Source organism: Steroidobacter sp. (assembly GCF_036406195.1).
In the GTDB taxonomy this organism is placed as follows: Bacteria; Pseudomonadota; Gammaproteobacteria; order Steroidobacterales; family Steroidobacteraceae; genus Steroidobacter.
This window is the reverse complement of the sequence record NZ_DASWVW010000018.1, coordinates 1-57671: the sequence shown is the minus strand read 5'-3', so window position 1 is coordinate 57671 and position 57671 is coordinate 1. Positions and strand designations below refer to the sequence as shown.

Sequence of the window (57671 nt, the reverse complement as noted above, 5' to 3'; positions counted from 1 at the left end):
AACCACCGTCGTTGAGCATCCAACGCTCTGACGAACAGCCCCGAGCGCTCCAACTCCTTCAATACGTGCTGCGAATCCGTGCGCCCTGTCACGGCATCGCAAAGCGGCGCGGTCAACCGAGTCAGCAACGACGTTCGCAGCAAGAAGTCCTGCAAGTCCGGTGGCTGCAGCGACAGGACGCTATCGGCGAGGTAATCGGTCAGCTCTCGCGGCGGACAGGCGGAGACATCCTCCAGGGAACTGCGAACCGATGGACTCGCGAGGCTCAATTTGAAGAGTTGCAGTGCCGCCGGCCATCCCTCGGTACGGCAGTAAATGGACTCGATCTCCGCGTTCGTCACGTTCGTATCCTTGTGAACCTCGAAGAACCGCTCGACCTCCTGGAACGAGAAGCGCAGATCCTCGGCACGCAGGATGAGTGCCCGATTGCCGACCAACAGCCGCGACAATCCGATCTCCGGCAGCGACCGGGACGCGATGAAGAATCTCACGTTGTCCGGCAACCGCTCGAAGAGCTTGCGACAGAAGCCGAGAATCGATTTGTTGGTCAGGAACTGAAAATCATCGAGGAATACGGCCACCGGGCGACCGACGCGAAACAGCCGGTCGAGTACCCAGTCGTAGCGCCCCACCGCTACCGTCTCGGTCGCGAACTCCTCGCCGGCAAAACCGTCCGCGGCGGAATCGCCCGTGAGAGAGGCCATGAGCGCCTGAAAGTGCACGGAAAAACGACGGGCGTCATTGTCGGCCTCATCGAGGACATACCAGGCGGTCTGGTATCCGCGCTCGTCGCACAATGCCTTGAGCTGCTGCAGGGTCGTCGATTTTCCGTGGCCTGCCGGCGCGTGCAGCAGGACCAGGCGCGGCACCGTGGTCGCAAAGACCTTGCTCAGTATTCCCTGCCGAGGAATGGCGCCGGCATAGCTGGAGGGCGCACTCAGCTTGTGAGCCTGCACTTCGGCGCGCTGGCGATCCAACTTCAACGGAATCCGGGCCACCTGTCCACCTCGACACTGCCGATCCGAACCTCGGCATTCTGCCTGCGCCAATCGCGTGCAGACAACTGTGCGGGAAAAACCCATGGAGGAGGATCGGCATGGCTGCCGCTGCGAAAATCCCTGATGGATGCGAGCAACCTGCGGGGAAGAACAGCATTCCTACCGAGCCGAGCCCAACCCGTCGACAATCGGCATTTCGCTCAATACCGCCAAAGCCCATCAATGAAATTGCATTCTTCGTATTTAGACTCAGTGTGCATCAGGGTTGCACAGTGCATCTCCCGCTCGCGCATCTCGCGGGGGAACCCCTGGAACAACAAGTCTCATAGCAGCGCTACCGCTCTATTCGACTCGGGCATGATGCGCAATACATCGTAGTTGGTCGCGAGCGCAACTCTCGACGAATGAACGAGCATGCTAGAGACAATGGCACTTAGTTAGCGCCCTGCAGTGGTTGGCGGTTAGCGGTTAGGGCAGACCGGAGGCCAGGATTTAGCTCATTTCTGGCTAACCGCTAACCGCTATCCGCGAACCGCTGCGACAAAGACGGTTAACCAAGCACCATTGATGCTAGAGATCAAAAATGCAAGTAGTTCGACATCGAGCAGTGAGGAAATGATGGCGGATGACTTTGAAGTGGCCCGGGCAGCCGGAGTGACGTATTCACTGAGCGATCGTCCTCCGCTTGCCGCCTCACCAATCCAGATTCCGCGTGGACAGCGTGAGGCCTATCCGATTGCTTCGGGGCAATCAGCCACTGAGATCGAGAGCAAACAATGGCTCAATTTTCTATGGCTCGATGATGCCTCGCAGGAATGGATCGACGCCGTGGGGAAGCTCCCTGATTTGGAGCGATTGCTCATCCAGGAACATCGGCTACCGACCTGCGGCCGCTGGGGCATCTCAGTAAGCTGAGGCAACTGCTGATTTGGACTGCCCCAGAAAGCCAGTTCCGAGAGATTCGACAGCCCAATTCGAACCTTCAGTGCTCCTGGTTCGGGGTCCTGGACATGCTGGGCGCTCTGAAGCGGTTCCAGCGAAGCTCGCGGCATTGATCGTCGACCTGCGCGGTCGAAATTCAATCGGCGTTCACGTCGGGATCGTCGCATTGTGGCGGACAGCGCCAAGCTCACCAAGAGATCAGGTCGCAGCGCGAATATTCCTGGTCGAGAAAATGCCTGCCTGGCCCCTGCAGGCAGAACAAACGCGGGCAATCGATCTCAGTTCGGCGCAACGCTCTGCATCGGAATCGAGATCGTGCAGCGAAGCCCGGTCGGTTCCCAGGCGAAGCAGATGGTCCCGCGAAGCTGCTGCTCCACGATCGATCGAATCAATCGGGTGCCGAAGCCGTGTCGAACAGGTGATCCTATGGGTGACTCTACCGGCGAGCGTCTGATTTCCCGCCATTCGATTTCCAGCAACGTGCCGCCGCGCGGCAGGTCCCAGGTCACGTCGAGCGTACCCGAATCCTCTGCGAACGCGCCATACTTGGCGGCATTCGTGGCCAGCTCATGGAACGCCATCGCGAGCGGCTGCCCGGCCTCCGCACGTACGTACACTGGAGGACCTGCCAGCCGAACGCGATTCGAAGTATTGATGTCGTAGGCTGCCAGTTCTTCGAGCAGCAGGCCGCTGAGACTCACCGGTTTGAGGGATTCGCGCATCAGTACGCTTTCGGCTCGACTGATCGCCTCGAGTCGGCCGGTCACGGCCTGGCGAAAGGCTTCTACCGTGGGCGCTCTCGTCAGCCGGACGACACTTTGCACGACACAAAGCAGGTTCTTGTTGCGGTGCTCAATTTCCCGCGCGAGCAGCTTCTCCCGCTCCTCGAGGCGCTTGCGCTCGGTGATGTCGATCGAGACGCCGACGAGCCCGACCACTTTCCCGTCCTCATCGGTAAAGGGGGCCTTCGTCGACAGCCAGTAGCTCGTGGTGCCGTCCGATGCTCGCAGTTGCTCCTCGACCTGGCATCGGGTGCGCCCGGCCATGATCCGTTGATCATTCTCCATCACCGCGCGGGCCAGCTCCTTGTCGGACAGAAGCTCGAGATCGTCCTTGCCGAGGAAGCCGCCCGATGGCCACCCGACGGCCTCGCCGAATCCTGCGTTCCCGAGCAGGATTCGACCCTCGCGATCTTTCGCGTACACCGCTCCGGGAACGGCCTCGATGAACTCGCGCAGGAAGGAGCGGGTCGCTCGTATTTGCTCTATCGACATGTCTGCCCTTCGATAGCAGGGGCACATGGCCTGACGGCCCCGCGCGATCTCAGAAAGTTTCCCACTGATTGAGGCTCATACTTAAGTCGCGTGCTCCGCTCAGTCAAGATCGCAACGCCAGCACGCGCCAGAATTCAGGCCTCGTCAATGACACGACCGCCTGGTTCTTTGTCGGGGAGTAGAGGGTCCTCGACTTCAGGTTGTCAAATGCGGGTCACTGATTGACCGATCGGCGTTACCGGAAATTTGGGAGGGTGAGCTGGTAGACTCAACGGTCTACGCAGATAGCGCGTGTAAGCGACTGATTTTAATGGAATACGATGGCTCTGGACGGCGCCAGGGTGGTTGGCGATTGCGCGAGACCTATGCCGCATAATCGAACGGGTCAGTTCTCCCCTTAGGCCGCCATCGCTGAAGTAAACCGGGCAAGAGCGATTCAAGCGGCACCCGGGTAACGTGGATCCACCATCCCAACCAGACCACAAAGACGCCCAAGGCGATCACGACAAATGGGAATACCAGGCTGTCACTGAAGTGTTCAGTGTAAAGATAGTTCAGGTAGTAGAACACACCAGCCGCTCCCCCTAGCAGCCCTGCTGGGCGTCGCAGATACAGCGCGACCAGCATGACACCAACATTGGCCAGCGCGAACAAGAACATCTCCAGGGGATACTCGTCAAAGAATATCGTCAATCCAATGGGAAGGATCCACATGCCCATCTTGGTCAACCAATATCCGTAGTTGGCGCTTTCCTTTCGATTGTCTGCGAACCACGCAACTGCAACTGTCGCACTACCTATCAGAATGATGGTAAAGCCCAGTGCCTCCCGTTGATCCGGCCGCAGGAAATCGAGAACGATGTACCAACACCCCAAGGTCGTCAGCACGCATAGCGGCAGGAATTTGAAGCGCCAGATGCCGATCAGACTCGCGACGATCACCACGCAGACCGCGAGCAGCGGGCTGTACAAGAACCGATCGGTGAGCGTCAGCAAGGAGTATTCAAACCGATCAGAGAGCAACGGCACGAACTGACCGTAGTCCCACCAGCCACCCACTTTCTGAAACATCAGCACTGCATAGCCGAGCGTAACACTGCCCGAGGCAACCAGGACTCCCGCGAGCACCGTGCGTCTCTTGAGCTTCACATTCACCGTGATCGCACAAACCATCGCGGCTATCGAGTATGCGCTCAAGCACACGGCAAACCCCAGCTCCGAGCGGTCGCGTATCTCCGATGCGAACAGTCCAAACGCGATGAGCACCAGCGCCGTTCCGGCGTACCAGCACAGGTGGACGAGATTGAATTCCGTCCGAGCCTCACTGGAATTCTCGACCAGTGCAGTATCGATGATCGTAGCCATGGTTCCCCTTTCTTATAGTTGTTCGTTACTTATAGTTGTTCGTTACTTCGATCTCTTCGGCACCCGTTTCTTCTTCGGCCGTTTCGTTGCTTTCCGCTGTGCGGCCTTGACAGATTTCCTTGTTCGCACCGGGCGCGACACGCGTTTGCGCCGCGCCGTCACGATCACGGTTTCTGTAGCCGGCGCGGTCATGCCGAGCGCTTCGAGCGTCGCCGCCACGTCGACGATGCCGAAGCCCAGTTCCTGATTCCATCCGGAACCCAAAGGGTTGCGCGCAGTGCGCTGTAGCAGTGCTCGCAAGTCAGCCGGTGATTTTCCACGCGCAGCTCCCCGCGTTCGAATTGCCGCCACGATGCCGGCGAGCACGGGCGCTGCCGCCGAGGTCCCACTGTGCTTTGGCCAGGCACTGCTCGTCGCGAAGTGCGTACAAGCGGCAACATCCGGCTTGCGCGAACTGATGCTTCCTGGGCCCTGGCTCGAATAGGCCAAACGACGACCATCCGTCGTCACGCCGGCTACGGTGATCACATCAGGATGCGCGGCGCCGCCGTGAATGCTGTTGCCCGGTCCAAAATCGCTCAAGCCACATCGAGTGTCCGGCCGGGGCTTGCCGCAATTGCCCGCGGCAAAGATCACATCGGCCCCAAGCGAGACGACGGTACCGATATATTGATTGACGGGATGATTGAGATTCGCGCTGTAGTTGCCTGGCGCGCCGACCGGCAAATCTTCCGACCGTTTGTAGACGACCCAACTATTGTTCACGACCACGGGATGCCCGGCCCAGGGACCGTCGGCATCGATCTGGTCGATCAAGTGCGCATAGGCATTCGCGACGTCTGACAGATAGTCGGGCAGTTTGGCGCCCTTGCGACGCAGGACCGCATAGTCATGAAAGGTCGCCAAGGGAGCAATCAGGCGCGCGTCGTGCGCGCACATGGTCCCGTGGCCGAACCACGGATCATGCGCATCAGCCGTACCTGGTTGATAAGCGATGTCCGCCGGAGCCCACCCCTGCTCCGATACCGGTACGAAATTCTGATCGATGCCGCTATCCATCACTACGATGTGCACACCGCGCCCGGTGAGTCCGTGACTGGAGAGTAGCGGCACGTTCGCGAGCCCCTGGACGTCTGTCTCGCCACCGACCGCCGCCGAACCCTGGTACGTCCCGAGCGCTGCCGGCTCGATCTCGAGGTCGACATACACCCCGATCACTTCGTGCCGACGATCCATAGCCAGACGCGAGATGGCATCTTCGTCCTCGAAGTACGCAACGATGTTATAGGTGGACGCGGCCGGACGATTGCGAGGACGCTTTCGGGTCATGCTGGTGAGTCCCGCCGCCCACAGATCCGCCTTGTTGACATTTGGAATGGGCGCGAGTGATTCCACGAAATCCATGCCGTGGACCTTGACGCTCGCTTCGAGTTGCAGCCCCGCGGCCCCAAACGACTTCTGCTGCCATGCGTCTTGCATGTACTCATGCGCCCGAACTTGTACGATTCGTCGGAGCATCATCCCTCCCATCATTGCGGCTGAAGATCAGTCCATGTAACGAGAAGGGCGTTGACGCAAGAAACAAGCAGCCGCGCGGCAGTGCCCCGAGCCTACAAAACCACGGCTCGAGCACGCCCGTGTCGCGGTTGGTCGCGCTTGCCCAAAATGCAAACGCGGAGGACGCATGGATTCGACACGCAGCACGCCCGTCTCCCAGGGGGGGCCAAGCGATTGAAGAGCCGAACCCGTGGACACCCGCCCCAGTGTTCGCCGGTTTGGGTTACCAGAACTCGTCGGTTCGACGCTCACCCAGATCGCTCACGGCGCCTTCGCAACATCCTTCGGGTGTGCCGCCGGCTGAGACTGAGAGTCCGCCTTCAGCTTTGTTTGCGCTAAGTCGAGCGGAACTGTCCCCGCCGCCAACTTGACGATGTCAACGGGCGCGGCGTCAACATAGCGTGCGCTGGTCGCGCATAGCTCACCGCTCGCCTTGCGCACGGTCATTCGGACGTGCGCGCTGCCCGTTGCGAAGGCTTTGGCAGACGTCCATGCATTCTTCTTGACCACGCGACGCGCTTCGCCTCTAACCTGTACGTGCAGCAGTAACGTCGTCGGCTGCTCCAGGATTGATTTTGCGTGCAAGGCAAACGCCATGTTATTGATAGCCTCGGGATTCAGCGACTTCTGGACGGTCAGCGCCTGCTCAATGACGGCGGCTGCCTCTCGCTCCTGCCGCTCGATCAACGCCACCTGGTCCTTTTTCTTCGGATCTTTGCGCAGCTCGGTCAGCGACGCCTGCCGTGACTGCTGATCTTCTTGAGCCTGGCGGAGCGCCGTTTGGAGGTCCTGAATGGTCGTCCGAATCTTGTCCGTTTCCCCTTTGAGTTGGTCGCCGATCGTCAAGTGCTTGGCCCTGAGAACTTCAGATCCTTTGCAGTACTTCTCGGTCAGGGGCTGAATCGTGTACGAGACGTCGAAGGTCGCATCCTCCGCGGCGGCTTGCGTGTCGGTTCGAAACAATCGGGTCGCACTGCTCAGCAGTCCGAGTCCCTGAATGGCTGCGAGCGCTCCACCGACGGCCGCGTCCATCGACACACCGGTGAGTCGTTCCAACGCATCCTTGGAAAATTTCAGTTGTTCAAACGCAAGCACACCGGCGGCAATGTCAGCCAACATCACACCGCCATCGTCGATGATGATCCTCGGAGCCGTCCCTGGAGTCTTCGTTTCAATGACTTGACGGATGGAATCGCTCGTGCACAGATCCTGGATGGCTTGCTCGAGCGCGAGCTCCGCCTGCACCTTGGCCCGTAACGACGGCGGGATACCGGTAGCTGCCGTAAAGTCTCCCGCCACCCCGAGGTTCGAGAAGTCCACGTTTTTGAGTTTGTCGAACAGCAGAAACTCACGATCGATTTCCGCGGAGGCTTTGCCCTTCGAGGCGTCCGCAATTGCCTTCTCCACTTCGGCTCGCGCTTTGACCTCGGCCAGCTCGCTCTCGGCTCGAGACGTGGTGAGCTCGTTTTGTTTGGCAAGAATGTACGCTTGAAGTTCGAGCCGCTCCTTCTCGACCTTCAATCGTTCGATCTCGGCTTTGAGCTGCGCGATTTCCTCATCCGTGGACTGTGCAAGTACAGGTGCGTTTGCGCTGCACACTGCGATGAGAACCAATAAGAGAACCTGGGCGATTCCAGACTGCGCAGCTCGCGTCAGTCGAGCGCTGCTTCTTCCAACTGGTGACATCGTTCGACACCTTCCGTCCCTGTTGGTCCCGGGCATATCGTTATTGGTTACTATCGGCCGGTCGTGTTGGGATCTCAGAATACCAACGATATTTGCTTTTGGAAATATACAATGACACATTGAAGCCTGCACGGGCCGCATCAAGACTGCAGAGATCTACAGTAGCCGCTCGCCCCGACCGCACGTAGTGCGCAGTGGCCGCGCGGCTGGCGCAGACTCCGCGAGTTTGTCTGCCGCGTGACTCGGTGACCTCGCGAAGGGCACGCTGCGCTTCGGGCGCCACACAGACTAGCCAGCGCTACGGCGGGAGTCAAAGCGGCCATGCCTGTTGGCCGTGCGACCAAATCGTCGGCACGCTCGCCTTCAGGCACGGTCACTGCTCGCGACCGCTCCCCCGATTGCCCGGGCACATCAGCAGAATGGCCCTCAGCACCTCCATCGCTTGCTCCTGGAGTTGCTCAGTCGCCGTCCTTGGAAGCTCCAAAGCCGATGTCGTGCAGCTGACCCCAAGTCCTGGCGCGCTGGAACTGACGTGCTTCAACATTCGTGTCATCGCGCTCGAAGGAATCCCGCCGGAATGCCGGGCCACAACACTTCGAACGCCTGCTCAAACGTTAGCCGTTCAACCATCCCCTGCCCCAGGCTGAACCAACGCATCCGGCTACGCAGCGCTCAGGCCTCATCCGCGAGCTTCATCAGCTGATCCACGAGCGCTTGGTGCTGCTCACCGCTGAATCCGGGAACGTCCAGCGCCTCGCGCAGCATCACGCCGTCCAAGGCAAGTGCAACGACTGCGGCACGGGCGCAATGGGCATCGGAGGCAATCAAGTGGCGCGCATCCGAAACAATGTGCCCGCGAATGGACTCCATCAACGGCGGATTCGCAAGCGCGACCAGCAAGGCCGCTCCGGGCCATCTCGCCAAGCCGTTGTCGCCCAGCAATCCAACGATGCGGGCCTTGAGCGCTCTCGCATCGTCACTATCGTCAATCGCCTCGCTCGCTGCAGCAATGCGCAGTTCCATGCATTGCACGTAGTCTGCCACCAGGGTACTGAGCAGCGACTGCTTGCTGGGGAAGTGATACAGGAGACCGCCTTTACTCACCCCGGCTCGATGAGCTACCTCGTCCAGCCTCAGGCGGGTACCACCCGTCTCGCGCACGATCTTCACCGCCGCTTCGAGTAGTCGCGCACGCGTGCTACTCGCTGTATCGCAGTCAGTCGCGCCCCGTGCCTTCATTGGCCGTGCCATCGATCGTCCAACTGTCGCCGTCAGGCTTGAGATAGATGCCCGTCGGCCCGGAGACGTGCGAACCAAGCAGCAATGCTTTGCGGTTCGACACCTGCTCCAGCAAGCGCCGGCGTGCCGAAGTCGCCAGCTGCTGATCCCAGCAGAAGTTGTCTCCGACGTGCGGGATGGCGACTTGCACCGGGTGATGCAGGACATCGCCGGTGATAACCGCTTCCTGTCCCTGGGACGAGACGACGACCGAGCAGTGTCCGGGCGTGTGCCCCGGCGTCGGCTGCAGTCGCACTTCGTCGACGATCACATGATCCGGGTCGACGAATCTGGCAAGACCCGCATCGACGATGGGCTTGACCGAATCTTCCAGCACCGCCCGCGCATCGCCGTGATCGTCGACCTGCAGATGCTGATACTCGTCCTTGGCGAACAGATACTGCGCATTGGGAAAAGTGGGCAGCCATTTGCCGTCGACCAGCATCGTGTTCCATCCGCAATGATCGACATGCAAATGCGTGCACAGGACATAGTCGATGCTCTCGCGCGGATAGCCGGCCGCGGCGAGGCGCTCGAGAAAGGGATTGTTCAGCATGCTCAGCGCGGGGTGGCTGCGCGGCTTGTCGTTGCCGATACACGGATCCACCAGGATTCGAAGCCCCCGGGCCTCGATGATGAAAGCCTGGAAGTGCAGCTTGATGCTGCCGTCTTCCTCGGCGAAGTCCGGGCACAACCACGCTCGTCGCTCGATGATGGCCTGTTTGTCGGTCTGGATGAAGATCGCCGGATCCGCGCTCACCGGCGGCAATTCGAGCACGCGCGTGATCTTTACCGCGCCGATCGACCAGCGCATGAAAACGTTGGGATCCGTCGATGACATGGTCTAGAACTCGACTGAAACCGTGAAGCCATAGGTGCGCGGCGCTGCAGGGCTGGTGACATAGCCGCCGGTGCCGACCGGACCCGCCGTTTCCTGTCCGATCAGATAATACTGAACGTCGCCCAGGTTCTTGCCCCACACACTGAAGCTCATCCAGTCCATAGAAGATGGAGTAAACCGCAGCGAGGCGTTCACGAGCGTGACCTCTTCTGCGCGCAAACGATTGTCAGCGGTCCAGGGATACGCGCCCGTGTACGACACGCCGATGTCGCCGACCCATTCACCGACACCGGTGATCCAGTTGTAGTTTGCGCCGGCGTCGAACCGCCACTCAGGCACGTTGGCCATGCGAAACCCGCTGGCGTCGCCGAGCACCGGACCGCTGATCGTCGATCCCGGAACCAGGCCGCCGGAAAAGAACGGTGCGTTGTCGAACTCCGTGTATTCGGCATCCAAATAGGTGGCCGCGCTGCGCAACGTGAGCCCGACGACAGGAACAGCTTCGACTGCGATTTCAGCGCCCCTGCTGCGTGCACGTTGCGCATTGGTGAGACTCACGGCCGAGAGGACGCCGGTCGTGACAGTCGTCAAAACCTGCGGGTTCTCGATATCGCTCCAGAACGCCGCGCCGTTGATGCGAACGCGACGATCGAAAGGTTCGGATTTGAAGCCGATCTCGTATGCCTGCACAGTCTCGGGCCGCGCAGCCGGCGTGGCGAGCGGAAGCGTGTTGAACGCGCCGGACTTGTAACCTCGGCTGACGGACGCATAGGCCATGACATCGTCGGTGAAGTGATGGTCGATAGCGGCGCGATAGGTGAAAGCGCTGGGTTTCGCCGAATCGGTGTAAGGATCGGGCAGCCCCGGGGGAGCGGCGGAAACGACCCCCACGCCGGGGATGGTGTAGGTCTGCCGGCCACGAGCCTCCATTTCATCCTCGGTGTAACGCGCACCCAACGTCACATTCGTCTGATCCCCGATGGGGACGGTGGCCTGCGCATAACCCGAATAGCTGTCGACAGTCTGAATGCCGAAGACGCTGTAGATGGTGCCGGGTGCGACCAGAATGTTGAAGAGGTCCCCCTCGGCGGTCGCCGGATCGTAGCCCGCCTTCCAGTGCAGATAATAGGTGCCCACCATCCAGCTGATCGCTCCGGGCTTGGAGCGGAGCTGGAATTCCTGCGTCACCTGGTCGTCCATGTTGCCCAGGTCGGCGTGATAGAAGTTTCGCTCGCTGTAATCGAGGTCGACGTGATAATTGCCCTCGGACCTGCGGAACGCCGAGATCGACACCAGCTCGGCGAACCCCACGTCCTGATCGATGCGAATCGATCCGCCATAACCTTCCTCGGTGGCGTCGTTACGAGCGTTGAGCCGGTTGTCGTAGAAAGTGTCGGAGTCCTCCTTGAACGAAGTCAGCAGCGCCGGTGGCGCCGGATATCCCGGGAAACCGCCCGCGGGAGTGGCGCCGTAGGTGCCTTCATAGAAGTCCTGCACGGAGCCGATGTCGCTGGTCGAATCGGCATAGAAGCCAACGATCTTCACCATCGTTCGATCGCTCGGCTCCCACAGCAGCTTGGTGCGAACGGTGAAGGTCTCGGCGAGATTCGCGTCCTGCCCGGTCGTGCGGCTCTTGCCCCAGCCCACCCTCTGATCCGATCCGCCGAAGGCAATGTTCCAAGACAGAGTGTCCGTGAGGGGTATCGACGCGTACAGCTGAGCGCTCACCGTGTCGTAGTTGGCGTAGCCCATGGAAGCATTGAACTCGGCCTGCTGACTCGGGTCCCTAGTAAACATTTGAATCGCCCCGCCCGAGGAGTTGCGGCCGAAGAGCGTGCCTTGCGGGCCGTTCAGCACTTCAATTCGCTGGATGTTGCCTAGGGCAAGATATGCGGTGGAAAGGCGTGTGTAGTAAACATCGTCGATATAGGTCGCGACGCTGGACTCGTTGCCGACGGTTCCGTTGTTGTTGCCGACGCCTCGCAGGAACGGCAGGTACACGCCCGCGGTGCTGGACACCTGCAACGACGGAGCGACGTGCGACAGCTCCTGAAGATTGGTCACGCCGCTGGCCTTCAGCGACTCCGCGTCGAACGCGCTGACTGCCACGGGGGTGTCCTGCATGTTCTGTTCGCGACGCTGGGCCGTCACCACAATCTCCGTGAGTTGCCCCTGAACCGGAGTGTCCTCACCGTCGGCAGCCTCCGTCTGCGCGAACGACGATACCGAGCTCAGCGTGGTAGATAGGATCAGGCCGCCAACCAGCTTCGATGTATGAGCACTCACGTTCTTCCCCCTGACTTATTGCGGTCGGTTGCGAAGCCAGACCGTGGATTTGTAGGGGGAAAGTCTAAGTGTCGGTATGACTGTAAACTAGGTCATGCGCATTATGCGAGCCATAGAGATATGTATGGGTCGCTCGGCAAGCCCCTGGATTTTTCAAAGGCTGCCGCGAATCGTCGAACCGCCATCGACGATGACGATCTGGCCCGTCATATAGGTGCTGGCTTTCGAAGCCAGGAACACCGCCGCCCCCGCGATCTCGTAGGGCTCGCCGATTCGACCGAGCGGCGTCGCGCGCTCGAGCGCGGCCTGCGCCGCCGGATCCTCCCACAATGCGCGCGCAAAATCAGTGCGAATGACGCCTGGCGCAATTGCGTTGATCCTCACACTGTGCGGACCCAATTCGATTGCGAGATTGCGCACGAGTTGTAGATCGGCGGCCTTGGAGATGTTGTAAGCCCCAATCACCTCGGAGCCGATCAGTCCGCCGATCGATGAGACCACGACGATCGCGCCGTCCCGGCGCTCGATCATCTCGGGTGAGATCATGGAGACCAACCAGTGGTTCGCCAGGACGTTGTTGTCGAAGACCTTGCGGAACTGCTCGTCGCTGATCCCCGCCATCGGTCCGTAGTACGGGTTGGACGCGGCATTGCAGACGAGCACATCGATCTTGCCAAAACGCGCGCGCGTTTCGGCAACCATCATCTGCAGCGCCGTCTTATCGGAGATGCTAGCCGCGATCGCGATCGCGCGCTCTTCACCATGCTTTGCATTGATCGCTGCCGCGACTTCCTCGCAAGCCGGTTGTTTACGGCTCGAGATGACAACACGCGCGCCGGCGGCTGCAAACGCCTCGGCGATTGCACGGCCGATGCCACGCGACGAGCCAGTGACGACGGCGACCTTACCGGTGAGATCAAACAGATCCATGCCTCATCCTCTTCATGATTACATTGGGCACGCCTGGCTCGTCTTTGGCGTGCGAGGCGAGAGACGGAATGCGCGTAGCCATTGGAAGCGGCTACGCTCGATTCAACTATACGAGGCCCTGCTCCGTGCCCGAATGCACGCTTCAGCCAGCCGTCATTCCACCATCGATGGCGATTTCGGCACCGGTGATGTGCCGCGCCGCGTCCGATGCGAGAAAGCAAATGGTGTCAGCCACCTCCGCCGCGGAACAGGCGACGCCGATCGGCACCGCCGTCTTTGCGATCTCATCGGGATCGACGTCGTGCGCCCCGCTGCCATGGCCGGCCTGAATGGCGTCCTGGATATGTTTACGCAGGGCGGGCGTATCGACCAATCCAGGGTGCACCGAGCTCACACGCACTTTGTTCCGGAGCCCGGCGCATTCCAGCGCCACCGCCTTGGTCATCAGGCGGATCGCACCCTTCGAGCCGCAATAGGCGGCCATGCCGGCAATGCCTTTCAGGCCCGCGAGCGACGAGATGTTGACGACAGCGCCGCCACCTGAATTCGCGATCCGCGGAATAGCGTGCTTCATGCCGAGAAATGTTCCCTCGACATTGACCGCCATGATCCGTCTGAAATCCTCGAGCGGCATCGAGAAGGTGTCGGTAACGCGAGACGTTCCTGCACAGTTGACCAGTACGGATAGCCCCTCGCTGCGAGCGTCGCACCGGGCCAGGGCCGCCTGCCACTGCGCTTCGTTGCTGACATCCAGCCGGATCGCTTCCGCCCGGCCCTCGGCCTGCCTGATCACTGCAACCGTATGCTCGGCGCTCGCCTGATCGAAATCGGTCACCCATACGAAAGCACCCCGCGCCGCGAATGCACTGGCAATCGCCCGCCCGATGCCGCTGCCAGCACCCGTCACAAACGCCGCTCTTGCTGTGAATTCAGACATGCGGCGTCCTCAACCAGCTGTCATGCCGCCGTCGATGGCGATCTCGGCACCGGTGATGTGCCGGGCCGCATCCGATGCGAGAAAGCAAACGGTCTCGGCGACCTCGGCCGCGGTGCAGGCGACACCGATCGGTACCATCGTTTTCGCGACTTCATGAGGGTCGAGACTGTGGGACTCTGGCGCGCCGCGTTGCGAGCGAGCGAGCTCATCCGGATCGTGCTTGTGCCAGGCGGGCGTATCGACGACGCCGGGGTGAACCGAGTTGACGCGGACGTTGTTACGCAGCCCGGCGCACTCGAGCGCCACCGCCTTGGTCATCATACGGATCGCACCTTTCGAGCCGCAGTAGGCAGTCATCCCGGGGATGCCTTTCAGCCCCGCGAGCGAGGAGATGTTGATGACGGCGCCTCCGCCCGATTGCGCGATCCTGGGAATGGCGTGCTTCATGCCGAGGAACGTGCCCTCGACGTTGATGGCCATGATGGTCCGGAAATCCTCCAGTGGCATCGAGAACGTGTCGGCGAACATGGACTTGCCGGCGCAATTGACCAGGACGGCGAGAGCGTCGTCACGACCGTCGCTCAGAGCCAATGCCCTCTGCCACTGCGCTTCATCTCTGACATCCAGAAGGATCGCTTCGGACCTGCCGCCGGCTTGCGCAACCAGCTCGACGGTGCGGTTGGAGCCCGCCCGGTCGAAATCTGCTACCCACACTAAAGCGCCCCGCGCCGCCAAAGCTAGACTGGTCACCCGCCCGATGCCGCTGGCGGCACCCGTCACAAACGCAGCCTTACCCGCAAGCTCAGACATGCGATCCCCCTTTTTCTGTCGGGAGAATAGCGCGTCGCGCGACCCCCAAATAGTACGACCCTGTTATCCGGGCCATAACCAATCGATATGCGCTCGCTCACAGCGTGCCGCCATTCGCTCGCCGCGGCGTCAACCGGCAGCGACGTTATATTTCCGATGTCCCGAACGAGCCTAGTTGCGAGCACCAGGGCACGGATACGATCGCACGCCACTCAACCGCCAAAGGGTTTGAATCGTGGACCAAGCAAGTGCCGATGAAGCAGCGAAGATCATCATCTCCCTCTATCGCGGCACGGCCGCCGCGCCGCTCAAGGGCTTTCCCGAAAGCTGTAAGCCCACCTCCTTCTTCGACGTGCAGAAGATTCTGGACGGTCTGGCTCACGGGCTGGGACGACCGGTGCAAGGATGGAAGCTTTATTTTCCATTCAAGGCAGGCCAGCCCAATCTGATCGCGCCGATCTTCAACTTGCTTCAGTCAGGCGCGCATATCACGCGTGAAATGTCTCGCATTCGAATCTGGGAGCCGGAGATCGTGTTTCGCGCCAAGAAGGATCTGCCGCCGCGCGAGCGCCCCTACACCTATGAGGAAGTGGCGCAGGCCACGGAGGCGGTGCCGGCCATCGAGTTTCTTGCCTTCCGTTTCGACGTGAACGACATGCAGGAATTCGCTGCACGCCCCTTCGAAGCGTACGCCGACAACACCTTGAGCGGCGGCTTTGTGATCGGCAAGCCTTATCCCGAATGGCAGTCGCTCGACTTCAGCAAGCTGCGCATCGTCTCCAAGCAGGGCGACGAGACCGTGGGCGACATCCGTGGCGGCCATCCCGTCGTCGATCCTTTCATCCTTGTGTTCGTCGGCGCCAACGCAGCGCGAGAGCGGCAGGGCATTCGCGCAGGTCAGATCCTCGCCACGCTCTCGCCATCAGCGCTGCTGACCGCCAGGCCGAACGCAGCGATCAGCGCCCACTTCGAGGGCTTTGGCGACGTCGCGGCCGTGTTCGACTACTAATCGTTGGAGATGTTTGTGGACCTTAGCGGCAAGACAGCCATTGTCACGGGCGGCGGCACCGGCATCGGTCGCGCCGCTTCGCTGAAGCTGGCGGCCTGCGGAGCCAATGTCGCCATCAACTATCGAGTCAGCCGCGACGCTGCAGAAGAGACTGCGTCCGAGTGCCGAAAGCTTGGCGTACGAGCAGCGGCGATCGCAGCGGATGTATGCAACGATGAAGACTGTCGCCGGCTGGCGGCTGTGGCGACAGTGGAAGTCGGCACCGTCAACATCCTCGTCAACAATGCGGCGGCGACGAAGTTCGTACCGCACGCTCAGCTCGATGGCTTGTCGGCTGAGGATTTCGCAAATATCTTTCGCACCAACGTGACCGGCGCCTACCAGATGATCCGCGCACTGGCGCCGGGCATGAGGGCCGCAGGCGGCGGCGCCGTCGTGAACGTAGCTTCCATCGCCGGACTGTTTGGCGGTGGCTCCTGCTCCGCCTATGCCGCGTCCAAGGCTGCCCTCATCAATCTGACGAAAACACTGGCGCGCGCACTGGCCCCGCACATTCGCATCAACGTTGTATGCCCCGGCTTCGTGGGGACGCGCTGGTTTCAGGAGCGCTTCTCGCCGGAGGACTACGCCACCACAATGCAGCAAGTGGCGAATAGCATGCCGCTCGAGCGCGCCGCATCGGCAGAGGATATCGCCGGCGGCATCGCATTCTTCTGCTCCGATGAAGCGGCCATCATTACCGGCGAAACGCTCGTCATGGACGCGGGTGCGCATCTCGACCTCGCCATCTCACGCGGCATGGTCGGCAAAGACGCGCCTAGAATGCACCCTTGACCAAGGTGCCGCCCGGCCACTCGCCGGAAGACATCCGCGTGCGAATCGCCTGCCGCAGCAGCGTCTCGTACGCTTTTACGGCGGCGCTCGAGGGCCGCGTGCGCAGCGTGCTGACCGTCCACGTGATTGAAAAGTTGGTGATCGGCGCTGTCTCCAGCTCGTAGCGTCGCGAGCTCAGTGCGCATCCGGGCATCGCCACGAAACCCACGCCCAGTTCCGCCAGCTCCAGCATCATCGATGCGGTCGACTTGACCACCACATTCTGCTCTCGACCGAAGCGCGTCAGCCGTTGATTGAGCCGTTTGACCACCACCGTCGCATTGTGCTGGTGGATGATGGGCCGCGCCGCCAGCTCGGCAAGCGGCACTTCCTTCATCTGGGCCAGGCCACTCCCCTTGGCGCCGAGCAGATAGATGCGGTCGTGCACGATGGGGCGCGAATCGATCTCGGGACTGTCCTCGACCATCGTGAGCACCGCGAAATCGATGTACCGCTCCTTGAGCATGCTCTCGAGCGTTTCGCTGGAATCGGCAATGATCTTGAGCCGCACGTCCGGATAGCGATCGTGGAACTGTTTGATGACCGGCGCGGTGATGTTCTCGGACCAGGAATAAGGCATGCCGACCGACAGCTCCCCCTGCGGCTCGGTCTGACGCGCCAGCAGCGCCTCCGACAGATCGTCGATGTCCGCCAGGATGGTTTTGGCGCGAGCGCTGAGCAGCAGCCCCGGTTCGGTGAGACACACCCCGCGCCCGTGCCGCTTCAACAGCTTCACCCGCAACACCCCTTCGAGTTGCGCGACGTGACGAGTCAATGCCGGCTGGGTGATGTGAAGCTCGGACGCCGCGCGCGTGATGCTGCCGTGCTCGGCGATCTTGAGCAGATACCTGAGACTAAGGATGTTCATGCCGCCCCTTTTTCGATGGCCAAGAATACCATCGCCTCCCCCGACGCAAGATATAACGAGACGTTATGCCCGGGATGCCTTGCCGCCGCCTGTTTGCCAGAGGCCGCCCCGCGTAGATTGCTGATCTTCCGGCCGGCCAGGACCGGTCAACCAGCAAGGGGAACGAGGGATTCACGACATGACCGAAAGCTATGGCCCGTGTGAATTCCTGCAGCTCGACCGTCCTCGCGACGCCATCCTGCGTGTGACGCTCAACCGCCCGCACAAGCGCAACGCCATGAGCAACGAGCTGCGGCGGGAGTTGTTCGCCGTTCTCGAGCAGGCGGACGTCGATGATGACATTCGCGTGATCGTTCTGCGCGGTGCCGGCAGATGTTTCTCGTCAGGATATGACTTGACGCAGGGTTCGGTGCAGGACAGCGGCGAGCGGCGCACGCCCTACTATACCGCGCCCGGCATCGGTTACTGGGCACGCCACGTCGTCGAGGGCTGCTTCCGATTGTGGGATCTGGCCAAGCCGCTGATCGCGCAGGTTCATGGCTATTGCCTGGCCGGCGGCAGCGAGCTCGCCGCCTCGTGCGATCTCGTCTACGTCGCCGACGACGCCGAAATCGGTTATCCGCCGATCCGGCTGATGAGCCCGCCCGACAATCAGGTCTTTCCGTGGCTGCTGGGCATGCGCCGCGCGATGGAGATGATGCTGACCGGCGACTCGATCTCCGGCACGCAAGCCGCCGAATGGGGCTTCGCCAACCGCTCCTTCCCGCCCGATGAACTGGAGAGCGCGGTCCTCGATATCGCCGAGCGAGTGGCCAGGGTGCCCCCGCCGCTGCAACAGATGAACAAGCGTGCGCTTCATCGTCAGATGGAGGCGATGGGAATACGCACCGGTATTCGCGCCGGCACGGAGGTGCAGGCACAGGCGTGGTTCACCCCGGAAGTGATCGCTTACGTCGCCGAGCTGCGCAAGAGCATCACCGGTGCGCTCGATCAACGCGACGGGCGTTTCGGCGACTACCGCACCGCCGGTCGGTCCTGATCGCCTACCGCAGCTGAAAGGAAAAGAAAACATATGGCCACCGAGATCACCGCCGATAACCGACTGCCGCTGGTCGATATTGAAACGATGGAGGGGCCCGTCGGCGATACGCTGCGCGCAGCCCCCATGCGTTTGAACATCATATCGATGATGGCGCACGCCAAAACATGCGTGCTCCCGCAATTGGGCCTCGGGCGCGCCGTCATGACCGAGCAGGCACTTCCGGCTTTGCGACGCGAGCTGTTGATTCTGCTCGCCGCGCGCATGGACGGTTGCCAGTACGTGTGGTCTCAGCATCGCCCGATCGCCGAACGAGTTGGCGCCACAGCCGCGATGCTGGATGCGATTCAGGCGCTGGACCTGTCATCGAGGGCATTTCCCGAAGCCGACCAGGCCCTGCTGTTTTTCGGCATGCAGGTGATTCGCGGAGGTGAGGTGGAAGATCAGGTATTCGAACGCGCCGCTCGCCATTTCGATGCCCAGCAGATCGTGGAGGCGATCGTCGCGATCGGCTACTACATGACGATGAATCGACTGACGTTGGCGACGCGAACGCCGCTCGAGCCGGACGCGGTCACAGCCGCGATGCGCAACTAGATACGTCCTCGATCCGCCGCAAGCGCGGCGGCATTTCCATTGATGAAGATATCGGAGCTGGACAAGATGCCCGAGACCAGACTGTTTCATGACGTCGTGCGAAGTCGCAGATCCGCACGGAGCTTTCTTCCCGATCCTGTTTCCGATGCCTTGCTTCGGGCCGTGCTGGACGATGCACGTTACGCGCCATCGAACTCCAACGTTCAGCCGTGGGTGGTCCATATTGCTTCCGGCGCGACGCGCGACAAGCTCAGCCAAGCAATGCTCGCGGCGGCAGCCGAGGAACGATTCACTCCCGACTTCCCCTTCAACTATGACGATCTCTACGGCGTCTACCGTCAACGCCAGCAGGCCCAGGGAGCAGCCTATTTTCAGGCAGCCGGCATCGCACGCGATGCGGCCGAGCAGCGTCGCTTCGCGATCATGCGCAACCTGGAGTTCTTCGGCGCGCCGAGTGTCGCCCTGCTGTTCATGGCCCCGGTTTATGAAACTGTGCGCGTGGCTGGAGATGTCGGCATGTATGGCCAGACCTTCCTGCTCTCGCTGGCGGCGCACGGACTGGCCGGCGTGCCGCAAACATTGCTCAGCCTGTTTGCGGGAACCGCCCGCGAGGTCCTCGGCGTCGATCCCGCATTGAAGATGCTGTTCGGCATTTCGTTCGGCTATCGCGAGCCCGGCAATCCCGTGAACACCTTTGCGCTCGACAAGGCTCCGATCAGCGAAACCGTGACGTTTCATCGCTGACGCCACTTCGGTTCATCGTCCAACAGGAGCAATTGCAATGGCCACGCCCGGTGAGAACTTCCAACTGTTGACTGACTACTACGCGGCGTATGGCGCCGGAGGTCCCGAAGGTATCGCGCGCATGGCACGCTTCTACGCCAAGGACAAGCCGGCCTACATCGCGGGAAATTCCGAGCTCTCGGGCAACATCAACAACACCGAAGAAGCCGTGAAGTACCTGCTGCGCCTGCAGGAATTGAACGGCGGCAACATCAAGCTGGTGGGATCGCCCACCCTCCTGGTGGTCGGCGATACGATGGTGGCGGCCCTCATCAACGAGCAGCACACCCGCCCCGGCAAGCCCCCGCTGATCGTGCCGCGGCTGTGCGTCTATGAAATAGCAAATGGCAAGCTGAGCCGCGCGTTTGTGTGGCAACTCGAGTCGCAAGCCTTCGACGACTACTACCCCCGTTCATGACCGCACGAGACCGGCGCAATGAACCACTCGCAACGCCAGATGCGCGTCGAGCTGGGACAGCTGAAGCTGTTCGCAAAGGCGGTCGGCGAGACCAACCCGCTATTCTTCGACACAGCGGCGGCGACCGCAGCGGGCTTACCTGGCCCGCTGGCGCCGCCAACCTTCCTATATACGCTGGGCACCTTGGCCTTCGGAGCCGAAACCTGGTCGAATGAGCTCGGCATCGATCCCACCCGACTGCTTCACGGCGAGCAGACTTTCGAATATTTCCATCCCATCCATGCGAACGAGGACATCGTGTTGCATCGGCGTCTGGTGGATCGCTATGAGAAGAAACAAGGCAGGCTTACATTCGTCGTGGTCGAGACCGAAGCGTTCAATCAACGCAACGAGCTGTGTGTCCGCTCGCGCATGGTCGGCATCATACGCAAGCCATGACTGAACGACTGACGCCCCTGTCTCCAGGCAGGTTCAGCCGCACGCAGCTCGCGCTCTTCGCAGGCGGCTCGGGAGATCACAATCCCATCCACATCGACGTAGACGCGGCCCGGGCAAACGGGTTCGACGATGTCATCGTACCCGGCATGTTGTTGATGGCTCAACTTGGCAGAGTTCTCACCGATTGGGCCGGGCCGTCCAGTGTACGGCGCTGGTCCGTGCGCTTCACCTCCATCACGCCGGTGCTGACGACGCCCACCTGTTTCGCCGAAGTCCTCGAGGAGGTTCAATATGCCGGTGAGGCGTGTCTGCGCGTCGCCTTGTGGGTCAACGTCGAGGGCATTGGCGAGGTTGTGCGAGGCGAGGCCATCGTGGCAAAGAACGACGACCCATGACGGCGCTCAAGCGCCCGCCTTCTCCGCCTGCGCCCAGGCGAGCGACATCAACTGCGGCAGCACAGCCACACGCTCGCGGGCCTGCGCCGAGGCTGCGGTACCTCGAAGCACACGGCCCTTGATGCCGTGGAATATCGCCGCGAGGCGGAAGAAATTGAAAGCGATGTAGAAGTCATAGCTCGGCAGGCGCTCGATCCCACGGCGCTGACAATACGCGGCGAGATAGTCCGCCTCGCTCGGGATGCCCGACCCAGCGAGGTCCACTCCACCCAGCCCCGCTACGATGTGGGGCGGAATTCGATACATCATGGCGTGATAGGCGAAGTCCGCCCCGGGGTGCCCCAGCGTCGACAACTCCCAATCCAGCACCGCGACGATCCGCGGCTCGGTGGGATGGAAGATCAAATTGTCGCAGCGGAAATCGCCGTGAATGACGCTGGTCTCATCGCCCGATGGAATATTCGCCGGCAGCCATTCGACCAGCCGATCCATGTGGACGTCGCGCCCGGCCTCGGTGTCAGCCAGATACTGCCTCGACCACAGCTCGATCTGCCGTTCGATGTAGTTACCGCGCCGGCCGAAGTCAGCGAGACCCAGCGCTTCGTAATCAAGACTGTGGAGCCGGGCGAGCGTCGCGTTTCATCGCATCGAAATGCGCGGCTCGCGTGTCCGGCGGCATGCCAGGAAAGGCCGCATCCCAGAAAATCCGACCCTCGACCATCGCCATCACGTAGAACCAGGTGCCGATGACGTCCTCATCGGTGCAAAGTCCATAGACATGCGCCACGGCAAAGCCGGCCTTGCCGAGCGAGGTCAGCACCTTCGCTTCACGTTCGACAGCGTGGGCACCCTTGAGCAGTTGCCCCGGCGGCTTGCGGCGCAGTACGTAACATCGGCCCGGTGTGACCAGTTTGTATGTCGGGTTCGACTGGCCACCTTTGAATTGCTCGATCGAGAGCGGCCCGGAATAGTCCTCGACATTCGCCTGCATCCAGGCATCGAGAGCCGCGATGTCGAAGGTAAAGCCTTCACGTACCGCGGTGGTGTCGTGATTTTCGATCGCTCGTTCGCGGCCGCTCATTGCGGCGTCATTTCTCATGAGGATGTTTGATGTCAAGGCAGCGTCGGATGAAGGTAATCGCCTTCTCATGCGCGTCGACAGCGGCGCGGCAGGGCATGGCGACGAAGTTGTGGGGTGCGCCGGAGTAAACGTGCAGCTCGCTGGGATTTCCTGCCGCGAGCCAGCGCATGTGCATGAACATCGTATCATCAAGCAACGCATCCTCGGTGCCGACCACGAACAGTGCCGGACAGAGGCTGGACAGGTCGGCGTAGAGGGGCGATACATCCGGCGAGCGCCGATCGCGATCGGGACCGATGAACGCGTCCACGAAGCCACGCAGGTCACCGGTGCGAGGCACGCTGCGTTCTTCGCCGAACTGCCGGGCGCCAGGTGTCAGCGCCAGATCGAAGAAGCCGAAGATGAAGTGCGCACCGATGAAGCGACGCTTCAAAGTGTCGCGCGTTCGCAGGAGCGTTAGCGCCGCCAGGTGAGCGCCGGATGAATCTCCACCAATGACGAGCCGATCCGCGCCCCAGCGGCGTGCTGCATTCTCAGCCAGCCACGTTGCCGCCGCGACACAATCCTCCAGCGCCGCTGGATAGGGATGCTCGGGTGCGAGGCGATAGTCGACACTCACACAAACCAGCTGAGCGTCATCCGCGAGCGCTTCGAGCTTGGGATCCTGCAGATCGGCCGCGCCCATGAACCAACCGCCGCCATGAATGTGAAGATAGATACCCTTGGGCGCCGGCGAGGCCACCACCCGAAGTGGGAGATCGCCGGAAAGTGTTGGAATATGAATCGTCTGCGCTCTCGGGGACCGCACGACGGGAGGAAAATCGCCAATACCGGCGTGGCGAGCGTCACGCATCGGCTTGGCATGGTTGGCCGTCCACACCGGCGGAAGCTTCGCTATGCGCGCTTTGACTGCCGCCGCCACTGCACGCGTGTCGTCAGGGATATTGCTCCCGGCGAACAGGCCTGGTTCGAGCATGGCCATGATTGTTCTCCTGGAATCGACCGCTCGTGGCTTATCGACTCGGGGGCTTATCGATCTGCCGCCCGCAAGGCGATGCGCTCAGCGCGCAGCTGGCTACGCCGCACTTTTCCTGCTTCGTCACGCAGCGGCTGTTCTGTAAATTCATAGCTGGCTGGAAGCTTGTATCTCGCCAGCTTTGTCCCGAGAAACGCGCTCAGCGTATCCGCGCTCATCTCGGCCTCAGCGTCCGGGGATCGCTTGACGATGGCGTGAACCACCGAGCCGAGATCGCGATCGGGCAAGCCGATCACCACCGCAACCTCCACGCCTGGATGCTCCGACAAGGCATTCTCGATCTCGGCCGGATAGATGTTCATGCCGCCGCGGATGATCAGGTCGGCGCGGCGATCGGCGATGTAGAGAAAGCCTTCTTGGTCCAGCCAGCCGAAATCGCCGATCGTTTCATAGCCATCGCTCGAGCGTCGCGGCTCTGCACCGAGATAACGGTAGGTCGAGCCAGCGCCGGTGAATGGCAGCAGATGGATTTCGCCGATTTCGCCCGGTGCAAGCACCTCGCCCTGCTCGCCGAGAATACGGATGTGACAATTGATAGGGCGCCCGACCGAGCCTCGATGCGTCAGCCACTCGCTGCCGCTGATGACCGTGTTGCCCTGTCTTTCTGTGCCTCCATAGATTTCCCAGACCTTCTGCGGTCCGAGCCAGTCGATCCAGGCTTGCTTCAACCAGGCAGGCATCGGCGCCGCCGTATGCCATACCGCTTCGAGCGATGACACGTCATAGCGCGCGCGCACCTCCTCGGGCAGGCTCCAGATCCGGCTCATCATCGTCGGCACCAGATTGGCCCAGGCAATGCGATACCGCTCGATCAGGCGCAATGTTTCTTCCGCGTCGAACCGCGGCATGCTCACGACGCTGTTGCCGTGATGAAGCGCGATCGACATGAACGTGAACGGCGCGTTGTGACAAAGCGGCCCGGCATTGAGAACCGCTCCGGCTCGCGGCATGTTGAGCGGCGGCGCTTCCGGATCGACAGCCCCGAGGCCGAGATCCACTATCATTTTCGGTCGGCCCGACGAGCCGCCTGAAGTCATCGCCTTCCAATGATTTCCGACGACCGATGGCAGCGTCTCGTCGCTTCCCTCACGCAGTCCATAGTCAGCGGGCAGCGCGCCCGTCGTCTGGCGGATTGCCGGATCGGAAGCGAAGATCGCGCGCGGGCACGCGACATCCAGAACCGCCTCGAGCTCATGCCCTGGCAGTCGAGCCGATATCACTGACGGAGTGGCACCGAGCTTCCAAACGGCAAACGCCAACTCGAAAACGGCATTCTCATTCGGCAACACCAGCGCGACGATGTCATCCTTCTTGACGCCAAGCCGCTTCAATGCAGATGCGCGGCGATTGGCTCGCACTGCCATGTCGGCCCAAGACAATCTCTGCTCCTGATGAACGACGCACAACCGCTCGCCACCGAGGCGATCGGCATACCAGGTGGGAATGTCGCCCATTGGGATCGAGGCCATGCGTAACTCCGTCGTGGCCCGCTGTTGAAACCCATGGGCGCACTTGCGGAAGAAATGTACGCTGGCCGACTTGGTGCGAATAGCGCAAGCTCGGCATCCCAGGCATAACAACTCGTTATAGCTTGACTCGTTATGAGTCCGGCGCCAGGCGCAGCGCTTCGCAGTTCGGGCACTTCGGAATCTCTGTGTCCGTGCGCTTCGCCACCTCCCCCGCGGGCTACCGTGATCCCTATAACGCGCGGCACGCGTCTGTAAAAACCTGAGCGTACACGAACCTATCGCTGTGGCTGTCTTACGCTAGGCGGTAGTGACTTCGCTGAGCCCCAGCTCTGTCTTCATTTGTTCCCGCATCGCGAACTTCTGGATCTTGCCGGTCACCGTCATCGGGAATTCCTCCACGAATTGGATGTATTTCGGCACCTTGTAGTGGGCGATGTGCCCTTCGCAGAACTCGCGTATCTCGGCTTCATTCAAACTCTCGCCTGGCTTGAGACGGATCCAGGCAGCCACGGCCTCGCCGAAGCGTGCATCGGGCACGCCAAAAACCGCTACGTCCTGGATCTTCGGATGACGGTACAAGTACTCCTCTATCTCGCGCGGGGAGATGTTTTCCCCACCGCGGATGATGAGATCCTTAACCCGCCCGACAATCTTGCAGTAACCTTCCTCGTCCAGCACAGCGAGGTCCCCGGTGTGCATCCATCTCGCTGCATCAATTGCGTCGGCGGTACGCTCGGGATCGTCCCAGTAGCCCCGCATGACTGAGTAGCCTCTAGTGCAAAGCTCTCCCGCAACGCCACGTGGCGTGACGCGTCCTTGGGCGTCGACGATCTTCACCTCGAGATGGGGCATGATGCGTCCAACGGTGGAGACACGCCGCTCGAGAGGGTCGTCGACACTGCTCTGGAAGCTTACCGGGCTCGTTTCGGTCATTCCGTAGGCAATCGTGACCTCACGCATGTGCATTCTGGAGACCACCCGCTTCATGACTTCCACCGGACAAGGTGCTCCAGCCATGATTCCAGTACGCAAACTCGTCAAGTCGTAACGAGCGAAGTCCGGATGGTCCAACTCCGCGATGAACATCGTCGGCACACCGTACAGCGCCGTACAGCGTTCCTGGTGTACGGCGCGCAGCACGCTTTCAGGCTCGAAGGCCTCGTTTGGGAAAACCATTGTCGCGCCATGCGTAACGCAACCGAGAACACCCATGACCATGCCGAAGCAGTGATACAGCGGAACAGGGATGCACAGTCGGTCCGCCGCTGAGAAGTTCATGCGTCGCGCCACGAAGAAGCCGTTGTTGACAATGTTGTTGTGGGTGAGCGTCGCGCCCTTTGGCAGGCCTGTCGTACCACTGGTGAACTGTATGTTGATGGGCTCGTCCGGCTGCAGCGTCGTGGACAGGGCGCGCACTTGCTCGTGATCCTCCGGCCGGGCGCTGTTCACGACTTCTTCGAAGGAAAGACAGCCTGGCAAGGGGCGATCCCGTCCTATGACGATGACGTTGCGCAGGGCGGGAGCTTCAGCGGCCCGAAGCTGCTCGGGCTCGCAGTGCGCGAGCTCCGGTGCAATCTGCTGGATCATCGCGACGTAATCGCTGCTCTTGAAGCTGCGCGCAATGACCAGCGCCTTGCAGCCCACCTTGTTCAACGCAAAGGTCAGTTCGGCGGTTCTGAATGCCGGATTGATGTTGACTAGAATCAGGCCCGCCTTGGCCGAGGCGAACTGGGTCACGACCCATTCTGCGCAGTTCGGCGACCAGATACCTATGCGATCCCCTGGCTGCAATCCCAGCCGTACGAACCCGGCCGCGAGCCGGTTCGATTCCTCGTTCAATCGTGCGTAGGTCCAGCGTATGTCTTGATGTCGACACACGAGAGCCTCATGAGACGGCCATTCCGAGGCGGCATCTTCAAGCACCGCACCGACGGTCTTGAACAACAGCGGCAGATCGCTGACGCCGGAGACATAGCTGGGTCGCATACCCATCCTCATTTCAGTTTCGTTGCTCGGGCGCGAGCATCGCTGCCTGGAGTCTGTAAGCCGACAGGCGAGTCAAAGTGACCAGAGCCCCGATGGTGACCGCCGATATGCAGACAATCGCCAGTGAGATGTGAAGATTTCCTCCCTCGTGGAACACATGATCGGTCAACGCGGCGACGATCGACGGGCCCAAGCCAAAGCCGATCACGTTGGTGCCGAACACGAACATCGCCGTGAACTGACCCCGAGAGTCGCCCGGAATCACATATTGAATCGCGATTTGAGGCAGTGTCTGGGCCGCGATCAGGATGCTCGTCGCTGTGAACATCAAGACCACGGCCATCCCCGCGTTCGTGATCGTCACGGCAGTCAACGCCAGCGGACAGGCGGCGATCGCCAGGCAAACGGCGCCCAGCATCAATCCGTCCGAGCGCTTCCAGGTGCGCACCAGGAACGAACCGGTCAGCGCGCCGATCCAAGGTCCCGCGAGTCCTGAGGCAACGCCCAGCGGCGTGAACCACAAGGCGATATCCTGCGCAGTCCAGTCAAACCGCCGTACCATCATGGTCGGCCCCCACGACAGCAGAGCGTAGAAGGCCATCGATATGATCGATGGGCCAAGCACGATGCCAACGATCAGCGCGCCGTTACCCCTGAGCAGGCCGATGAGCGACTGGCCCTCGACCCGATCGTTGGCGGCTCGTGCATCGAATTGACGGCGTGGCTCATCCACCAACATCAGCGCCGCGGCGATCAGCAGTCCCAGGAGTCCGAGAACGGCAAATATCGATTGCCATGGAAACTCGGTGAATGTCATCAACGGCGAGATCGCTCCGGTCTCCACGCGATGCAGTAACGATCCGCCGAGCAGGTACGCCAGTCCAGATCCGAGCGGCGCGCCGCAAATGAACATCGCGATTGCCTTGCTACGAGTACGGGGCCCAAACAGGTCGGCAAGCATTGACAGCGCCGCCGGCAGCAAACAAGCCTCCCCGACCCCAACGCACACGCGGGCGATGAACAGTCCCGTGAACTCGGTGAACAGACCGCACGCCGCCGTGGCGGCACTCCACGAGACGATGCCAGCCATGATGAGGTTGCGACGATTCACCCGATCGGCGAGCCGGCCGAGAGGCAGGCAGGCCACGGCGTAGAAGACGGCGAACGAGAAGCCTATCAACAACGCGATCTGGGAGTCCGTGAACCCCAGATCGCGCTTGAATTGCCCGACGAGTATCATCACGATCACTCGATCGCAGTAAGCGATGAGGTACGCGAGGGTGAGTACCGTCAGCGCCAGCAATGCATCGGACGATCTTGCAGCCTTCGTCACTGCGGAACATCCGCTGGCACGAAGCTCGCGGCATCGTTCGGATCTCCCGCACCGCTATACACGGCCCTGATCGGATACGGATACACAGGGCGTGTGAACGTGACCGGGATCGATGGATCGAGTGGAAAGATCAGTTCCCGAGCCGGCTCCGGTCCCGTGGCCTTTGGTACGTGAGCCCCGATCATCACGTCCGGCGCCTTGCCCTTTTCCACCCAGTCTTCGAGATAGCTCAGGTAATCTATCGCGAAGGGACCAGCCCCGCCCGTGCAATGGTCCATGCCCGGCACCATGAACAGACGAAAGAAGTCCTGCGTGGCGTCACGTCCGCCCATCGTGCGCTCGACGGTCTCGTAATAGTCCACCACTTCGGGAGGAGAAGGATCTTGCCATCCGAAGTATGAAATCAACTTGCCGCCACGGCCGGCGAACTCCCGGAGGTCGGGGTTGTTGGCGCTGGCCAGCGCCGCAAACAGGTTGGTACGCGCGACATCTTTGTTGAAGTCGAACTGCCCGAGGTTCCATGTCGGGCCGGGTGCCGGCATGAAGATCATGTAGCGAAATCCTTCGAGCACCAGATCCCGCCCGGTGCTCGTGAAGCTCAGCTGGTCGCTGACCCAGTTCAGCTCTGATCCCGGAATGGCCCCCTGCGGATAAGCCCGCCGCGCGTTTGTGACCTTTGGCCCGGCATATACGCTTTGGACCGCCCGCACCTGTGACTCAGTCAGGCAAGCATTGCTGCGCCCGCGGCGACACTGAAGTTCCGCCGGATCGAATCGGCACGCCAGCGGGTTACCAATGACTCCATCTTTCACGCCGTCGTCGAGATCACACTGGGCGAGGACTGCATCGTGGAGGAGCCGCGCATCGGCCTTCGAAAGCACGAAGTTGCCGTCTGCACCCGTGAGTGCCTGCAACGGCCAGAGCAGGTCGAGCGGGTAGCTCGCGAAATAAACGACCGGGGCGCCTGCAACGATGCCGTCGAAATCATCGGGGAAGCGCTGCGCAGCTATGAGGCCCTGACGCCCGCCGGTCGAGCATCCTGTGTAATACGATCGGGATGGACCCTGCGAATAGAACCATTCGGTGATCGCTTTTCCGGCCACGGCCGCCACGTGCGTGGCACGATAGGCCCAGTCGATCTGGGCCTGCAGATCGTTATAGGCCCACTTGGCATCGGTGGCCGTTGAGTCATGCCCCATATTCGAGGCAATGCATGCATAGCCTCGGCGCAGCGGCCCGTGACAGTGGGTCGAGAAGAACACCCCACAGTAGCCGCCGCATCCGACCTCCAGAAACTTGCCGTTCCATCCCTGCAGAGGCAGATGCAGCTCGATGCCGACCTGCGGCGCGATATACCCACGCACCAGACAATGCGCCGGCACGACTTCGGTTGCTTCTACTCGTTGCGCAGACTTGATGTGCGTAGGGGCATCTGGAATGGCCGAGAAATCAACCCCCGCGGCAGATGCGCAGTCCCGCACTGTGCCTGCGCCTGGAGCTGCTTGCGTAGATGTGGATACAGGAGCGCCCGCAGGCGCAACCTGAAATAGAAGTGATAGGGCCAACAACATCCAGCGAGCGCTCATTATTATTCCCCCTTACGATTGGTTGCGGAACGCCGGGCCATTGGGTCGCACACGGATGCCCGGCGCGAGGCGCTTCCAGTTGAGATCGCCAGGATCGGCGGTGAAGGGTCCAGGCGATCGAGCGACCAGAATCCGCTCGGCGATGGGACCGAAATCGGCGCGAAAGTGCACAGAGCTCTTGTTCACCAGGATCTTCATACGCTCGGGCTCGATCCCGACGACACGATACAGGCCCCGGTCGAACATTTGAGCTTTGACCGAGCTTACGGCAACACGCACGCCGTCGATCGCAAGGCATGCCATGCGCCCCAGATCGAGCCTCGCGCCGGTCATCATGGGCCCTTCGTACACGCACTTGCCGTCAGAGAGATATTCCACGCGGAACTCCCCGCCCAAAGGCTCATCGCCTGGCGATCCCGAACGGCCCCCGAGTTCCAGGGTGATTCGTCTCCCAACGCCTGCTTCATGGGCGGCCGCCGCAGCGAGCGGATCCCAGAGAAGCCCAAGCGCCGCGTCTTTCGCGCCGCACTCCAGTAACGCCCGCAGTAGCCCAGTGGTATCAGAATCTGCGCCCGCCCCAGGATTGTCCTGTGTGTCGGCGATTACTATCGGTCGGCTTGCGTGCAGCGCAAGCCGTTGCGCCTCGCGCACGGCCTCCAGCGGCGTGAGCAAGTCCAAGGCCCATGCGGACTCGCGCTCCACGATACGCTGGAAAAGCGAATCGACTGCGCGCTGGAGCTCCGACATATCTGAGCCGTATCCCCACACCACTGGACCGCAGCCCGGGAAATCTGCTGCCGGAAAACCCGGGGTGAATGACAACAGGCAGCCCGTCGCGCGCTCCAACGCACTGAGTTCCTCGAATATCGACTTGGCCGGATCACAGAGCGTGCAGCCCGAGTTGACCGGGATCAGGAACGGTACGCGACGCGCAGCCACCTGGAGTCGATCCGAGTGACCTGGCAGGCCTCGAAGCGCTCGCACCGCACGCGCCCCAGTTTCAGCCATGTCGACATGCGGATAGGTTCGATACGCAACAAGCGCATCGGCCAATTGCAGCATGCTCTCAGTTACGTTCGCGTGCAGATCCAGGCTGGCGACGATCGGCACCTTGGTCCCGAGAACGGCCCGCAGGCGGCGCAAGAGCTCTCCTTCGCAGTCGTCCACGTGCTCCGCGACCATTGCACCGTGCAAATCCAGATACACGGCGTCGATCACATTCGCATTCGCGCGGGCGGCGCTTACGATCTCTCCCACGATGGACTCGTACGCCTCACGCGTAACCGGCCCGGACGGACAGGCCCCCGCCCAGATCACAGGCAAAACCGTATAGCCCGCAGCGTCCAGCTCTTCCAGCGCGCCCCCAACCGGGAGATTCGTGCCGCGCAGCGCCAGTATGTCGGCGCCGCGCGCCAAACGTGGAAAGATCTCACCGCGCACGAAGCTCTCCAGCGAGGCGACGGAACCCGCGAAGGTGTTCGTCTCATGCTGAAAGCCGGCTACCAGTACGCGCATCGACAGACCTTTCCAGCTCGGGCTCAGAATTTCGCACGCAACTCCAAGCCGTAGGTCCTCGGCGGCCCGATGTCGGCACGCGGCACCCCAAGGAAGGACAATCCGTTGAAATTGGAATAGAGCTTGTCAGTCAGGTTCTGCGCCCAGGCATAGACTCCCCACTTCGAGTCGTGGGTCCTGAAACCGGCGCGGACCCCGACGAGCCCGTATCCCGGCGATCGGAACTGGTCGCCGTTATTCGGATTGGAGTACAGATATCCCTTGTATGAATAGTCCACCCTGAAGTCGAGTGCACCGGCCGACAACTCTTCATAACGATAGTCCAGCGCTAGACCTCCGCTCACCTTCGGCGCATATGGCAGGGTCTTGCCGTCGTAGTGCACACCCGGGCCGCCGCCGTCCTTGAACGAATCGAACTTGGCCTCCAGCAACCCGAGATTGGCATTCAACTGCAGTTGCGGTGTCAGGCTGGCGGCCATTTCGAGCTCCAAACCACGTGAAGTCACCTCGCCGGCGTTCGTCAAGGTGATGAGCGTCCCTCCCGTTGAGAGTTGAACGAACTGCGACACCTGGTAATCCGTATACTTTGTATTGAATATCGCTGCATTGATGCGGAGCCGGCGATCGAACAGCGTGCTTTTCAGTCCAGCCTCGTAGTTCGTCGCCTCCTCGGGCCCGAATGCAATCTGCTCCGTCGTAGTGATGAAATCAGCATTCCAGCCTCCGCTCTTGGCGCCGCGGCTCACCATCACGTAGCCCATTACGTCCGGCACGAACTCGTATGACAAGCCGACTCGTGGGGTAAAGCTGGAATCGCGGAGACTGTCCTTGAAACTGTCCAGATTCATGAACAGCGGCGGTCCGCCGTTGATGCTGTAAGCGATATCCTTGGTCTCTCGGGTGTAGCGGCCGCCCGCAGTGAGAGTCAGGTCGTCCGTAATGTGATAATTGCCATCGATGAAGACTGCATACGACTGATTCTTGCTCGTGCCCGACGTCACGACCCTATAGCCCGGCAAGCCGAGGTCCACGCCTCCGGTCGCGCCGTGTCGTGTCTCGAGGTCCTGGTCCATGTAGTACAGGCCCACGACGTAGTCGAGGCGCTCGCTCGTGGACGCCAGGCGAAATTCCTGCGTGAACTGGCTCGTATCGTCAGCGAAGTCGGATGCCAGACTGTCCGCGGAGCTATAGTCCTCATCGACCGGACGCGTAGCGTCGGAGCCACGGTACGCTGTTACGGAGGTAAGCGTTCGACCGGAGCCGAGCGAGTAATCGATGGTCAACGCGGCACCCTCAACGGTACGGTCCGAATCGCCTTGGGCATCCATGTTGATGCGGCGAACACTGCCCGTTTCTTCAAAAGCAGGTCCACCGGTGGCAACCGCATTGGTCACCCCGTGAGGATGCTCGCGCAGGACATCAGCGGAGAGGTTGATTTCCAGCTGCTCGGTAGCGAGCCAGCGTGCTTGCACGCGACCGCTCGTCGTATTCTCACCGTTCAGGTCATCGCCGTTGTGAAGGTTCTTGATGTAGCCGTCGCTGCGCTCATTGCGACCGGACACCTTCAAGAACAGGCGATCGCTTACGAGCGGCACATTCACGAGGGCTTGCTGGGCGAAGAGGCCAAGGTTGCCGACGTCGAGCCCCAGCTCCACGCGCGTCTCTGCGTCGGGCTTCCTGGTAATGAGATTTATCGCGCCCGAGACGGTGTTCTTGCCGAACAAGGTTCCCTGCGGACCGCGCAGCACTTCGACGCGATCCAGGTCGAGCAATCCCTGATTCATCGCCTGCGACTGACCAACGTACACACCATCCACGTAGACGCCTGCGCGTGCGTCATAGCCGACGTTACGCGTGTTGTCCGCGATGCCGCGAATCGAAATGGTCGTATCCTTGTTGTCTCGCACACCGAAGCCGACGTTCGGAATCTGAGCCTGAAGATCGCGGACCTGCAGCGTCCTCGATCGCACCATTTCCTCGGCGCCAACCGCCGAGATGGCGATCGGTACGTCCTGCAGGCTCTCGCTGCGCTTCTGTGCGGTCACCACCACCTCCTCGAGACCGCCCACGGACTGAGAAACCCTTTCGGACTGTGCGGCCGCTGGCGTGGCGACTGCCAGCAGCGAGGCGCCGCAAATGAAGAGCCGGTGATGAAATGCCAACCCGGGGGCGGCACAAACTCGACCTTGGGGAAAGCTCATGTTGTCTACTCCGCGAAGAAACGATCGATGCCTGATGAATTGGACACGCTAGCCCCACAGCGACGGCCGCGGGGCGGACATGTAACCTTGGTTATAGGAAATGGCATCCGGCCAGTCAGTCTTCTGCAACAACGGGCCATCCAGATCTACGAAATCGCAGAACTGCCCGAGGATGAAACCTGGCGCCATGGCAAGCGAGGACCCCCACATGCAGCCAACCATCGTGCTCAGCCCTGCTGCGCGAGCCTGCCGCTCGAGCAACAACGCCTCGGTCAGCCCACCCGTCTTGTCCAGCTTGATGTTGATGCACTGGTACTTCCCCAATATTGCGGGAAGATCGGCCCGGGTGTGCACGGCTTCGTCGGCGCAGAGTGCAACGGGGCACGAATAGCCCCTGAGATCCTCATCGGCGGTGACCGGCAGGGGCTGCTCGATCAACTCGACTCCAAGCTCGCGGCAGACCGGCGCATACTCTCTTAGCTGAGAGAACGTCCACGCCTGATTTGGATCCACAATCAGGCGCGCTCTTGGCGCCATCTCGCGTACAGTGCGCAGCGTTTCGAGCGGCTCGTCTGCTCCGACCTTGATCTTGAGCAGCGGATACGTCCCGTAGCGATTCAGGGCCACTCGCAGCGCGTCCGGCGAGCGAATGCCGATCGTCATGGCCGTCGTCAAGGAGTGGACTTCCGAGAGTCCTGCGAGCGCCCATGCTGGCCGCCCGCTGCGCTTGGCTTCGAGGTCCCACATGGCACAGTCCAGCGCACAGCGCGCGCCGCCATGCGGCAGCAGCTCCAAGAGTTCCTCACGTGTTGCGCCTGCCCGCACGTGACGCGCCACGCCAGCAAGCTGCTGCTGCATTATGGCGCACGTCTCGCCCTCGTAACCAATTCCATAACCCTCTCCGCGACCACGATTGCCTTGGGCGTCGACGAGCGTGACAAGCACGGCCTCGACGCGTGATACAACGCCGCGCGAAATCGCGAACGGCTCGTTCATCTCCCATTGGACCGTGGCGATGGAGATCGTAATGGTCATAGCGCAACGATCCGTTCCACGGCGCGTTCGATCCCCTGCTTCATGGGGTCGAAGCACGGCAACCCGAACTCCTGCTCCAATTCAGCGAGCAAAGATGCGGTGTGCTGCTCAGACAGATGAGAGGTGTTCAGGCTGATCGCGACGAACTGCGCGGCGGGGTTGGTGAGATGCGCCGCGTCGAGATAGCGTGCTATCGCCTCACGCAAATCGGGAGTCCGGAAGTGTGGATAGCCATTCAACGTGAGCCGGGTTGGGTCATGACACAGCACGAGTGCGTCCGGCTGGCTTCCGTGGATGAGACCGAGCGTCACGGCAGCGTACGCAGGATGAAACAGGGAGCCCTGTCCTTCGACAACGTCCCAGTGATCAGGATCGTTTTCCGGCGAAAGGCTCTCGGCAGCGCCCGCGATGAAATCGGCCACGACTGCGTCGATGGGGACGCCACCTCCGGCGATCAGGATGCCGGTCTGTCCCGTGGCGCGAAATTCCGCTGGCACTCCCCGGGCACGAAGTGCTGCAGTCAGTGCAAGCGCTGTATATTTCTTGCCAAGCGCGCAGTCCGTGCCGACCGTCAACAGCCGCTTGCCTTTACGCTTGACCCCGGTGGCCACGGAGAAGCGACCACTAGGCCGGCGAATGTCGAGCAGGTTGCGTCCGAGCCGCTGGGCAGCCTCCCGCAGTTCGGGCACGTCCACCAAGCGGTCGTGCAGACCGTTGACGAGATCCAGACCAGCATCCAGCGCGTCGAACAACGTAGGCTTCCACGCATCAGGCAGTACGCCCCCAATGGGTGCGACCGCCAACACCAGCGACTTTGCGCCGCGACTGGCGGCCGCGGCCGGATTGAGCCATGGCAATCCCACGTCGCAGTCGCCGCCCGGCAGCCGCCACTGGGCGACGCAGTCGGACGGACACCAATCGCGCAAGCCAAACGCAGTCTTGGCGTTTGCATCTCCACGGACATCGCCCAAGAACAGCAGGTACGGCTTCCTGATAGTACAGACCACGGCGGTAACCACGAATCACGCCAAATGCGGCGCTTCATCGGATGATCACGGACGGGGCCGACGCACAGCAAGCGCGTTGTAGTACGGAAGCTCATTAGCTACGCTAATGCCATGAGACTGACCCCATCGTTGATCACGTGGCTGCGCTGCATGGAAGCGACGGCCAGACACGGCTCGTGCACCCGGGCCGCCGCAGAGCTTCATCTCACGCAGGGAGCAGTCAGCCAGCAGATTCGTCAACTGGAGCGAACGCTCGAATGCAAGCTGTTCAACAGACGGCCCAACCGCATGGAGCTGACGCGCGCAGGTCGACGCTTGCAAGCGGAGATCGGCCCGGCCTTGCAGCGAATCGAGCAGGCGATTGCCAGTGTCCGCATGTCACGTGGACCTTTTCTCCTCAGCTGCGCACCATCGTTCGCCAGCCGCTGGCTCATGCAGAGGTTGGGCAGCTTTCTTCGCCTGCACACAGAATTCGACCTGCGCCTGGCCGCGGAATACCACGCCCTGAACCAGGAGCGTTTCCTCGATGACGGCTTGCACGCCGCGATCCGCTACGATGCGGTCGATTACACGGACTTGAGAGCGGAAGTGCTCATGGACGAGTACATCCTGCCCGTTGCGAGTCCTGAGTTCCTGGCGCGCAACCGCCGGCTTGCGCGCTCATTCGATCTGTCTGCCGTCACGTTGCTGCACGATGGCGCGGTTTGGGACGGCGCGCCGGAAAGCACCGAGTGGGACACATACCTGCAGTCGCTACGTTCCAAGCGGCCCCGCAACCAGAAGAACAGGTATTTCAATACTGCCGACCTGGTCATCGCCGCCGCGCGGTCCGGCGAGGGCGTCGCGGTCGCGCGTCTCGCACTTGTTCTGGACGACATCGTTGCCGGCCGGCTGGCGCCCGTAGTCAACGCACCGCTTCGCGCCCCATGTCGTTACGTGTTCCTGTCCGGAACCGGGGATAGCCCACAGGTGGAGACATTTGTAAGGTGGCTCCGTGAGCAATGCCGCCAGTTCAGTATTGAGCGCGACAAGTTTATTGAACGACTCATGAAGCGTTGAAGCGGTCGACGTAAGCGTCGCGTCCGCAGGCGCGACCTCACGGGATTCGCCACGACGAAATAAATACAAGCTGGCCGTGTGGCGTGGCGTGGCGTGGCGTGGCGTGGCGTGAACGGAGACCCAAATGAAGAACGAAAAGAAGCCCAAGCTTCAGTTGACGTCGCGGCGAGAGGCGCTGGCGCTCATGGCTGGTGATGCGATGGTGTCCGCCCACGTTCGCCTATGCGGAAACGATTGTCACGCAGAGGGACGCTATGCCTGCAGCTACGATCGCGCCGCCGCTCCATTTACTCGCTCCTCGGCGTATTCCACGGAAGGATGCGCCCCAAGGGAATGCTCACGAGATCCACGACTGGCGTCCGTTCCCTATCAGTCGATGGGTGTCCGAGCTTTGCGAGCTTTGCCCGAGCTTTGCCCAGTCTCACGCTCCTCGGACTCGCCTTGCGGGTACAGCCTATCCGGTTTGGGTAGGAATCGGCACGGTCTGCGCCGTCATCACTGGCATCATCCTGTTCAATGAGTCCGCCACACCAGCGCAGCTCATACTGTCAAACCTTTTACCGGACTTCACGAGCGATTGGCCTCGCGTATCCGCTGGCAGCGCAAACAGCGCTTTGCGGTCGGATACGCAGCGAGACGCGCGTAAGGGATCTGCGAGCCGCAATCAATGCACGTGCCATAAGTACCGGCCGCAAGGCGATTCTCCGCCCTGAAAATATCCTGCAGTTCGGACGCGTCGCGCACCACTTCCGCGTTTGTGATGTCAGTCAGCAGCTGGGCCACGGATCTGTCGCCCGCATCCGACGTGCCGGACAGGAGGTCCTCATAGCCCTCTATGCGCATGCGCTTGAGGCCCACACGAATTTCTTCGCGCAAGATCTCCTTGCGCTCACACAGCATTCTGGCGAGATTCTGGCGCTCGTTTGACGACAATCCGCTCATGAGGCAGCCCTGATGGGCGCTTCCGAAAAGACTTCGCGCAACGACTCTGGAAGCTGGCTCCGCACGTCCTCCATCTGGCCGGTGCTGACGGTTTGCGCGATCAGCGCACCAACGGCGGCGAGAAGTTTTGCCGCGCCCGATGGCTCCACACCGAGTTGCTGCACGAGCTGCCGCTCGATCGTCTCCCGCGTAACGGTCTTGTCAGGGCCGAGAGGGAGCGCATACAGCGCGGGCTGCAAGAGCGAAGGAAGTTGCGCAATGAGGTCTTCGGCCTCGCCAGGAGTAAGTCTTCGCACCAATGCTTCGAGGACGATCTCGAGCGCGGTCTCCGCCTGATCCCCGTCCTCGAGGCCGGTGTCGGTACGCAGTTGATTGACGACGCGCCGGTAGGTCGCTTCGGCGCGCGCGGCACTGCGCCGCCTCGCGGGCGATCTGTCGGTGCTCGCCGGCCCACCCTCGCCGATCTGGGCCTCGATGATCGCGGCCAGGCGATCGATTGGCGCAGCCTCATCGAGGAGCAGGTCATCGAGCGTCACGATACCAACGAAGCGTCCCCCCTCCACGAGCGGAATACGCCGAATGTTGCGCTTCTCCATGAGCCGAATCGCGCTCGCTAGAGTGTCCTTTGGTGCGAGTGATACGACACCTGAAGTCATCACCTCGCCGACGGTCGTCTTGTGCGGATCGAGCCCGCGGCCAAGCGCGCGAATCGCGAGATCCCGATCGGTTACGATGCCGACGACGCTCCCTTTTTCCTGTACGACGACAGCGCCAATGTTATTGCGCTCGATCGCGCGTGCGGCATCGAGCACGGAGGTCGTGGAGTTCAGCGCCACGATGCGTGGCCTTACGTACCATTTGAGAGACATCTGCGAGTTCCTCGAATGCGTCAACCGTCCGGGCGAAGTGCGCCCCTGGTTGCCACCTTGATAGGTTTAGTGTGTCGGCGCTGTACGCTGCGGCGAACAGCCCGCTCCGTGCCGGAGAGTGCGCCGTTGATCGCAGGCTTCAACGATAGCGCGCGGCTTTCGAAGACCACGCTCGGAAGACCGCTCAACACCACCTTGATGCGACACAACTTGTCGATACCACCGCGCGGACCGTTCACATCCCGAACTCGGACGGTGACGCGTTCGATCGAAGTTGCATACTTGCCGAGCTTCGCGCCGAGGCTATGCCGGATACGGGCGCGCTCTTCCCGGCTCAAATCGACGTCGAATACGCGGATATTGGCAGGCACCTGCGGCGCGCTGGTGCGCCCGGCAGTGCGCTTCGCTGCCTTGGGTAGGCGCCGCGCGAAGGAAGTTCGATCGCTCACTTTTTCTCTTGCAGGCGTCATCAGAATGGATACTGCCGCGGAGCCCGCTGCACCCTGCTGGATGCGCACCAGAAGACCAGAAATACGAAGTATGCAGAGGACACTACATAAGGAAAGAAAGGCGGCCGGGTTCCCTTGAGCCGCAAATTCGCGATGCTGCGTAGGCGCAGATCTCGATCATGAAGATCGAGTACGGTGTGTCGTTAAAAGACAGGGGTTCTTTCGGGCTATGCACTGACATACACGCTGGGAACCTGCGCGGGCCGGGAGCTGGCCGACAAGAACCTCGATGTCGAAGTGGCGAACCACGAAGCACGCACAACCAGCTGGAAATTCTCGGCCGCGGCGCCATACCAAGCGGCGCTGGCCCGAGGCGGTTTTCTTGCCAGTTCGCCTATGCGGAAACGATTGTCACGCAGAAGGACGCTATGCCTGCAGCTGCGATCGCGCCGCCGCTCCATTTACGCAGAGTGAGCTGCTTTAGCGAGAGCAGGTTGCTGGTCGTAAGCAATACGCCTTTTGCGTGTAGCAGAGCTGTCGCGATCATGAATCCCATCGCATACGGCAACGCCGCGAGCCCCGCACCCATCTCTGTGCCATGCGCGTGCCCATGAAACATCGCGAAGCCCGCGGTGAAGACAATCATCAGCGGTGCGCTCAAAGCTCGTTGCGTCACCAACGCCGCCCCGAAGGCGACCAGCGAAAATGCGATGCCTACCTCAACCAACGGCGTCTCAATGCCATTCGCTCCGAGCACTGCGCCCATCGCCATGGCAGCCACGAAGGTCGCCGGCAACGCCCATCGCATCCACCCGCCCGCGCACCCCGCCAACAATCCCACCGCGAGCATGGCCATCAAGTGATCCATCCCACCCAGCGGATGCATCACCCCAGCCACAAAGCTGTGTACCTCCCCACCCGTATGCGCCACCGCTACACCCGGCAGGAGCAGCGCCACCAATAATCTCGAGGTTGATTTGCGAAGTGCCATGACGTTATCAAACATGCCCTCGAACGCTCATCAAGGCCGGCCGGTGAAACACATCCGTCTCCCTCCGGCCGCCGCGCGAAGCGCGAAAAAAAGAAAACCTTCTGGCCGAGGCTGCGCGGAAGCGCGGCAACGAGGCGCAGCATGCCCTTACCACAACAAACGCGCCCTGAGTCAAATGACGTAGGCCCCTGCCACTCAAACCATAAGATACTCCCGCCACCAACAGGCGAGGTACACGACATGCAAAAAGCCGAGGTATTGCGATTGGGCGTCGGCGGCCCGGTGGGGTCGGGCAAGACCGCCCTGGTCGACAGCCTCTGCAAGCGCATGCGCGACCTTTACAACATCGCCGTGGTCACCAACGACATCTATACCCGCGAAGACGCCGAGTTCCTGATTCGCAGCCAGGCCCTCCCCGCCGAGCGTATCCGCGGCGTGGAAACGGGCGGCTGCCCGCACACCGCGATAAGAGAAGACGCATCAATGAACCTCGCCGCCATCGACGGCCTGATGCGCGACTTCGAAGGCCTCGACATGATCATCGTCGAAAGCGGCGGCGACAACCTCGCCGCGACATTCAGTCCGGAGCTGTCCGACCTCACCCTGTACGTGATCGACGTCTCCGCCGGCGACAAAATCCCTCGCAAGGGCGGCCCGGGCATCATGCGATCGGACCTGCTGATCATCAACAAGATCGACCTCGCCCCTTATGTGGGCGCCTCACTCGAAGTGATGGACCGCGACGCCCGCAAGATGCGCGGCGAAAGGCCGTTCATCTTCACGAATCTCAAAACCGGCCAAGGCCTGGATCAAGTGATCGCCTTTATCGAACGCGAGGGCATGTTGCAACCCAAAGCCGCGCCCCACCGCCCAGTGATTGGCGGTTAGCGGTTGGTGGTTAGTGCGGAACGCAGGCCAGCATGGCTCATTTCTGTCTAACCACCAACCGCCAACCACTATCCACTGCGAAAGGCGCTTGACTAAGTGCCATTGCGCTTAACGCGCCAATGTGCGCACCGCCCGAGCCGCCGCCGCGGCTCGATTCTCGACGCCGAGCTTCACGAACACCTGCTCCAGGTGCTTGTTCACGGTCCGCGGGCTGATACTGAGAATCTCACCGATCTCGCGATTCGACTTGCCTCGGCTGATCCACAACAGCACTTCCGCCTCGCGACTGGTCAGCGACAACGCCCGCTGCAACACCTGTTCATCGTTGCGAGTACCGACTTCGGCAAGTCGAAACAGCAACTCATCCGGCCCGATACGGCTCAACACCGAAATCTCCAGCCGTCGCGCCCCGATCTCCATGGTCGCACTGCTGGCGCTCTTCGATCCTTCGCCACGCAGCCGCATGAGTTGCTCCACCAGCTCAGCCGGCAAACTCGCTGCTCGATCATTCTGCGCCGGAAAGAGCTCGGCAAGCAGCGCGCGCGCCTTCGGCGTCCACCACAGCAACTGCCCGCTCGAATCCGTGGCCAAGAGAAAGCGGCCAGTGGCATCCAACGCAGCGTGCGTGCCATGCGCGATTCTCGCGTTAGCGAGATGCACTCGAATGCGCGCCAGCAATTCGTCGATCACGATGGGCTTGGTGACGTAATCCACGCCGCCCGCCGCGAGCCCCTCTACCACATGTTCGGTATCGCTCAACCCAGTCATGAAGATGACCGGCAGATGTGACAGCAGCTTCTCCCGTTTCAACCGCCGGCAGGCCTCGAAGCCGTCGATGCCCGGCATCACCGCATCCATCAGCACCAGATCCGGCGTGATCTGATCGACCAGCTCCAACGCACTGTCGCCGTCGGTGGCGATCAACACAGTGAAGCCCGCCTGATCGAGCGTGTCCGTCAAAAAACTGAGCGTCTCCGGCGTGTCGTCCACGACCAGCACGGTATCCCGTCGCGTGCTTTCGTTAGGATTCATCATTGCGCATGGTTTCCAGCACGTTCATGTAACGCTTCAAATCGAAATTCGCGACCAGGGACTGCAGGTGAGCGATGAAGGCCTTGCTCCCCGGATCGTCCGCTTCGATCTGACGCAGCTTGGCCTGGATCCCGCGCACGTGCCCGATCCGGCCGAGTTGATATAAATCGTTGATGTGATGTCGCGAGTCCGGCGGCAGCTCGCAGACTTCGGCGAGCTCCTCCGCCGCGTCGCCGCCCGTCTCGTAGATCCATTGCAAGCCCAGCAGCCCGGCAATGCAATCGAGCAGCGCGTGCATATCGACCGGCTTCATCACGAAGCCATCGTGCGGGTAATCGGGACCGCCCGGGCTGTACTCATGAGCATTGGCGGACACCATGACGATCTTGATCGGGCCGATCGAGGCCGTCTGTCGCAACTGCCTGGCCACCTCCCAGCCCGACAGATCCGGCATGGAGATATCGATCATGACCAGCGCGAGACGATGTTCCATGGCCAGCGCAAGCCCGGTCCTGCCGTTCGGCGCGGTGACGACATCGAACTTCAATGGTTGCAACAGCCGCCGAACGATGTCGAGGTGCGCGGGATCGTCGTCGATGAGCAGCACCTTCAGAGGCGGTCCGTCATGACCGGTGATGCGCCCCGTTTCGGTCGCTTGATGAACGGCGTGCATCGCTTCGGACAACAGCAGACGCACGGTGAACGTGGTGCCCTCACCCACCGTGCTGCGCGCGAGCAGCTCGCCGCCCATGATCTGGGTCAGCAGCTTGGTGATGGTGAGGCCGAGCCCGATGCCTGGAACCGCGCGCACTGTCGGCGTCTCGCCACGCTCGAAAGGCTGAAATACCCGCTCCAAATCCGCCTCCGCGATACCGACGCCGGTATCGGAGATCTCGAACTCGGCCACCTGATTGCGATAGCGCACTACCAGGCTGGCATGACCGCGTTCAGTGTACTTGATCGCATTGGACAACAGATTGATCAGAATCTGGCGCAGCCGCTTCTGATCGGTGAACACGTGCGCCGGCAGATGCGGAGGCCGCTGGTAACGAAACTCGATGCCGCGATTCGACGCCTGCAGCCGGAACATGTCCACGATCTGATCCAGAAACTCCACCAGCTGCACCTTGTCGCGATTCAGCCGCAACATGCCGTTCTCGATGCGCGAGATATCGAGCAAACCGTCGATCAGATTGGTGAGATGCTCGGCGCTGCGACGGATCACGCGAGCAGCATTGTCCGCCGGGCCTGCCATGTCGCGCTCGAGCAGCTGCGCGTAGCCGAAGATCGCATTCAGCGGCGAGCGAATCTCGTGGCTGATGCCCACGATGTAACGCGTCTTGGCGACGTTGGCCGCCTCGGCGACTTCCTTCGCCTTCTGCAAGGCCGCGTCGGTGCGCTTGTGCGCTTCGATCTCATCCATGAGCATCGTAGTCTGTCGTGCCGACTCCGCTTCGGCGCTGCGCCGGCTTTCGTGCGCCAGGACGATGAGCCAGGCCGCGACGCCACTCAGCACGAACAAGCTGATGAACACCAGCCACAAGGTCATGCGGATCGCTTCTCGGTCCGTCGCGGTCGTGCCGCTGTACTGATGATAGATAAGAGACAGCAGCAGGCCGATCGCGAGATTGAAAACGATCAGCAGCCCGAAGAAGTGCCCGCCGCGAGTACTCAACGCCAGCGCCGCGCGCGCGGGCAGAATGCTCGCGAAAAAACCGTGCAGTTGCTGAGTGAAACGGCTGTCGGTCTTGCACAGATCGTGGCATCGCGCTTCCAGCGTACAACACAAAGAACAGATCGCGCCCGAGTACGCCGGGCACATGGCCATGTCATTCCGACCGAACACGTTCTCGCAGATCGTGCAGCGGATCTCCGGCTCATTTTCCGGCAACCCCTCGGGTTGTCGCGCCAGGTAGTAACGACCCTTGGTCGCCCAAGCGATCACCGGCGCGGCCACGAAGGCGACCAGCAGCCCGACGAACGGCGAGAGGATCTGTGGAAACGTTCCAAACACGCCCAGGAACGCCAGACTGGAGAACACGATGGACAGCAACAGCGCGCCGACGCCGACAGGATTGATGTCGTAGAGATGCGCGCGTTTGAACTCGATGTACGGCGGGCTGTATCCCAACGGCTTGTTGACCACGAGATCGGCCGTCAGTGCGCCGATCCAGCCGGCGGCGAAATTGGCGTAGATGATCAGGATGCTCTCGATGGCATTGAAGATCCCGGTCTCCATCAACAGCAGAGCGAGCAGCACGTTGAACACCAGCCACACCACGCGGCCCGAATGGCTGTGAGTCAGGCGCGAAAAGAAATTCGACCACGCGATGGAGCCTGCATAAGCGTTGGTCACATTGATCTTGAGCTGGCAGACGATCACGAAAATGCCAGTCAACACCAACGCAAACGTCGGCGACTGCACGGTCTCCCGGAACGCGAGGAAGTACATTCCGGTGGGCTCGTCCGCCTGCGCCGGCAACACGCCATGGCGGATCGCCAAAAACGCAAGGAATGAGCCCGCGAGCAACTTGAAACCGCCCATGAACACCCAACCGGGGCCGGATGCGATCAACGCCGTCCACCACGCCACTCGGTTGCGCCGGTCGCGATTGGGTAGGAAGCGCAGATAGTCCACCTGCTCGCCAATCTGCGGCAGCAGTGACAACAGCATGGACACCGCCATGCCGAACAGCAGCAGATCGAGTGTGCCATCCGCGGAACCCTGCTCGCCGGTGAAGCCGGTCCACGCCGCGACTTCGGACGGAGATTTCCAGGCGATGTAAGCGATCGGCAGGAATTGCAGCACGATCCACACCGGCTGGGTCACCAGCTGCATCTTGCTGATCAAGCTGAAGCCATAGATGGCGATCGGAATCACGATCAGCGAACTGATCAAGTGACCGATGGCCAGCGGAATGCCGAACAGCATCTGCAGCGCCAGCGACATGATGCTCGCCTCGATGGCGAACAGCAGAAAGGTGAACGACGCGTAGATCAACGATGTGATCGTCGATCCCATGTAACCGAATCCCGCGCCGCGCGTGAGCAGATCGATGTCCACGCCGTAGCGAGCCGCGTAGGAGCAGATCGGTAGACCGATGAGAAACATCAGCGCGCAGAACGCGACGATCGCCCATGCCGTGTTCGGGAATCCATAGGCGATCGTCAGCGCGCCGCCGATGGCCTCGCAGGCAAGAAAAGCAATCGGGCCGAACGCCGTGTTGCCGACGCGGAATGCCGACTTGCGCGCGCGATCCGCCGTGTAGCGCAGCGCATAGTCTTCGAGCGTCTGGCTGGCCACCCATTGGTTGTACTGCCGGCGCTCGCGAACGATCCGTTGTCGTGCCGTCATTCTTTAGTGTTCTTGCATCGATGGGCTCACCTCAAGCAAGCGATGTGCCAGGCCACGTTCTGGAGCAGCGGACGGGCCTGCGACGCCGAAGCTGGTGCAGGTTCGCGCCACATTCAGGTGCATCGTTCACGAACCATGCACAGGGATGGATCATCCACAGCGCGCGGCCGCTGTCTCTACGTCAAACAGCTCAGATGCCCTGACCGCGAGTACGTCAAATGACGCGTACCCGTGCACGGCGTACACGCATAGCTTTCAACCCATCTGGCCACTCGAACAATCAACCACAGCTAAGGGAGCTTACATGCGACGTGAATCGATCCGTTTCCGAGGCGCCGTGCGGTGGCGCGCCGCCGCCGTCAGCGCCGCGCTGATGATACCTGTGAGCGGCGCTCTGGCAGCCGATGTGACGTTGCCTCCCATCTCGGTCGGCGCGGGCGTGCGCTCCAGCTTCACGCACACCGATCCGGATTTGGGCGAAGACATCAGCGATTTCGAGCTGAACAGCGCGCGCATCTACATCAGCGGCAAGGTGACCGAGAACATCAGCCTGATGTTCAACACCGACTACAACGCGGGCGGCGCCACGCCGGAATCGATGCGTGTCATCGACGCGGTCGCGCAGTTTTCCTTTTCGGAGCAATTCAACATCTGGGCGGGCCGATTTCTGCCGCCGAGCGATCGCGCCAATCTGTATGGACCGTTTTACGCCAATCATTGGGGCGTCTACCGGGATGGCGTGCAGGACGGCTATCCGTTCGAGACCGAAGGCCGCAACGACGGCGTGATGTACTGGGGCCAGTTCGGCATCGCCAAGGTGTCCGCCGGCGCGTTCGACGTGCAAGGCCTGAGCAAAGGCAGCTCGGACGTGCTGTACGCCGGCCGCGTGCAACTGGATTTCTGGGACCCCGAAAGCGGTTATTACCTGAACAGCACTTACTACGGCGAGAAGGATCTGTTGGCCTTGGGCATCGCGGCCCAAACTGCCGCAGGTGACAACGCGTACTCCGTCGACTTCCTGCTGGAAAAGAAACTCGCCAACAGCGGCGTCGTGACGGTCGAAGCGGAGTACGCCAAGTACGACGGCCTGGGCGGCTATCCGAGCCCTGCCGCTCCGCTCGCTTACGACTCCAGCGACGGCTTCTACGTCCTCGGCGCCTATGTGTTCCCGCAGACCGTCGGCATCGGCAAGTTCCAGGTGCTCGCCAAGCACGGCGAGACCACTTACGACTACGGCGTGCTGGGCGACATCGACCAGACCACCAGCGAGTTGAACCTCACTTATCTGATCAAGGACTTCAACGCGCGCGTCACGCTGTTCTACATCGATTCCAGCTTCGACCCCAACCTGGGCCGCGACAACACCCAGATCGGCGTCGGCCTGCAAGTCCAGATCTAGCCTTTCGGAGAACCAACATGCGCAAACGATTCAAGACAACGGGCGCTCTCAAACAGCTCGCCGCCGCCGTCGCTCTGCTGGCCGCCAGCGCCGCTCAGGCGGCCGACACCATCAAGGTCGGCGTGCTGCACTCCCTGTCGGGCACGATGGCGATCTCGGAAACCACGCTCAAGGACACCGTGCTGATGCTCATCGAAGAGCAAAACAAAAAGGGCGGCGTGCTGGGCAAGAAGCTCGAGCCGGTGGTGGTCGATCCAGCCTCCAACTGGCCGCTGTTCGCCGAAAAAGCCGAGCAGTTACTGGTGAAGGACAAGGTCGCGGTGGTGTTCGGCTGCTGGACCTCGGTGTCGCGCAAGTCGGTGCTGCCGGTGTTCGAGAAGAACAACGGTCTGTTGTTCTACCCGGTGCAGTACGAAGGCGAAGAGTCCTCCAAGAACGTGTTCTACACCGGCGCCGCGCCCAATCAGCAGGCGATTCCGGCGGTCGACTATCTGATGAACGACGTGGGCGTCAAGCGCTGGGTGCTGGCCGGCACCGACTACGTCTATCCGCGCACCACCAACAAGATCCTCGAAGCCTATCTGAAGTCCAAGGGCGTGAAGGACGAGGACATCATGATCAACTACACGCCCTTCGGCCATTCCAACTGGCAGCGCATCGTCGCAGACATCAAAAAATTCGGCTCAGCGGGGAAGAAGACCGGCGTGGTCTCGACCATCAACGGCGATGCCAACGTGCCTTTCTATAAAGAGCTCGGCAACCAGAAGATCTCCGCCGAGGACATTCCGGTGGTGGCCTTCTCCGTGGGTGAAGAAGAGCTCTCCGGCATCGACACCAAGCCGCTGGTAGGCCACCTGGCAGCCTGGAACTACTTCATGAGCGTCGATACGCCGGAGAACGCCGAGTTCATCAAGCAATGGCGCACCTTCATCAAGAACGACAAGCGCGTCACCAACGATCCGATGGAAGCGCACGTGATCGGCTTCAACATGTGGGTCAAGGCGGTGGAAAAAGCCAAGACTACTGACGTGAACCAGGTGGTCGACGCGATGATCGGCATCGAAGTGCCCAACCTGACGGGCGGCGTGGCCAGGATGTTGCCCAACCATCATCTCACCAAGCCGGTGTTGATCGGCGAAGTGCGCGCCGACGGCCAGTTCGACACGGTGTGGCAGACCGAAGGCCTGGTGCCGGGCGATGCCTGGTCCGACTTCCTGCCTGGCAGCAAGGACATCGAGGCCGATTGGGTCAGCCTGAAGTGCGGCAACTACAACACCAAGACCAAGAAGTGCTCCGGCCAGAACTACGAGTAACAGGTCCGCAGTGAAACTTCTCAGCTGCATGATGACTGCGATCCCGGGCTTACGCCCGGGATCGCTGCTCCTGATCCTGCTCCTAGCGGCGCTCTCGCATGCGGTTGCTGCAGCGGAGGCGCCCCCGCTCGAGCAAGCGCTCAGCGCCCTGACGACCAGCAACTTCAAACAAAAGGAGCGCGCCGCCGGCGAGTTGATCGGCGTGCGGCACGCCAACACTCGCGCTGTGCTGGACGCGCTGCTCGAAGGCAACCTGTACTACCGCAAAACAGACAAACGCGTGTTCATCGGCGTCGCTCAGGCGTCCAGCCTCGAGCTACGCGATGCACTGACCATGCAACCCGCGGGAACCGCTGACACTGCGGACTTCTCCAAGATCACCACCAACAATCAGCTGCGCAGGACCCTGCGAAGCGCGCTGGCCAGCTTCGATCTCACCGACCCTGACGCGGAGGTACGGCTGGGCGCAGTGAACGAGATGCTGCGTTCTTTGGACGCAGACAGCATTTCGATTCTACGAGCTCGCCAACAAGACGAAAAAGACGAGTCGGTTCGACAGGCCATTCGCACCGGCCTCGCCATCGCCGACCTGAGTCACGAGGACGCGGCCCGACGACTGAGCGCCGTTGAGCAACTCAAAGGCAGTCTGAATCCTGAAGTCTTCAATCGTCTGACTGCCCTCGTCTCGACGAGTGACGATGGCAGCTACGCCGAGCCTGACGAGAAAGTGCGTAGCGCCGCGCGCGCTGCTCTCGCGAGCATCGAGAATTCGCGCAGCTTCTACAGCATGCTCGAAACCTTGTTTTTCGGCTTGAGCCTCGGCTCGGTGCTAGTGCTCGCCGCGATCGGGCTGGCCATCACCTTCGGCGTGATGGGCGTCATCAACATGGCGCATGGCGAATTGATGATGCTCGGCGCGTATACCACTTACGTCGTGCAGTTGCTCATGCCGCAGCACATCGGCGCATCAGTGCTGGTCGCGATACCGGTGGCGTTCGTCGTAGCAGGCGGCGTCGGCGTACTCATTGAGCGCGGCGTGGTGCGCTTTCTGTACGGGCGCCCGCTGGAAACTTTGCTTGCCACCTTCGGCGTGAGCCTGGTGCTGCAACAAGTCGTTCGCGACATTTTTACCGCGAACAATCGCCCGGTAGAGACGCCCTCGTGGATGTCGGGCTCGCTGCAAATCAATGAAGCGTTCTCGATCACCTACAACCGTCTCTATGTCGTGCTGTTCATGCTCATCGTGTTCGTGATTCTGCAGTTGGTGCTCAAGAAGACACCGCTCGGTTTGCAGGTCCGCGCAGTGGCCCAGAACCGCGCGATGGCCAAATCCATGGGTATACGCACCGAATGGGTGGACGCCCTCACCTTCGGGCTCGGCTCCGGCATCGCCGGCGTCGCCGGCGTGGCATTGAGTCAGCTCACCAACGTCGGCCCGAACCTCGGCCAGACCTACATCATCGATTCCTTCATGGTGGTCGTGTTTGGCGGCGTGGGCAATCTGTGGGGCACGCTCATTGGCGGCATGTCGCTCGGCGTGGTGAACCAATTCCTCGAACCCTGGGCAGGCGCGGTGCTGGCGAAGATCCTGGTGCTGATCGCGCTGATCCTGTTCATCCAGCGACGGCCGCGCGGCCTGTTTCCACAGCAAGGCCGAGCCGCGGAGGGTTGAACATGCAGACATCTGTTTCTTCCAATGTATGGAACCGGCTCGTCGCTGGCGAGCGCGGCACACAAGTGTTTCTGGCGCTGCTGCTCACCGTGGGCGTGGCAGTGCCGATCATGCATCTGGCGTTTCCAGAAGGATCGGCCCTGCACCTGTCGACCTACACCATGACGCTGATTGGCAAGTACATGACGTACGCCCTGCTGGCGATCGCCGTCGATCTCGTGTGGGGTTACTGCGGCATTTTGAGTCTCGGCCACGCCGCGTTCTTCGCGCTCGGCGGCTATGCGATGGGTATGTATCTGATGCGGCAGATCGGCACGCGCGGTGTCTACGGCGATCCGGTGCTGCCGGACTTCATGGTGTTCCTGAACTGGAAAGAGTTGCCGTGGTTCTGGTACGGCTTCGATATGTTCTGGTTCGCCGCGGTCATGGTCGTCATCGCGCCGGGCCTGCTGGCGCTGGCGTTCGGCTGGCTTGCCTTCCGCTCGCGCGTCACGGGCGTCTATCTGTCCATCATCACTCAAGCGCTGACATACGCGCTGATGCTCGCGTTCTTCCGCAATGACATGGGCTTTGGCGGCAACAACGGCCTGACGGACTTCAAGGAGATCGTCGGGGCCGACATCAACGCATCAGGCACGCGCGTAGCTTTGTTTCTAGCCTCGGCGCTGGCCCTGGGGCTTGGTTACCTGGCATGTCGTTACATCACGTTGTCGCGGGCTGGGCGAGTCGTGCAGGCGATTCGCGACGCCGAGAGTCGTACGCGGTTCATCGGTTATCGCGTGGAATCTTACAAGCTTTGGGTATTTGCATTCTCTGCTGTCCTCGCCGGCATTGCAGGCGCGCTGTATGTGCCGCAAGTCGGCATCATCAATCCCAGCGAATTCCAGCCCATCAACTCGATCGAGATCGTGATCTGGGTGGCGGTGGGCGGTCGGGGCACGCTATACGGCGCCGTCGCGGGCGCAGTCCTCGTCAACTACGCAAAGACGTATTTCACCGCTGCCCTCCCGGAGCTCTGGCTGTACGCGCTCGGCACGATGTTTGTGATCGTCACGCTGTTCCTACCGCGGGGCGTTGTTGGGCTAGCCGATCGCTTCGCGCCTCGTCAGCGTGTTGAACAGGCGGTGACTGCATGAACGCCAGCGCTACCTTCCGCAATGGCTGGCAAAAGGTCTTTGGCGCCGGCGCCAAGAGCGAGCGGCCGCCGCCGGGCGACACTTCGCACGGCACGATTCTGTATCTGGAAGACATCAGCGTCAGCTTCGATGGCTTCAAGGCGCTCAACGCCTTGACGCTCTACATCGACGCCGGCGAGCTCCGCTGCATCATCGGACCGAACGGCGCCGGCAAGACAACGATGATGGACGTGATCACCGGCAAGACGCGGCCCGATGCGGGCTCGGCATGGTTCGGCCAGAACACCGACCTCCTGACCCTGACCGAGCCGCAGATCGCCGAAGCCGGCATCGGCCGCAAATTCCAGAAGCCCACCGTATTCGAGCAGCACACCGTCATGGAGAACCTGGAACTGGCGGTGGCAGGCAACAAGACGATCTGGAACACCCTGGCCTCACCACTCGATGCCCGGCAACGCACACATATTGAAGAGGTGCTCGAAACCGTTCGCTTGCAAGATCGTCGCGACATGCGCGCCGGCACGCTCTCGCACGGCCAGAAACAATGGCTGGAGATCGGCATGCTGCTCGCCCAGCAACCGCAGCTGCTGCTGGTGGACGAGCCTGTCGCCGGCATGACGCCACAGGAAGTGGAACGCACCGCCGAGCTGCTGCTGTCACTGGCGGGAAAGCATTCGGTGATGGTGGTCGAACACGACATGGACTTCGTCCGCTCCATTGCGCGCAAGGTCACTGTGCTGCACGAAGGTCACGTGCTGGCGGAAGGTAGCATCGATGAAGTCCAGAACGATCCTCGCGTCGTGGAAGTGTATCTGGGCGAGTGACGGAGACGACCATGCTCGAAATCAGGCGCCTCAACCAGTTCTACGGCGGCAGCCACATTCTTTGGGATGTGGATATGACCATCACCGCGGGCTCGTGCACCTGTCTCATGGGCCGCAATGGCATGGGCAAGACCACCCTGCTTCGTTGCATCATGGGTTTGCTGCCCTCGAGCGGTGAAATGATGTATGACGGGCACGACCTTGGCCGTCTCGCAGCCGATCGTCGCGCCGGCCTGGGCATCGGCTACGTGCCACAAGGGCGCGAGATCTTCTCTCAGCTCACCGTCGAGGAGAATCTGCGCATCGGCCTCTCCGCGCGCCGTAACAAACTGCGGGATATTCCCGAACAGATCTTCGAACTGTTCCCGGTGTTGAAGAAGATGCTACGTCGCCGTGGCGGAGACCTGTCCGGAGGTCAACAGCAACAGCTCGCGATCGGCCGTGCGCTGGTGCTGGAACCGCGCTTGTTGATTCTCGATGAGCCCACCGAAGGCATCCAGCCCAACATTGTGCACGAGATCGGCGACATCGTTCTTCGTCTCAACAATGAGGCGAACCTCACCGTGCTGCTGGTCGAACAGAAGTTGCCCTTCGCTCGGCGCGTGGCGAGCGAGTTCCGCATTCTCGACAAGGGCCGCGTCGTGGCGAGCGGCAACATCCCGCAGTTGACGGACGATCTCGTGCGCCAGCACCTGACAGTATGAGTGTGAGCCTCGAACATTCATCTGCTCAGGGGTGGCGAGCGCAGCTGCAACTCTCGTTCGCCCGGCGCGCCGGACGAACTCGCATTGTCGAGCGGCAGCACCGCGGCCCGTTGCTCGTGCAGCGCCCGTTCTATCCCGAGGACGACGTTTGCCACGCATACATCGTTCACCCGCCGGGCGGCGTTGTCGGTGGAGATGAGCTGACCCTGAACGTCGATGTTCGTGAGGGCGGGCACGCATTGATCACAACGCCCGCGGCGGCGAAGTTCTATCGTAGCGATGGCCGCACGGCACGACAGCAACAATTCCTTCGCTCGCACGACACGACGCTGGAGTGGCTGCCGCAGGAAAGCATCTTCTATCCCGAAGCGAAGGTCCGCAGCACCACTCGCATCGAATTGAGTGCGGGCGCGAAGTTCATCGGATGGGAGATCGCCTGCCTGGGCCTGCCGGCGCGGAAACAGCCGTTCATTGCGGGCGAGCTGCATCTACACCTCGAGCTGTGGGTCGATGGCGCGCCATTGCTCATTGATCGACTGCGCATTGCCGAGGGCAACCCGTGGGGACTCGGCGGTCACCAGGCCATCGGCACGATGATCGCCTACCCCGCGACTCGCGCCATGGTCGACACAATTCGCGAACTGACCCCAACCGGTGTCGAGACGGGTGTGACGCTCGTGGACAAAACCCTGATCTGCCGTGCGCTGGCCGCGCAGGGCGAACCGATCAAGCAGGCCTTCATCGAACGCTGGCAAACATTGCGCCCTCAGTTGCTCCATCGTCCGACAACGCCGCCACGAATCTGGGCGACCTGAGCCAGGCACCGCAGAGACATGCTATGGAATTGACCCCGAGAGAAAAGGACAAACTGCTGATCTTCACCGCCGCGCTGCTCGCCGAACGGCGCAAAGCGCGCGGCTTGAAGCTCAACTATCCCGAGGCAGTCGCACTGATCTCGGCCGCGATCATGGAAGGCGCGCGCGATGGCAAGAGCGTGGCGGAACTCATGAGCTACGGAGCGACCATCCTCACTCGCGACGACGTGATGGATGGCATTGCCGAGATGATCCCCGACGTGCAGGTCGAGGCCACGTTTCCAGACGGCACCAAGCTGGTGACCGTCCATCAGCCCATCGCCTGAGTCCACGACGCGAGGACACATGATACCCGGTGAAATGTTACCAGCCGCGGGCGAGCTGGAGCTCAACGAAGGCCGAGCCACGCTGCGGATCAAAGTGGCCAACACGGGCGATCGCCCCATTCAGGTTGGCTCGCACTATCATTTTTTCGAAACCAACGAGGCTCTCCAGTTCGATCGTGCGGCAACCCGTGGCTACCGATTGAACATTGCCTCTGGCACCGCAATCCGCTTCGAGCCAGGACAAGAGCGAGCAGTCGAGCTGGTGGCTTACGCGGGCGATCGCGTGGTGTACGGATTCAATCAGAAAGTGATGGGCCCGCTATGACTTCCATCAGCCGCGCTGCCTATGCCGAGATGTACGGCCCCACCACAGGCGACCGCGTGCGCCTGGGCGACACCGAGCTCATCGTCGAAGTCGAACAAGACCATACGATCTACGGCGAAGAAGTAAAATTCGGCGGCGGCAAGGTCATCCGCGACGGCATGGGGCAAAGCCAGCGCAACGCCGCCGCCGTCGTCGACACCATCATCACCAATGCGCTCATCATCGACCACTGGGGCATCGTCAAAGCCGACATCGGCATCAAGGATGGACGCATCGTTCGCGTCGGCAAGGGCGGCAATCCGGACGTGCAGCCGGGCGTCGACATCGTGATCGGCGCCGGCACCGAAGTGATCGCAGGCGAAGGCTTGATCGCCACACCGGGAGCCATCGACTCCCACATTCATTTCATCTGCCCCCAGCAGGTCGAAGAAGCAATGATGTCCGGCGTTACAACCATGATCGGCGGCGGCACCGGGCCTGCGACCGGCACCAACGCCACCACCTGCACTTGCGGACCTTGGTACATCGAACGCATGTATCAGGCAGTGGAATCGCTGCCCATCAATTTCGGGCTGCTCGGCAAGGGCAACGCCAGTTTGCCTCGGCCGCTGGAAGAGCAGATCGAAGCCGGCGCGATGGGATTGAAGCTACACGAGGACTGGGGCACGACGCCCGCGGCCATCGACAACTGCCTTGCGGTGGCCGAGCGCTACGACGTGCAGGTCGCGATCCACACGGACACACTCAACGAATCTGGGTTCGTCGAAGACACGCTTGCCGCGTTCAAAGGCCGCGCCATTCACACGTATCACACCGAAGGCGCGGGTGGTGGCCATGCGCCGGACATCATCAAAGCGTGCGGCGAAGCCAACGTGCTTCCCTCCTCCACCAATCCGACGCGCCCGTACACGGTGAACACCATCGACGAGCATCTGGACATGCTGATGGTGTGTCATCACCTCGATCCCGGCATCGCCGAGGACGTGGCGTTCGCCGAATCGCGAATTCGTCGAGAGACCATCGCCGCCGAAGACATCCTGCACGACCTGGGCGCGTTCTCGATGATTTCTTCGGATTCGCAGGCCATGGGCCGCGTCGGTGAGGTCGTCACGCGCACGTGGCAGACAGCGCACAAAATGAAAGTGCAACGCGGCGCGCTCGCACCGGACACGGCGCGCAACGACAACTTTCGCGTTCGCCGTTATATCGCCAAGTACACCATCAACCCGGCGCTGACTCATGGCGTCGCGCATGAAGTGGGCTCGATTGAGGCCGGCAAGCTCGCCGACATTGTGCTGTGGCGGCCGGCGTTCTTCGGCGCAAAGCCCGCGATGATCATCAAGGGCGGCATGATTATCGCCGCGCCGATGGGCGATCCGAACGCGTCGATTCCTACACCGCAGCCGGTGCACTACCGGCCGATGTTCGGCGCGCTCGGTCGGGCGCGCGCCGCCACGTCCGTCAGCTTTGTTTCCAAAGCCGCACTCGACAACGGCATGGCCGAGCGCCTCAAACTCGACAAGCGACTGGTCGCGGTGCAAGGCACGCGCAGCGTGCGCAAGCGCGATCTGGTGCTGAACGATTATCGGCCGAGAATCGAGGTCGACTCGCAAACCTATGAAGTGCGCGCCGACGGTCACTTACTGACGTGCGAACCGGCCAAGGTGCTGCCCTTGGCGCAACGCTATTTTCTTTTCTGAAGTGCCGCCGTGCTGAACATCACCCGCAAACTCGCTGCTTCCGATCGTCCCGCCGATGCAAAGCTGGTGCTGCCGTTCCAGCTGCGGAACAAGAGTCGCCTACGCACTGCGTTGGAAACCGGCGAAGAAGTCGGCCTGATTCTCGAACGCGGCTCGGTGCTTCGCGACGGCGATCTATTACTTGCAGATGACGGTCGCGTCGTCTCAGTCGTCGCCGAGCCCGAAACAGTCTCGACGGTGCGGGCCGCCGACCCGCTGGCCCTGTGCCGCGCGAGTTATCACTTGGGGAATCGGCACGTCGCGTTGCAAATCGGAGCGGGCTGGGTTCGTTATCAGCACGACCACGTGCTGGACGAGATGGTTCGCGGACTCGGCTTACAGGTGGTGATCGAGCAAGCGCCGTTCCAACCGGAAGCCGGCGCATATGGCGCGCATGCCCACTCCATTCTGGCGGCGCATGCACACGGCTAGCACACGTCTGCTGCGCATTCTGCATCTGGCCAGCCCCGCGTTGCCAATCGGCGCGTTTCATTTCTCGCAAGGCCTGGAATATGCCGTCGAAGCCGGCTGGGTCAAAGACGAAGCTGGCGCGCTCGAATGGATTGGCGGCGTAGCGCAACGGGCCGTCGCCACGCTTGATCTGCCCGTGTTGCTTCGTTTGCACCGGGCTGGCGTGGCTGGCGATGCCCAAGGGCTGCAACGCTGGAACCGCTTCCTGCTGGCAGCCCGCGAAACAGAAGAACTGCGCGCCGAAGATCGCCACATGGGTGCCGCGCTCGCCCGCGTCCTTCGTGAACTGGGCGCAGGCGATTGCCTCTCGAACGAACAGCCCGCCGAGCTCGGCTATGCCGCGATGTTCGCTCTCGCTTGCGCTCGCTGGAACGTTTCGGAACACGACGCGCTGCAGGCGTATGCCTGGACGTGGGCGGAAAATCAGGTACTCGCCGCAGTGAAACTCGTGCCGCTCGGTCAGAGCGCGGGGCAACACATTCTGCATGCTCTCATTCCGCAACTGGAGCAGTTCGCGACGCAAGCGCTCCGCATTCAAGACGAAGACATCGGCGCTTGCGCTATCCTGCAGGGACTGGCAAGCGCACGCCACGAATCTCAGTACACGCGACTGTTCAGATCCTGATCTGCTATTCCCCCACGTCGGCGGCGCCCTGCTCTATGGTGAGATCCATGACCACGGCGATGATGGTGCCTGATACCGCACCTGCCAACCCAGCCAAGCATCGCAGCATGAAGGTCATACTACTTTGGCTCTCTTGCGCTTCTAAGCAGCTTCACGGCAAGAATCGCCAGTCCGACCATCTCGGCGATGTAGACCGCCAGTCTGGCAGCGAAATACACCGGCTCATCTACACTGTCTGCCGCGAGCCCGCTGGGCCGCAGGCCCGCACGGCAGCGCTGCGCACAGCAGTGGTTCGGAAGGAAGAAATATTGTGCCGGCCGCAGGCCTGGCGGAGGGAACAAACATTGCGCCGGCGCCCGGCGCAGGCGAATTGGGCAGCGAATTGGTCACTCCGCGCCGGCGTCGGGCGCGGAAGTCATTGAGGAGGTTCACAAAGGATTGGCGGAGCGGACGGGACTCGAACGTAAGTTCCGCTTATAGTTCAATAACTTATGCGCAAACACTTGAATTTGCAGCCACACCCTTCCCCATGAATCCCCTCTGGCCCCCATGATTCGCCACTAGACCAAAAAAATTCGCCACTACAGAACGACGCGCCAACACTCTCCTCTAGCGCTCCGCGTGCTAGCCATTTCTGTCGCGCGTCGCGCGGCCGCCACCGAATGCCATTCACTACCGTCTGCCACCCGCAAGGAGGTTTACGATCCTCGCAGTGACGCCACTTGCGGCTTGGAACTCATGGGACAGGGGCAGCGAACGCTTGCAAACGCTGGAGCGGATATCGCTCAGGGCAACTCCCCTGCCCGCCCCCAGTCGACGCTCATTTCGCCGGGGGCTGGATCAGGGATCGATCCCGGTCACCCGGCGGCCGCGCACGTGGTCGCGGCCAATTCGGGGCGCGAGTGCGCCGAGGAATCCGGGTAGAAACGGCAACGTGTTCCACCTACCCCGTCCGCGGTAAAGTTGGAGGCTGGCCCACCTGGGCTGCGCTAAATAACGAACAATCTCCAATCTGTGGCAACCGTAAGCGCGAGATCTTCCCCGTTATTGTGCCTTGAGATCGAATGTGCCGAACGGCAGCAGAGCCTCGAAGTCTTCCACGGTCTTGGCGTGCGGCAACCGTTCGAACAGGCGGCAGAGATAGGCATACGGCTCCAATCCATT

General features: G+C 61.5%; 51 protein-coding genes and 2 pseudogenes (1 of these 53 running past the window's edge). 24 read left to right on the top strand and 29 right to left on the bottom strand.

All coding sequences use genetic code 11. From position 1 onward, the window contains the following. Nucleotides 1-998 carry the beginning of a LuxR C-terminal-related transcriptional regulator gene (locus VGE08_RS08000; protein WP_331067332.1) on the bottom strand. The gene continues 1738 nt to the left of window position 1, outside the view, so 998 of the gene's 2736 nt are visible here — the first part of the coding sequence; its start codon is at nucleotides 996-998; the stop codon falls past the left edge of the window. Nucleotides 999-1565: 567 nt separating this feature from the next. Here VGE08_RS08000 and VGE08_RS07995 point away from each other — a divergent pair. Continuing rightward, nucleotides 1566-1913 (top strand): hypothetical protein, encoded by a 348-nt coding sequence (locus tag VGE08_RS07995; protein WP_331067331.1) that lies wholly within the window; start codon nucleotides 1566-1568, stop codon nucleotides 1911-1913. A gap of 305 nt (nucleotides 1914-2218) precedes the next feature. Here VGE08_RS07995 and VGE08_RS07990 read toward each other — a convergent pair whose 3' ends face one another. The 10 genes from VGE08_RS07990 to VGE08_RS07945 all read right to left on the bottom strand — a co-directional run bounded on the left by VGE08_RS07990 (nucleotide 2219) and on the right by VGE08_RS07945 (nucleotide 14904). Next, on the bottom strand, nucleotides 2219-3214 hold the full coding sequence (locus VGE08_RS07990) for a PAS domain-containing protein (RefSeq protein WP_331067353.1): 996 nt from the start codon (nucleotides 3212-3214) through the stop codon (nucleotides 2219-2221). A gap of 363 nt (nucleotides 3215-3577) precedes the next feature. Further along, nucleotides 3578-4579: a hypothetical protein gene (locus VGE08_RS07985; protein ID WP_331067330.1), complete on the bottom strand. Its 1002-nt coding sequence runs from the start codon at nucleotides 4577-4579 to the stop codon at nucleotides 3578-3580. A gap of 42 nt (nucleotides 4580-4621) precedes the next feature. Further along, a complete protein-coding gene (locus VGE08_RS07980; RefSeq protein ID WP_331067329.1) occupies nucleotides 4622-6097 on the bottom strand; it encodes a S8 family serine peptidase in 1476 nt (491 codons plus the stop codon). Nucleotides 6098-6397: 300 nt separating this feature from the next. Continuing rightward, entirely contained in the window at nucleotides 6398-7963 is a 1566-nt protein-coding gene (locus tag VGE08_RS07975) for a hypothetical protein (RefSeq protein WP_331067328.1), read from the bottom strand. Between the two features lie 531 nt (nucleotides 7964-8494). Beyond that, on the bottom strand, nucleotides 8495-8983 hold the full coding sequence (locus tag VGE08_RS07970) for a TetR/AcrR family transcriptional regulator (protein WP_414717469.1): 489 nt from the start codon (nucleotides 8981-8983) through the stop codon (nucleotides 8495-8497). A gap of 55 nt (nucleotides 8984-9038) precedes the next feature. After that, the gene (locus VGE08_RS07965; RefSeq protein WP_331067326.1) at nucleotides 9039-9941 is read right to left on the bottom strand and encodes an MBL fold metallo-hydrolase; all 903 of its coding nucleotides are present in this window, start codon (nucleotides 9939-9941) and stop codon (nucleotides 9039-9041) included. Between the two features lie 3 nt (nucleotides 9942-9944). After that, nucleotides 9945-12227, bottom strand: a complete 2283-nt coding sequence (locus VGE08_RS07960) for a TonB-dependent receptor (protein WP_331067325.1) — start codon at nucleotides 12225-12227, stop codon at nucleotides 9945-9947. A 153-nt stretch (nucleotides 12228-12380) separates the two neighbouring features. After that, complete coding sequence (locus tag VGE08_RS07955; protein WP_331067324.1) at nucleotides 12381-13157, bottom strand: SDR family oxidoreductase; 777 nt, start codon at nucleotides 13155-13157, stop codon at nucleotides 12381-12383. Nucleotides 13158-13299: 142 nt separating this feature from the next. Continuing rightward, nucleotides 13300-14094: an SDR family NAD(P)-dependent oxidoreductase gene (locus VGE08_RS07950; protein WP_331067323.1), complete on the bottom strand. Its 795-nt coding sequence runs from the start codon at nucleotides 14092-14094 to the stop codon at nucleotides 13300-13302. 9 nt (nucleotides 14095-14103) lie between these two features. Beyond that, nucleotides 14104-14904, bottom strand: a complete 801-nt coding sequence (locus VGE08_RS07945; protein ID WP_331067322.1) for an SDR family NAD(P)-dependent oxidoreductase — start codon at nucleotides 14902-14904, stop codon at nucleotides 14104-14106. A gap of 235 nt (nucleotides 14905-15139) precedes the next feature. Between VGE08_RS07945 and VGE08_RS07940 the strand changes: the two genes are divergently transcribed. Beyond that, nucleotides 15140-15913 (top strand): hypothetical protein, encoded by a 774-nt coding sequence (locus VGE08_RS07940; RefSeq protein WP_331067321.1) that lies wholly within the window; start codon nucleotides 15140-15142, stop codon nucleotides 15911-15913. 9 nt (nucleotides 15914-15922) lie between these two features. Further along, complete coding sequence (locus VGE08_RS07935; protein ID WP_331067320.1) at nucleotides 15923-16747, top strand: SDR family oxidoreductase; 825 nt, start codon at nucleotides 15923-15925, stop codon at nucleotides 16745-16747. On the opposite strand, the gene VGE08_RS07930 is transcribed toward VGE08_RS07935, so the two are convergent. After that, nucleotides 16731-17654: a LysR family transcriptional regulator gene (locus VGE08_RS07930; RefSeq protein WP_331067319.1), complete on the bottom strand. Its 924-nt coding sequence runs from the start codon at nucleotides 17652-17654 to the stop codon at nucleotides 16731-16733. The genes VGE08_RS07935 and VGE08_RS07930 overlap by 17 nt on opposite strands. A gap of 178 nt (nucleotides 17655-17832) precedes the next feature. Between VGE08_RS07930 and VGE08_RS07925 the strand changes: the two genes are divergently transcribed. The 6 genes from VGE08_RS07925 to VGE08_RS07900 all read left to right on the top strand — a co-directional run bounded on the left by VGE08_RS07925 (nucleotide 17833) and on the right by VGE08_RS07900 (nucleotide 21324). Then, a complete protein-coding gene (locus VGE08_RS07925) occupies nucleotides 17833-18693 on the top strand; it encodes an enoyl-CoA hydratase-related protein (RefSeq protein WP_331067318.1) in 861 nt (286 codons plus the stop codon). A gap of 33 nt (nucleotides 18694-18726) precedes the next feature. Beyond that, nucleotides 18727-19290 carry a carboxymuconolactone decarboxylase family protein gene (locus tag VGE08_RS07920; protein ID WP_331067317.1) on the top strand — a complete coding sequence of 188 codons (564 nt, stop codon included), beginning with the start codon at nucleotides 18727-18729 and terminating at the stop codon, nucleotides 19288-19290. Nucleotides 19291-19356: 66 nt separating this feature from the next. Then, entirely contained in the window at nucleotides 19357-20034 is a 678-nt protein-coding gene (locus tag VGE08_RS07915) for a nitroreductase (RefSeq protein ID WP_331067316.1), read from the top strand. 37 nt (nucleotides 20035-20071) lie between these two features. Beyond that, on the top strand, nucleotides 20072-20491 hold the full coding sequence (locus VGE08_RS07910; RefSeq protein WP_331067315.1) for a hypothetical protein: 420 nt from the start codon (nucleotides 20072-20074) through the stop codon (nucleotides 20489-20491). 18 nt (nucleotides 20492-20509) lie between these two features. Continuing rightward, nucleotides 20510-20929 carry an FAS1-like dehydratase domain-containing protein gene (locus tag VGE08_RS07905; RefSeq protein ID WP_331067314.1) on the top strand — a complete coding sequence of 140 codons (420 nt, stop codon included), beginning with the start codon at nucleotides 20510-20512 and terminating at the stop codon, nucleotides 20927-20929. Continuing rightward, nucleotides 20926-21324 carry a MaoC/PaaZ C-terminal domain-containing protein gene (locus VGE08_RS07900; protein WP_331067313.1) on the top strand — a complete coding sequence of 133 codons (399 nt, stop codon included), beginning with the start codon at nucleotides 20926-20928 and terminating at the stop codon, nucleotides 21322-21324. Before VGE08_RS07905 ends, VGE08_RS07900 begins: the two co-directional genes overlap by 4 nt. 6 nt (nucleotides 21325-21330) lie before the next feature. Here the strand turns inward: VGE08_RS07900 and VGE08_RS26325 are convergent. From VGE08_RS26325 to VGE08_RS07845, 10 genes and pseudogenes are all read right to left on the bottom strand, one after another. After that, nucleotides 21331-22405 (bottom strand): annotated as a pseudogene (locus VGE08_RS26325) (phosphotransferase). Between the two features lie 7 nt (nucleotides 22406-22412). Continuing rightward, nucleotides 22413-23387: an alpha/beta hydrolase gene (locus VGE08_RS07885; RefSeq protein ID WP_331067311.1), complete on the bottom strand. Its 975-nt coding sequence runs from the start codon at nucleotides 23385-23387 to the stop codon at nucleotides 22413-22415. Between the two features lie 47 nt (nucleotides 23388-23434). Beyond that, nucleotides 23435-24910, bottom strand: a complete 1476-nt coding sequence (locus VGE08_RS07880; protein ID WP_331067310.1) for an AMP-binding protein — start codon at nucleotides 24908-24910, stop codon at nucleotides 23435-23437. Between the two features lie 297 nt (nucleotides 24911-25207). Next, on the bottom strand, nucleotides 25208-26902 hold the full coding sequence (locus tag VGE08_RS07875; RefSeq protein WP_349258656.1) for an AMP-binding protein: 1695 nt from the start codon (nucleotides 26900-26902) through the stop codon (nucleotides 25208-25210). 7 nt (nucleotides 26903-26909) lie between these two features. Next, a complete protein-coding gene (locus VGE08_RS07870) occupies nucleotides 26910-28229 on the bottom strand; it encodes an MFS transporter (protein WP_331067308.1) in 1320 nt (439 codons plus the stop codon). Then, nucleotides 28226-29815: a tannase/feruloyl esterase family alpha/beta hydrolase gene (locus VGE08_RS07865; protein WP_331067307.1), complete on the bottom strand. Its 1590-nt coding sequence runs from the start codon at nucleotides 29813-29815 to the stop codon at nucleotides 28226-28228. Before VGE08_RS07865 ends, VGE08_RS07870 begins: the two co-directional genes overlap by 4 nt. Nucleotides 29816-29827: 12 nt before the next feature. Next, nucleotides 29828-31330, bottom strand: a complete 1503-nt coding sequence (locus VGE08_RS07860) for a M81 family metallopeptidase (protein ID WP_331067306.1) — start codon at nucleotides 31328-31330, stop codon at nucleotides 29828-29830. 23 nt (nucleotides 31331-31353) lie between these two features. Beyond that, nucleotides 31354-33531: a TonB-dependent receptor gene (locus VGE08_RS07855; protein WP_331067305.1), complete on the bottom strand. Its 2178-nt coding sequence runs from the start codon at nucleotides 33529-33531 to the stop codon at nucleotides 31354-31356. A 48-nt stretch (nucleotides 33532-33579) separates the two neighbouring features. Beyond that, nucleotides 33580-34566 (bottom strand): dipeptide epimerase, encoded by a 987-nt coding sequence (locus tag VGE08_RS07850; RefSeq protein ID WP_331067304.1) that lies wholly within the window; start codon nucleotides 34564-34566, stop codon nucleotides 33580-33582. Then, nucleotides 34563-35429 carry a DUF1611 domain-containing protein gene (locus VGE08_RS07845; RefSeq protein WP_331067351.1) on the bottom strand — a complete coding sequence of 289 codons (867 nt, stop codon included), beginning with the start codon at nucleotides 35427-35429 and terminating at the stop codon, nucleotides 34563-34565. The genes VGE08_RS07850 and VGE08_RS07845 overlap by 4 nt, the downstream gene beginning before the upstream one ends. Nucleotides 35430-35684: 255 nt before the next feature. Here VGE08_RS07845 and VGE08_RS07840 point away from each other — a divergent pair, with 255 nt between their 5' ends. Further along, complete coding sequence (locus tag VGE08_RS07840) at nucleotides 35685-36632, top strand: LysR substrate-binding domain-containing protein (protein WP_331067303.1); 948 nt, start codon at nucleotides 35685-35687, stop codon at nucleotides 36630-36632. 194 nt (nucleotides 36633-36826) lie between these two features. Continuing rightward, nucleotides 36827-37168: pseudogene (locus tag VGE08_RS26530) on the top strand (DMT family transporter); the annotation flags it as partial. Between the two features lie 31 nt (nucleotides 37169-37199). On the opposite strand, the gene VGE08_RS07835 reads toward VGE08_RS26530, so the two are convergent. The 4 genes from VGE08_RS07835 to VGE08_RS07820 form a co-directional block, all read right to left on the bottom strand. Further along, nucleotides 37200-37508: a TraR/DksA family transcriptional regulator gene (locus VGE08_RS07835; RefSeq protein ID WP_331067302.1), complete on the bottom strand. Its 309-nt coding sequence runs from the start codon at nucleotides 37506-37508 to the stop codon at nucleotides 37200-37202. 62 nt (nucleotides 37509-37570) lie between these two features. Beyond that, entirely contained in the window at nucleotides 37571-38443 is an 873-nt protein-coding gene (locus tag VGE08_RS07830) for a CBS domain-containing protein (RefSeq protein WP_349258655.1), read from the bottom strand. A gap of 20 nt (nucleotides 38444-38463) precedes the next feature. Continuing rightward, entirely contained in the window at nucleotides 38464-38892 is a 429-nt protein-coding gene (locus VGE08_RS07825) for a hypothetical protein (protein ID WP_331067301.1), read from the bottom strand. Between the two features lie 394 nt (nucleotides 38893-39286). Continuing rightward, nucleotides 39287-39898 carry a HupE/UreJ family protein gene (locus VGE08_RS07820; RefSeq protein ID WP_331067300.1) on the bottom strand — a complete coding sequence of 204 codons (612 nt, stop codon included), beginning with the start codon at nucleotides 39896-39898 and terminating at the stop codon, nucleotides 39287-39289. Nucleotides 39899-40123: 225 nt separating this feature from the next. On the opposite strand from VGE08_RS07820, the gene ureG reads away from it, so the two are divergent. Then, nucleotides 40124-40771 carry an urease accessory protein UreG gene (ureG, locus tag VGE08_RS07815; RefSeq protein WP_331067299.1) on the top strand — a complete coding sequence of 216 codons (648 nt, stop codon included), beginning with the start codon at nucleotides 40124-40126 and terminating at the stop codon, nucleotides 40769-40771. Between the two features lie 108 nt (nucleotides 40772-40879). Here ureG and VGE08_RS07810 read toward each other — a convergent pair whose 3' ends face one another. Then, complete coding sequence (locus VGE08_RS07810; protein WP_331067298.1) at nucleotides 40880-41806, bottom strand: response regulator transcription factor; 927 nt, start codon at nucleotides 41804-41806, stop codon at nucleotides 40880-40882. Next, entirely contained in the window at nucleotides 41793-45158 is a 3366-nt protein-coding gene (locus tag VGE08_RS07805) for a hybrid sensor histidine kinase/response regulator (RefSeq protein ID WP_331067297.1), read from the bottom strand. Before VGE08_RS07805 ends, VGE08_RS07810 begins: the two co-directional genes overlap by 14 nt. A 304-nt stretch (nucleotides 45159-45462) precedes the next feature. On the opposite strand from VGE08_RS07805, the gene VGE08_RS07800 reads away from it, so the two are divergent. Genes VGE08_RS07800 through VGE08_RS07745 form a run of 12 tightly spaced genes read left to right on the top strand, consistent with a single transcriptional unit; the run spans nucleotide 45463 to nucleotide 56507 of the window. Further along, nucleotides 45463-46557, top strand: a complete 1095-nt coding sequence (locus VGE08_RS07800; RefSeq protein ID WP_331067296.1) for a porin — start codon at nucleotides 45463-45465, stop codon at nucleotides 46555-46557. Between the two features lie 17 nt (nucleotides 46558-46574). Continuing rightward, the gene (urtA, locus tag VGE08_RS07795) at nucleotides 46575-47870 is read left to right on the top strand and encodes an urea ABC transporter substrate-binding protein (RefSeq protein ID WP_331067295.1); all 1296 of its coding nucleotides are present in this window, start codon (nucleotides 46575-46577) and stop codon (nucleotides 47868-47870) included. A gap of 31 nt (nucleotides 47871-47901) precedes the next feature. Further along, a complete protein-coding gene (gene urtB, locus VGE08_RS07790; RefSeq protein ID WP_414717468.1) occupies nucleotides 47902-49542 on the top strand; it encodes an urea ABC transporter permease subunit UrtB in 1641 nt (546 codons plus the stop codon). A gap of 2 nt (nucleotides 49543-49544) precedes the next feature. Continuing rightward, the gene (gene urtC, locus VGE08_RS07785; RefSeq protein WP_331067293.1) at nucleotides 49545-50678 is read left to right on the top strand and encodes an urea ABC transporter permease subunit UrtC; all 1134 of its coding nucleotides are present in this window, start codon (nucleotides 49545-49547) and stop codon (nucleotides 50676-50678) included. After that, nucleotides 50675-51502 carry an urea ABC transporter ATP-binding protein UrtD gene (gene urtD / locus VGE08_RS07780; RefSeq protein WP_331067292.1) on the top strand — a complete coding sequence of 276 codons (828 nt, stop codon included), beginning with the start codon at nucleotides 50675-50677 and terminating at the stop codon, nucleotides 51500-51502. The genes urtC and urtD overlap by 4 nt, the downstream gene beginning before the upstream one ends. An 11-nt stretch (nucleotides 51503-51513) precedes the next feature. Further along, nucleotides 51514-52206, top strand: a complete 693-nt coding sequence (gene urtE, locus VGE08_RS07775; protein WP_331067291.1) for an urea ABC transporter ATP-binding subunit UrtE — start codon at nucleotides 51514-51516, stop codon at nucleotides 52204-52206. 2 nt (nucleotides 52207-52208) lie between these two features. Continuing rightward, nucleotides 52209-53021 (top strand): urease accessory protein UreD, encoded by an 813-nt coding sequence (locus VGE08_RS07770; RefSeq protein ID WP_331067290.1) that lies wholly within the window; start codon nucleotides 52209-52211, stop codon nucleotides 53019-53021. Nucleotides 53022-53044: 23 nt separating this feature from the next. Continuing rightward, entirely contained in the window at nucleotides 53045-53347 is a 303-nt protein-coding gene (ureA, locus tag VGE08_RS07765; protein WP_331067289.1) for an urease subunit gamma, read from the top strand. Between the two features lie 19 nt (nucleotides 53348-53366). Further along, on the top strand, nucleotides 53367-53672 hold the full coding sequence (locus VGE08_RS07760) for an urease subunit beta (RefSeq protein WP_331067288.1): 306 nt from the start codon (nucleotides 53367-53369) through the stop codon (nucleotides 53670-53672). Beyond that, nucleotides 53669-55372 (top strand): urease subunit alpha, encoded by a 1704-nt coding sequence (ureC, locus tag VGE08_RS07755; RefSeq protein ID WP_331067287.1) that lies wholly within the window; start codon nucleotides 53669-53671, stop codon nucleotides 55370-55372. The genes VGE08_RS07760 and ureC overlap by 4 nt, the downstream gene beginning before the upstream one ends. Nucleotides 55373-55381: 9 nt before the next feature. After that, nucleotides 55382-55843, top strand: a complete 462-nt coding sequence (gene ureE / locus VGE08_RS07750) for an urease accessory protein UreE (protein ID WP_331067286.1) — start codon at nucleotides 55382-55384, stop codon at nucleotides 55841-55843. Then, on the top strand, nucleotides 55830-56507 hold the full coding sequence (locus VGE08_RS07745; protein WP_331067285.1) for an urease accessory protein UreF: 678 nt from the start codon (nucleotides 55830-55832) through the stop codon (nucleotides 56505-56507). Before ureE ends, VGE08_RS07745 begins: the two co-directional genes overlap by 14 nt. 1044 nt (nucleotides 56508-57551) lie before the next feature. On the opposite strand, the gene VGE08_RS07740 is transcribed toward VGE08_RS07745, so the two are convergent. After that, nucleotides 57552-57671 (bottom strand): transposase domain-containing protein (locus tag VGE08_RS07740; protein WP_331066836.1); only part of this gene is annotated, 120 nt, incomplete at its 5' end.

Coding starts and splice junctions, on each gene's coding strand:
- VGE08_RS07800 (WP_331067296.1), top strand. CDS start 45,463: ATGCGACGTGAATCGATCCGTTTCCGAGGCGCCGTGCGGTGGCGCGCC.
- urtD (WP_331067292.1), top strand. CDS start 50,675: ATGAACGCCAGCGCTACCTTCCGCAATGGCTGGCAAAAGGTCTTTGGC.
- VGE08_RS07905 (WP_331067314.1), top strand. CDS start 20,510: ATGAACCACTCGCAACGCCAGATGCGCGTCGAGCTGGGACAGCTGAAG.
- ureA (WP_331067289.1), top strand. CDS start 53,045: ATGGAATTGACCCCGAGAGAAAAGGACAAACTGCTGATCTTCACCGCC.
- VGE08_RS07875 (WP_349258656.1), bottom strand. CDS start 26,902: ATGGGTATGCGACCCAGCTATGTCTCCGGCGTCAGCGATCTGCCGCTG.
- VGE08_RS07935 (WP_331067320.1), top strand. CDS start 15,923: ATGTTTGTGGACCTTAGCGGCAAGACAGCCATTGTCACGGGCGGCGGC.
- VGE08_RS07900 (WP_331067313.1), top strand. CDS start 20,926: ATGACTGAACGACTGACGCCCCTGTCTCCAGGCAGGTTCAGCCGCACG.
- VGE08_RS07950 (WP_331067323.1), bottom strand. CDS start 14,094: ATGTCTGAATTCACAGCAAGAGCGGCGTTTGTGACGGGTGCTGGCAGC.
- VGE08_RS07745 (WP_331067285.1), top strand. CDS start 55,830: ATGCACACGGCTAGCACACGTCTGCTGCGCATTCTGCATCTGGCCAGC.
- VGE08_RS07965 (WP_331067326.1), bottom strand. CDS start 9,941: ATGTCATCGACGGATCCCAACGTTTTCATGCGCTGGTCGATCGGCGCG.
- VGE08_RS07930 (WP_331067319.1), bottom strand. CDS start 17,654: ATGAACATCCTTAGTCTCAGGTATCTGCTCAAGATCGCCGAGCACGGC.
- VGE08_RS07920 (WP_331067317.1), top strand. CDS start 18,727: ATGGCCACCGAGATCACCGCCGATAACCGACTGCCGCTGGTCGATATT.
- VGE08_RS07980 (WP_331067329.1), bottom strand. CDS start 6,097: ATGCTCCGACGAATCGTACAAGTTCGGGCGCATGAGTACATGCAAGAC.
- VGE08_RS07820 (WP_331067300.1), bottom strand. CDS start 39,898: ATGTTTGATAACGTCATGGCACTTCGCAAATCAACCTCGAGATTATTG.
- ureG (WP_331067299.1), top strand. CDS start 40,124: ATGCAAAAAGCCGAGGTATTGCGATTGGGCGTCGGCGGCCCGGTGGGG.
- VGE08_RS07865 (WP_331067307.1), bottom strand. CDS start 29,815: ATGAGCGCTCGCTGGATGTTGTTGGCCCTATCACTTCTATTTCAGGTT.
- VGE08_RS07990 (WP_331067353.1), bottom strand. CDS start 3,214: ATGTCGATAGAGCAAATACGAGCGACCCGCTCCTTCCTGCGCGAGTTC.
- ureC (WP_331067287.1), top strand. CDS start 53,669: ATGACTTCCATCAGCCGCGCTGCCTATGCCGAGATGTACGGCCCCACC.
- VGE08_RS07760 (WP_331067288.1), top strand. CDS start 53,367: ATGATACCCGGTGAAATGTTACCAGCCGCGGGCGAGCTGGAGCTCAAC.
- VGE08_RS07830 (WP_349258655.1), bottom strand. CDS start 38,443: ATGTCTCTCAAATGGTACGTAAGGCCACGCATCGTGGCGCTGAACTCC.
- urtC (WP_331067293.1), top strand. CDS start 49,545: ATGCAGACATCTGTTTCTTCCAATGTATGGAACCGGCTCGTCGCTGGC.
- VGE08_RS07855 (WP_331067305.1), bottom strand. CDS start 33,531: ATGAGCTTTCCCCAAGGTCGAGTTTGTGCCGCCCCCGGGTTGGCATTT.
- VGE08_RS07885 (WP_331067311.1), bottom strand. CDS start 23,387: ATGGCCATGCTCGAACCAGGCCTGTTCGCCGGGAGCAATATCCCTGAC.
- VGE08_RS07810 (WP_331067298.1), bottom strand. CDS start 41,806: ATGATGAATCCTAACGAAAGCACGCGACGGGATACCGTGCTGGTCGTG.
- VGE08_RS07880 (WP_331067310.1), bottom strand. CDS start 24,910: ATGGCCTCGATCCCAATGGGCGACATTCCCACCTGGTATGCCGATCGC.
- VGE08_RS07975 (WP_331067328.1), bottom strand. CDS start 7,963: ATGCGGCCCGTGCAGGCTTCAATGTGTCATTGTATATTTCCAAAAGCA.
- urtB (WP_414717468.1), top strand. CDS start 47,902: ATGACTGCGATCCCGGGCTTACGCCCGGGATCGCTGCTCCTGATCCTG.
- VGE08_RS07840 (WP_331067303.1), top strand. CDS start 35,685: ATGAGACTGACCCCATCGTTGATCACGTGGCTGCGCTGCATGGAAGCG.
- VGE08_RS07995 (WP_331067331.1), top strand. CDS start 1,566: ATGCTAGAGATCAAAAATGCAAGTAGTTCGACATCGAGCAGTGAGGAA.
- VGE08_RS07850 (WP_331067304.1), bottom strand. CDS start 34,566: ATGACCATTACGATCTCCATCGCCACGGTCCAATGGGAGATGAACGAG.
- VGE08_RS07805 (WP_331067297.1), bottom strand. CDS start 45,158: ATGACGGCACGACAACGGATCGTTCGCGAGCGCCGGCAGTACAACCAA.
- VGE08_RS07945 (WP_331067322.1), bottom strand. CDS start 14,904: ATGTCTGAGCTTGCGGGTAAGGCTGCGTTTGTGACGGGTGCCGCCAGC.
- urtA (WP_331067295.1), top strand. CDS start 46,575: ATGCGCAAACGATTCAAGACAACGGGCGCTCTCAAACAGCTCGCCGCC.
- VGE08_RS07955 (WP_331067324.1), bottom strand. CDS start 13,157: ATGGATCTGTTTGATCTCACCGGTAAGGTCGCCGTCGTCACTGGCTCG.
- VGE08_RS07860 (WP_331067306.1), bottom strand. CDS start 31,330: ATGCGCGTACTGGTAGCCGGCTTTCAGCATGAGACGAACACCTTCGCG.
- VGE08_RS07910 (WP_331067315.1), top strand. CDS start 20,072: ATGGCCACGCCCGGTGAGAACTTCCAACTGTTGACTGACTACTACGCG.
- urtE (WP_331067291.1), top strand. CDS start 51,514: ATGCTCGAAATCAGGCGCCTCAACCAGTTCTACGGCGGCAGCCACATT.
- VGE08_RS07985 (WP_331067330.1), bottom strand. CDS start 4,579: ATGGCTACGATCATCGATACTGCACTGGTCGAGAATTCCAGTGAGGCT.
- VGE08_RS07915 (WP_331067316.1), top strand. CDS start 19,357: ATGCCCGAGACCAGACTGTTTCATGACGTCGTGCGAAGTCGCAGATCC.
- VGE08_RS07925 (WP_331067318.1), top strand. CDS start 17,833: ATGACCGAAAGCTATGGCCCGTGTGAATTCCTGCAGCTCGACCGTCCT.